At 59.0% G+C, this 48,498-nt stretch carries 36 protein-coding genes; 23 read left to right on the top strand and 13 right to left on the bottom strand.

What is annotated here, in order from left to right; genetic code table 11:
- Positions 1-493: 493 nt before the first annotated feature.
- From KGB06_RS17065 to KGB06_RS17045, 5 genes are all read right to left on the bottom strand, one after another.
- Complete coding sequence (locus KGB06_RS17065; RefSeq protein ID WP_223517709.1) at positions 494-3,589, bottom strand: efflux RND transporter permease subunit; 3,096 nt, start codon at positions 3,587-3,589, stop codon at positions 494-496.
- Entirely contained in the window at positions 3,586-4,698 is a 1,113-nt protein-coding gene (locus tag KGB06_RS17060) for an efflux RND transporter periplasmic adaptor subunit (RefSeq protein WP_223517708.1), read from the bottom strand. Before KGB06_RS17060 ends, KGB06_RS17065 begins: the two co-directional genes overlap by 4 nt.
- Positions 4,699-4,728: 30 nt before the next feature.
- Complete coding sequence (locus KGB06_RS17055) at positions 4,729-6,159, bottom strand: efflux transporter outer membrane subunit (protein WP_223517707.1); 1,431 nt, start codon at positions 6,157-6,159, stop codon at positions 4,729-4,731.
- A 206-nt stretch (positions 6,160-6,365) separates the two neighbouring features.
- Positions 6,366-6,581, bottom strand: coding sequence for a hypothetical protein (locus KGB06_RS17050; protein ID WP_223517706.1), 216 nt, complete (start codon positions 6,579-6,581; stop codon positions 6,366-6,368).
- 202 nt (positions 6,582-6,783) lie between these two features.
- Positions 6,784-9,681: an ATP-binding protein gene (locus KGB06_RS17045; protein ID WP_223517705.1), complete on the bottom strand. Its 2,898-nt coding sequence runs from the start codon at positions 9,679-9,681 to the stop codon at positions 6,784-6,786.
- Positions 9,682-10,131: 450 nt separating this feature from the next.
- On the opposite strand from KGB06_RS17045, the gene KGB06_RS17040 reads away from it, so the two are divergent.
- Together KGB06_RS17040 and KGB06_RS17035 are read left to right on the top strand one after the other, a co-directional pair.
- Positions 10,132-11,790: a bifunctional 3-(3-hydroxy-phenyl)propionate/3-hydroxycinnamic acid hydroxylase gene (locus KGB06_RS17040; protein ID WP_223517704.1), complete on the top strand. Its 1,659-nt coding sequence runs from the start codon at positions 10,132-10,134 to the stop codon at positions 11,788-11,790.
- Positions 11,791-11,792: 2 nt separating this feature from the next.
- The gene (locus tag KGB06_RS17035; protein WP_223517703.1) at positions 11,793-12,440 is read left to right on the top strand and encodes a TetR/AcrR family transcriptional regulator; all 648 of its coding nucleotides are present in this window, start codon (positions 11,793-11,795) and stop codon (positions 12,438-12,440) included.
- On the opposite strand, the gene KGB06_RS17030 is transcribed toward KGB06_RS17035, so the two are convergent.
- Positions 12,429-13,697, bottom strand: a complete 1,269-nt coding sequence (locus KGB06_RS17030) for an NADH:flavin oxidoreductase/NADH oxidase family protein (protein WP_223517702.1) — start codon at positions 13,695-13,697, stop codon at positions 12,429-12,431. The genes KGB06_RS17035 and KGB06_RS17030 overlap by 12 nt on opposite strands.
- 242 nt (positions 13,698-13,939) lie before the next feature.
- On the opposite strand from KGB06_RS17030, the gene KGB06_RS17025 reads away from it, so the two are divergent.
- From KGB06_RS17025 to KGB06_RS16990, 7 genes are all read left to right on the top strand, one after another.
- Positions 13,940-14,554 (top strand): TetR/AcrR family transcriptional regulator, encoded by a 615-nt coding sequence (locus tag KGB06_RS17025; protein ID WP_223517700.1) that lies wholly within the window; start codon positions 13,940-13,942, stop codon positions 14,552-14,554.
- 86 nt (positions 14,555-14,640) lie between these two features.
- Positions 14,641-15,732, top strand: a complete 1,092-nt coding sequence (locus KGB06_RS17020; RefSeq protein WP_223517699.1) for a VOC family protein — start codon at positions 14,641-14,643, stop codon at positions 15,730-15,732.
- A 100-nt stretch (positions 15,733-15,832) separates the two neighbouring features.
- Entirely contained in the window at positions 15,833-16,789 is a 957-nt protein-coding gene (locus KGB06_RS17015) for a fumarylacetoacetate hydrolase family protein (RefSeq protein WP_223517698.1), read from the top strand.
- Complete coding sequence (locus KGB06_RS17010; RefSeq protein ID WP_223517697.1) at positions 16,789-18,714, top strand: acyl-CoA synthetase; 1,926 nt, start codon at positions 16,789-16,791, stop codon at positions 18,712-18,714. The genes KGB06_RS17015 and KGB06_RS17010 overlap by 1 nt, the downstream gene beginning before the upstream one ends.
- A 132-nt stretch (positions 18,715-18,846) precedes the next feature.
- Positions 18,847-20,166 (top strand): outer membrane protein transport protein, encoded by a 1,320-nt coding sequence (locus tag KGB06_RS17005; RefSeq protein WP_223517696.1) that lies wholly within the window; start codon positions 18,847-18,849, stop codon positions 20,164-20,166.
- A 125-nt stretch (positions 20,167-20,291) separates the two neighbouring features.
- On the top strand, positions 20,292-20,696 hold the full coding sequence (locus KGB06_RS17000; RefSeq protein ID WP_223517695.1) for a hypothetical protein: 405 nt from the start codon (positions 20,292-20,294) through the stop codon (positions 20,694-20,696).
- Positions 20,697-21,137: 441 nt separating this feature from the next.
- Positions 21,138-21,497, top strand: coding sequence for a DUF6124 family protein (locus KGB06_RS16990; protein WP_007949545.1), 360 nt, complete (start codon positions 21,138-21,140; stop codon positions 21,495-21,497).
- A gap of 201 nt (positions 21,498-21,698) precedes the next feature.
- On the opposite strand, the gene KGB06_RS16985 is transcribed toward KGB06_RS16990, so the two are convergent.
- The 6 genes from KGB06_RS16985 to KGB06_RS16960 all read right to left on the bottom strand — a co-directional run bounded on the left by KGB06_RS16985 (position 21,699) and on the right by KGB06_RS16960 (position 28,617).
- Positions 21,699-23,258, bottom strand: a complete 1,560-nt coding sequence (locus tag KGB06_RS16985; protein ID WP_223517694.1) for an amino acid permease — start codon at positions 23,256-23,258, stop codon at positions 21,699-21,701.
- 135 nt (positions 23,259-23,393) lie between these two features.
- Positions 23,394-24,554 (bottom strand): iron-containing alcohol dehydrogenase, encoded by a 1,161-nt coding sequence (locus KGB06_RS16980; RefSeq protein WP_223517692.1) that lies wholly within the window; start codon positions 24,552-24,554, stop codon positions 23,394-23,396.
- A 3-nt stretch (positions 24,555-24,557) separates the two neighbouring features.
- Complete coding sequence (locus KGB06_RS16975) at positions 24,558-25,949, bottom strand: aldehyde dehydrogenase family protein (protein WP_223517691.1); 1,392 nt, start codon at positions 25,947-25,949, stop codon at positions 24,558-24,560.
- A 7-nt stretch (positions 25,950-25,956) separates the two neighbouring features.
- Positions 25,957-27,330 carry a glutamine synthetase family protein gene (locus tag KGB06_RS16970; protein ID WP_223517686.1) on the bottom strand — a complete coding sequence of 458 codons (1,374 nt, stop codon included), beginning with the start codon at positions 27,328-27,330 and terminating at the stop codon, positions 25,957-25,959.
- Between the two features lie 121 nt (positions 27,331-27,451).
- Positions 27,452-27,985, bottom strand: coding sequence for a G/U mismatch-specific DNA glycosylase (mug, locus tag KGB06_RS16965; protein ID WP_223517685.1), 534 nt, complete (start codon positions 27,983-27,985; stop codon positions 27,452-27,454).
- An 8-nt stretch (positions 27,986-27,993) separates the two neighbouring features.
- The gene (locus KGB06_RS16960; RefSeq protein ID WP_223517683.1) at positions 27,994-28,617 is read right to left on the bottom strand and encodes a TetR/AcrR family transcriptional regulator; all 624 of its coding nucleotides are present in this window, start codon (positions 28,615-28,617) and stop codon (positions 27,994-27,996) included.
- Positions 28,618-28,844: 227 nt separating this feature from the next.
- Between KGB06_RS16960 and KGB06_RS16955 the strand changes: the two genes are divergently transcribed.
- From KGB06_RS16955 to KGB06_RS16935, 5 genes are all read left to right on the top strand, one after another.
- Positions 28,845-29,981, top strand: coding sequence for an HlyD family secretion protein (locus tag KGB06_RS16955; RefSeq protein ID WP_223517682.1), 1,137 nt, complete (start codon positions 28,845-28,847; stop codon positions 29,979-29,981).
- Complete coding sequence (locus KGB06_RS16950) at positions 29,981-31,459, top strand: DHA2 family efflux MFS transporter permease subunit (protein ID WP_223517681.1); 1,479 nt, start codon at positions 29,981-29,983, stop codon at positions 31,457-31,459. The genes KGB06_RS16955 and KGB06_RS16950 overlap by 1 nt, the downstream gene beginning before the upstream one ends.
- A gap of 19 nt (positions 31,460-31,478) precedes the next feature.
- On the top strand, positions 31,479-32,942 hold the full coding sequence (locus KGB06_RS16945) for an efflux transporter outer membrane subunit (protein WP_223517680.1): 1,464 nt from the start codon (positions 31,479-31,481) through the stop codon (positions 32,940-32,942).
- Between the two features lie 31 nt (positions 32,943-32,973).
- A complete protein-coding gene (locus KGB06_RS16940) occupies positions 32,974-33,924 on the top strand; it encodes an aldo/keto reductase (protein ID WP_223517678.1) in 951 nt (316 codons plus the stop codon).
- Between the two features lie 75 nt (positions 33,925-33,999).
- Positions 34,000-34,938: a LysR family transcriptional regulator gene (locus KGB06_RS16935; RefSeq protein ID WP_223517711.1), complete on the top strand. Its 939-nt coding sequence runs from the start codon at positions 34,000-34,002 to the stop codon at positions 34,936-34,938.
- A 51-nt stretch (positions 34,939-34,989) separates the two neighbouring features.
- Here KGB06_RS16935 and KGB06_RS16930 read toward each other — a convergent pair whose 3' ends face one another.
- Entirely contained in the window at positions 34,990-35,262 is a 273-nt protein-coding gene (locus tag KGB06_RS16930; protein WP_223517677.1) for a DUF2790 domain-containing protein, read from the bottom strand.
- A gap of 244 nt (positions 35,263-35,506) precedes the next feature.
- On the opposite strand from KGB06_RS16930, the gene KGB06_RS16925 reads away from it, so the two are divergent.
- The 9 genes from KGB06_RS16925 to KGB06_RS16885 all read left to right on the top strand — a co-directional run bounded on the left by KGB06_RS16925 (position 35,507) and on the right by KGB06_RS16885 (position 48,280).
- Complete coding sequence (locus tag KGB06_RS16925; protein ID WP_223517675.1) at positions 35,507-36,514, top strand: helix-turn-helix transcriptional regulator; 1,008 nt, start codon at positions 35,507-35,509, stop codon at positions 36,512-36,514.
- A 257-nt stretch (positions 36,515-36,771) separates the two neighbouring features.
- Positions 36,772-38,865 carry a type VI secretion system tip protein VgrG gene (locus KGB06_RS16920; protein WP_223517674.1) on the top strand — a complete coding sequence of 698 codons (2,094 nt, stop codon included), beginning with the start codon at positions 36,772-36,774 and terminating at the stop codon, positions 38,863-38,865.
- Positions 38,862-39,428 (top strand): DUF4123 domain-containing protein, encoded by a 567-nt coding sequence (locus KGB06_RS16915; RefSeq protein WP_223517673.1) that lies wholly within the window; start codon positions 38,862-38,864, stop codon positions 39,426-39,428. Before KGB06_RS16920 ends, KGB06_RS16915 begins: the two co-directional genes overlap by 4 nt.
- Positions 39,425-42,118: a toxin VasX gene (locus KGB06_RS16910; RefSeq protein WP_223517670.1), complete on the top strand. Its 2,694-nt coding sequence runs from the start codon at positions 39,425-39,427 to the stop codon at positions 42,116-42,118. Before KGB06_RS16915 ends, KGB06_RS16910 begins: the two co-directional genes overlap by 4 nt.
- A complete protein-coding gene (locus KGB06_RS16905; RefSeq protein ID WP_223517669.1) occupies positions 42,109-43,041 on the top strand; it encodes a hypothetical protein in 933 nt (310 codons plus the stop codon). Before KGB06_RS16910 ends, KGB06_RS16905 begins: the two co-directional genes overlap by 10 nt.
- Positions 43,042-43,052: 11 nt before the next feature.
- On the top strand, positions 43,053-43,526 hold the full coding sequence (locus KGB06_RS16900; protein ID WP_223517667.1) for a hypothetical protein: 474 nt from the start codon (positions 43,053-43,055) through the stop codon (positions 43,524-43,526).
- Between the two features lie 177 nt (positions 43,527-43,703).
- Complete coding sequence (locus KGB06_RS16895; RefSeq protein ID WP_223517665.1) at positions 43,704-45,551, top strand: amidohydrolase; 1,848 nt, start codon at positions 43,704-43,706, stop codon at positions 45,549-45,551.
- 156 nt (positions 45,552-45,707) lie between these two features.
- A complete protein-coding gene (locus KGB06_RS16890; protein ID WP_223517663.1) occupies positions 45,708-47,120 on the top strand; it encodes a purine-cytosine permease family protein in 1,413 nt (470 codons plus the stop codon).
- Positions 47,121-47,272: 152 nt separating this feature from the next.
- Positions 47,273-48,280, top strand: coding sequence for an Ldh family oxidoreductase (locus tag KGB06_RS16885; protein WP_223517662.1), 1,008 nt, complete (start codon positions 47,273-47,275; stop codon positions 48,278-48,280).
- Positions 48,281-48,498 lie beyond the last annotated feature (218 nt).

Here is a 48,498-nt window from a genome sequence, read left to right as displayed (position 1 = left end):
TCGGGAAGTAAGGTGCCTTGGCCTCGATGTTCACCTTGGATAAAGCGCTTCATGGGCGATCCCTGCGATGAAATCCTCAGAAATCATAGCAAGGGTTCGCGAATGCGTTTTTACACACTCTGGGCCGCTTTTGGCCGATTCTGTTGAAAAAGGCGGTCTGCCCAAACTGCCTGATCATTGACTGGTGAAAACGCCTTTTCTGCACGCTGCTACGTGAAATCCGAGTCAGGAAGCCTCTGCCAAAAGTAAAGATTTCAATCTCGGACGCGTACTTTTCTGATGCGCAAACCATGGCCGACTTTTTCAACAGAATCGGCCGATATCAGTCTGTCGTCAGCAGCTATTTATGGCCAGTCTTTCCTGTGAGCCGCGAGGAGCGAACGACAGTAACGTTCGCAGTACCTCACGGCTGACCTGGGTTGTTTTCAGAAACGGCGCTTCACAAACCTCTCTAATAGCGGTGAGGTCGGGGGGGCAAAGGTCACGGCACTCATCACTTGGAAGCAAGCGCAGTGTTTCCCCGTACCTGTTGGGTATCCGCGGCCGTCTGGCGACCCACCTTGAACCATGCGGCGTACAACGCCGGGACGAAGAAAATCGTCAGCAGCGTCGCCACAGTGAGGCCACCCATGATCGCGATCGCCATCGGCCCCCAAAAGACGCTACGTGTGAGCGGGACCATTGCGAGCACGGTGGCCAGTGCCGTCAGCATTACCGGTCGCGCTCGGTGAATGGCGGCATCCAGCACAGCATTCCACGGGTCACGCCCCTCGGCGATTTCGATTTGTACCTGATCGATCAGGATCACCGCGTTTCGCATGATCATGCCACCCAGAGCGATGATGCCCAGGATCGCGACGAAGCCCAGCGGCGATTGAAACACCAGAAGTGCGGGCACCACACCGATCAGGCCCAGCGGTGCGGTTAGCAGCACCATCCACATGCGGGAAAAGTTCTGCAATTGCAGCATGAGTAACAGCAGGATGGTGATCAGCATCAGCGGTGCCACCGCGAGTAGCGCCTTGTTGGCCTTGTCGCTTTCCTCAACCGCTCCACCCACATCGATGCGGTAACCGGTCGGCAGCTTGGCTTCGATGTCCTTAAGCAATGGCTGGATTTCCTGCGTCACCGATACACCTTGCTCTCCATCCTTCACGTCGGCACGCACAGTGATCGCCATGTCGCGGTTACGGCGCCACAGTACCGGCTCTTCCAGTTCAGAGCGCACCTGTGCGACTTGCGACAGCGGCACCACCGTGCCCTGGCGTGTGTAAAGGTTGATGTTTTTCAGTGTGTCGAGGTTCAAGCGTTCCTCCGGTACGGCACGGGCTACGATGTCGATCAGATCCTCGCGCTCCCGCAGTTGCGACAGGGTTGCGCCGTTCATCACGGTCTGGGTCGCCAGCGACACGTCGGCCGGCGTGAGGCCAAGCGCGCTCGCCTTGTCCTGATCGAGCTCCACCTTCATCGTGCGCACCGGGTCGTTCCAGTCGAGCTGGAGGTCGCGCACCTTCGGGTTGGACGCAACTACCTTCTCCACGTCGCGGGCGATCTTGCGCACCACCTGGGTATCGGGGCCTACCACGCGGAACTGCACCGGGTAGCCGACAGGTGGCCCCAACTCGAGCCGGGTCACGCGCACCCATGCCTGTGGGAATTGTTGGTCGGCCGAGGTCACCAGCCGCGCACGTACCCGCTCGCGTGCATCCAGGTCCTTGGTCATCACAACGAATTGGGCAAATCCCGGATTCGGCAGTTCGGGGTTGAGCGAGAGATAGAAGCGCGGCGCGCCGGCGCCGGTGTAGGCAGTATAGAAACGCACGTCCTCGTCCTTCGCCAGGATTTCCTCCATGTGCTTAACCTGCTCGGTCGTTGCGGCGAACGAGGCGCCTTCCTTGACGCGCAAGTCAATGACCAGCTCAGGGCGCGAACTGTTGGGGAAGAATTGCTGCGGCACCAACTTGATGCAAGCGAGGGCAAGCACCAGTGCGCCAACCGTCGCACCTATGACCATCCAGCGGTGCTCGATGGCGGCGTCGATCAGGCGGCGTAGGTTGCGGTAGAACTTTGTGTCGTGCTGACCACCGTGCTGGTGCTTGCCCAAGTCGTTGGGCAGCATCTTGACCGCCAGGTACGGCGTGAAGATGCCGGAGCAGATCCACGAGAACAGCACTGCGGCACCGACGATCCAGAAAATGCCGCCTGCGTACTCGCCGGTGGTGGACTTCGAGAGGCCGATCGGCAGAAAGCCCACGACGGTGATGAGTGCGCCGGTCAGGCGCGGCATGGCGGTGGACTGATAGGAGAAGGCGGCCGCTTTCACGCGGTCCATGCCGGTTTCCATCTTCGCCACCATCATCTCGATGGCGATGATGGCGTCATCCACCAGCAGTCCCAACGCGATAATCAATGAGCCGAGCGAGATGCGCTCGAGGTTCCAGCCCATCGCCAGCATCACCAACGCCACGCCGCCCAGCACCAGCGGCACCGTGGCTGCGACCACGAGGCCGGCGCGCCAGCCCAGGCTGGCCAGACTTACAGCGATCACGATGATCAGCGCCTCGGCCAGTGCTCGCCCGAAGTCCAGGATTGCATCTTTCACCGTGGTTGGCTGGTCAGCCACCAGCTCCAGCTCCACGCCGTGCGGAAGTTCTGACTGGATCTTGGCGACTGCCGTGTCCATCGCCTTGCCAAGGTCCACGATGTTGCCATCGCTGGTCATTGTGATACCGAGCATCAGCACTGGTTGGCCGTTGTGGCGGACCGTGTAGGTCGGCGGATCTTCGAAGCCACGTGTAACGGTCGCGATGTCGCCGAGCTTGATCAGCCGGCCGCCCGCGGAGATGGGGACATTGCGGATAGCCTCTTCGCTGGCGAATTGGCCACTCACGCGCACCATGACGCGGTCGCCACGGGTGTCAATCTGGCCTGCGGGCAACATCGCGTTCTGGCTCTTGAGGCTTTCGGCGATGGCCAGTGGTGTAATGCCCAGTGCTGCCAGGCGCTCGTGCGAGAACTCGACGTAGATACGCTTGGCCTGCTTGCCGATAAGATCGATCTTCTTGACCATCGGCACCTTCAGCATCTGGCGCTTGATGTCTTCGGCCGCGTCCGACAGGTCGGCGTGGCCGACACCGTCGCCCTTGACCGCGTACATCAGGCCATACACGTCGCCGTACTCGTCGTTCAGGATCGGGCCGATCACGCCGTCAGGCATCTCCAGGCTCAGGTCGTTGAGTTTCTTGCGCGCCTGGTACCAAGCCTCGCGCTGGTCAGCCTTGGAGGTTCCGCCGCGCACGGTGAGCGTCATGCCCGCGTAGCCTTGCCGCGCGTAAGTGACCACCTTCTCGAAGTTGTCGATCTGCTCGAATTTTTTCTCCATGCGGTTGAGGACCTGGTCCTGCAACTGCTGGGCAGTGGCGCCCGGCCAGATGACCATGGCGGTCATGGAGGGCACGGAAAAATTCGGATCTTCGAGCTGACCGAGGCGGGTGAAGCTGAACGCGCCGGCCGCCGCGACAATGAGGAGCATGAACAGAACGATGGCGCGATGGCGCAGCGCCCAGTCGGTGAGGTTGAGATTGTTCATCGGGCGGCCTGCTGCGTGGCGTTCGCATCAACAATCGCCGTGCCGGGAAGCGCGACCTTCAGTCCGGATGCCATCTTCTGCACCCCGGCGGTGACGACCAATACTCCGGCCTGCGGCCCGGAGACGAGCACCTCATCGTTGCGATAGCCCAATACCGCCACAGGCACCAGTTCGACAGTGCCCACCGGATTCTTGCCCTCGGGCGTGACCACCCACAGCGCCGGCTGGCCGCCGGTTTGCGTCAGTGCCGTCGCTGGCACTGCTGCCACCGAGACACTGGTCATCTCGCGCTCGGCCATAACCGTGGCAGTGGCGCCGAGCGGCAGCGCCTGCACCGGCTTGAGCCGGGCGCGATAGGTGCGCGTCTGCGTTGCAGCCTGCGGCGACAGCTCGCGCAGGGTGACATCGAAGGTCTCGTTCGGCGCACTGGCCAGCGAGGCTTTGAAACGCGCCTCCTTGAAGGTGGACAGCTGATCCTCGGGCACATCGATGACGATCTCGGATTCGTCCGGATTCGCAACCGAGATCACTGGCTGACCCTCCGCCACGACCTGTCCCGCTTCGATGCGTACCGCCGTGACCACGCCGCTACGGGAGGCGCGCAGTATGGTGTACTTGAGCCGGTTGCGTGCGAGCTCAAGTTTTCGCGCCTCGGCCTCGGCGGTCGCACGCGTGGTCTGGGCATTGGTATGCGCACGCTCATCGTCGGCCGCGCTGACTGAGCCATCAGCCTTCAGGGCCGTCAGGCGTTGGCGATCCGATTCCGCCTGACGCGTCTGCTCCACGGCAGCAGCCCACTGCTGTTGCGACGCTTCCTCCGCGAGACGGTAGTCGCTGTCGTCCAGCACAGCCAGTATGTCGCCTTCGTGCACCGTCTGACCTACATCAACTTTGCGCTGGGCAACCTTGCCGCCCACCCGAAAGGACTGCTCGACTTCGTGCCGCGACTGCACGGTGCCCACGTAGCGACTGACGTCGCGGGCATTGTCGTAGTTGATTTCAACGGTACGTACCGCTCTGGGGGCCGGCACGGACGGCTGGTCCGGGCTGCACGCGCAAAGCATCACGGCGACGGCCAAGGCGCCGGCCGCAGTAAGGGAATTCTTCAAGACGGTTCCTCTTTGGAAAACGACAAATACTTAGGAAAGTGGTGGCCGGTCGGTTTTAGCGGAGGCGGTTGAGTTGGCGGGTTGTTCGAACACCTGCCAGCCCCCGCCCAGTGCTTTGTAAAGCTGCACGCTGTCGAGCAGCAGTCGGGTGTTGCTTTCGTTGGCACTCAGGCGTGCAGTCAGACGCGCGCGCTGCGAATCCAGCAGAGGCAACAGGTCGATCTGCCCGCGGTTATAGAGCGATTGAGCGCGATTCTGTGCCGTCTCCGCAGACGCGGCGGCCAATTGCAGCGACCCGGAACGGCGGCGTTCCTGCGCAAGCGTGACGAGGGCGTTTTCCACATCCTCGAGCGCCCGCACGATGCCGTCTTCGGCGCGCAGCAGAGCCTCTTGTTGAGCACTTTCAGCCGCTTCGTTGATCGCTTGCGTGCGCCCAGCATTGAAGAGCGGCATCGCCAGCAGGCCCGCGACGTTAGTGAAGCGCGCAACGCCAAGATCGGCACCGTTCAGGCTCAGGCCCTGGCGGCCAAAGGACGCGCCGAGGAAGAGTTGCGGGAACCACTCAGCTTTCGCTTGCTGGCGACGTGCATTGGCGGCGTCGAGCTGTGCCATCAGCACCAGTACGTCAGGTCGGCGTTGCAGCAACTCGGCGGGCTGCCCGGGCTTGGCCTGGGGTACGTCGGCCAAGTCTGCGCTCGGAGGCTGGATGTTTGTGGTGTTGAAAGACTGGTCGGCGATCAGCACCGCGATACGGTGGCGTGCCACCGCCACTTGGGTTTCCAGCGGCGGAATCTGCGCCCGCGCCGACAAGGCGTCGGTTTGTGCGCGTTCGACGTCGAATGCGGATGCCAGCCCCACCTGTTGACGCGCGGTAACCAAGCGCAGCGTTTCATCCTGCATCGCCGAGATTGCGCGTAGCGTCGCGACCTGGCGTTGTGCACCGACCAGTGTGAAATAGTTGCTGACGACATCGCTCATCACCAGCAGGCGTACTCCTCGCATGCTGTGTTCCGCGGCTAGCGCATCGGCGTCTGCCGCCGCCGCGCCGGCTCGCAGACGGCCGCTCAGATCGAGTTCCCACGAGACGTCCAGACCCACACTGGCGGTCTTGATATCCGGATAGCCCTGTTTTACGGCCGAGTTGAAGCCGCTGCTGCGGTCGCTGCCGGAGACGGATGCGCCGACGCTCGGGAGCAGCCAGGACTGGCTGACCGTTTCTCCGGCTCGCGCTGCACGCAAGCGTTCGGCGGCAATCTTGACGTCGCGGTTCTCACGCGCGGCTCGGCGCACCAGATCCGTCAGCAACGGGTCGTGGTAGACCTCCCACCAAGCTGCCTCGGGCTCCATCTCGGAGGCCGTACTCGCGGCAAAGTGGCTCGGTACGTCGAGCGATGGCTTGACGACCGGCGTGGAGCAACCGGAAAGGGCGAGGGCGATCGAAGTGACAAGGGCTGCCGCCATGGCGAACCCAGTCGAGCACTTGGTCCGTTGCAAGGTTATCCCACCGGTATGGCGGGGCAGCGGAAGGGGGGTGGAAAGTCGCGGCATTAGAAATGGACTCGTGTAGTTCGAGGTGGCGTCAGCGTAGGGGTACCGTGTACGCAAAGTCGTCAGCGAACCGTCACCGTTCGGTCGCCATGCGCTCTGTATGTCGTTGCCGGAAAGGATCATTTGCTGTCGCTTTCTATTGCCTGCTCACCGGTTGCTGACGTCAGATCCGCGCCAATTGACTCGAGCAACTCTGTGGCGGACGAGAACTCGCGCTGACGCCCGGTCACCAGGTTTTCGAGCCGGCCCTTCAGGGCGTCCGGCTCGGCATCACTGCGCAACTTGACGACGTATGAACGGCGGCTCGGGTATTTGGATTCAGGGTTAAGGCTCATCGCAGACCTGGGGATCGAGAAAGTTCGATGCCAGCGTAAGCCGCCCCCCGGGAGAAGTCGTAAGCGAAAGGTCAGGGTTTAGTCGGGACAGCACCCACAAAACTGAGACGGTGACCAGCGGAACGCTGGTGGTCACGCGGTTTTAGCCACGCTGAGTGGGCGCGATATCAGTTCACCAGGCGATGAAGGATACGCCGTCGCTTCAAGTCGACTTAGCAGCCAGAAGCAGTGAGTGCGCACGTTTCACCAGTTCGGTTCCGTCAGTTTCGGGCAATTGGTCAATCAGCTTCACCAATGCCAGGTGATCTTCGGTTGTAACGTCGTGATGCTCACTCAGCTCGACCATTGCGAGCAGCTCCAGCCACGATGCTTCCTGGGCGCGTGCCTCCTCAATCGCACGCCGCACCGCCACGCTGCTGGCATCCGATCGACCCTGAGCTCGCGCGATCGCGGCCTCCAGCAGCAACAACTGCGGCAGGTATACGCGTTCGCCCAGTTCCTCTCCCACCCGGAAGGCTTCCTGCAATTCAACGTGCGCTGCGTTGTAATCGCCTGCCAGTAGCAGCGCCTCGGCGGCGTAGCCGAGTACTTCGCTGGCACCGGAGCGCATACCGAGTCCGGTGTGTTCCTCGTAGGCCTCACGGATGTGCCGGTAGCCGTCGTGGGGGGCACCGTTGCGCGCGTCGGCCCAGCCGCGCCACCAGCGGCAAGCCGTGCGTCCGAGCGCGAGCGAATATTCATCGACGAGCTTCTGCATGTCGTCAGCCAGCGCTGCCACCCGCACAGGGTTTCCCAGTCGTACCTCGATCAACACCTCCTGCCAGGTAGCGACCAGCCATGTCATAGGTTGTTCAAGCGTATGCGCGCGGGTTCTTGCTTGCTGCAAATGGGTTCGCCCTTGCTCAATCAGGCCAGACCGCACCAGCTCGATGGCCAGCATACCGTGCAGCATGACCTGGGGATCTGCCGCAAAGATCTCGTTTGTCCCTATGCCCAGCGGCTCGGCGATCGTGAGGGCGCGCTCTAACCAGCTGCGTGTCATTTTCGTGCGGCCCTGGAGGTGATGCACCTCGCCTTGAACGATGCACGCTGCCAGCATGAGCTCTTGATCGTTTGCGTTTAGGGAGAGAATTTCAGCACGCTCTGCCACTTCCAAAGCCTGCGAATAGTCGCCGCGCAGACCGAGCAGATAGCCGAATCCGTGCAGAAGGCGACCGCGCATAGGGTGCTCGGGTACATACGCGAGCAGCGTGTACGCCCGTTCGAAAGCGCCCTTGGCTTCGCTGCCGACACCAAACATGTGGAAGGCCGAAACCCCCTGCAACGTGGCCAAGGTAATTTCGAGCGTATCGCGCTCCGTCCCTTCGGGTGCCTGCATAAGAAGGAGTAGGGCGCGCTCAGTGAGGCCGATGCACAAGTCCGGGCTGAAGTGTTGTAGCGCGGCTTCTGCGGCCTCGGCGTAGTAGCGCAGCGCGATCATCGGCAGCCGGGCACGGTCGAAGTGCATCGCCAGTTCCGAGGCCGCAACCGACACACCGGCCGAGCGCTCGCGTTCGAGGGCAGTGCCAACCTGGCCATGGAGATCGATGCGCAACGAACGCGGCGTGCGGTCATACAGCACCTGGCGAAAAAGGGCGTGTCGGAACGAGTAAGGAGGCTCTACCGCCTCGTCAACATCGGGAGCCCGCGATTGTGTGAGCCATACCTGCTCACGCATCAGTTCCTCACAGGCACCGATCACTGAAGAGAGATTGCGCTCCAGGGCTAGCGAAACCGTCTCAACCCGGAAGTCGGCCCCGCACACCGCAGCCGCCGAAAGGAGAGTACGTTGTTCCGGACCAAGCTTGGCGATGTAGTGATCAATGATGGCGGCCAGGTTGTCGGGAACCGCCAGATCCGCCAGTCGAGCTTCGATGGTGGTTTCGTCTTCTTTTGCATCCATCACTTCACTGATGATTGAGGAAACGAACAACGGCACGCCGTCGGTCCGTTCGTGCAGGGCGCGCACGAAGGCTTCATCGCGTGCCAGTGAGGCTGAACGCAGCGCCACATAGTCGGCGACCTCGGTTTCGGAAAACGGGTCGAGCACCACTTCCTCGCACAAGCGTTGCAGACGTAGTTCGTGACGCAATGAACTGAGCGGATGGTCGAGCGCCACCACTTCGGCAAGGCGGAAACTTGACAGCCACATGAGCCGTGCGGGGCCACGGCGTCGCGCCATGTAGTTAATCAGCTGAACCGTCGCCCGGTCGCTCCAGTGCAGGTCTTCGGTCACCAGCAACAGCGGGCGCAGCTCTGTGTAGCGGTCCAACAGTTCACCGAATTCCCTCAGCATGCGTTCCGGGCCGACGCCGGCCAGTTCGCGCCGCAATGCGTCTCGCTCCTCCGTGCTACTCAGCCAGGGCAATTGCAGCAGCCAGGTTGGTGCCACTTCGTGCAACAACGCCGGCAGGGTCGGGTCGCTGCGGCACAGTTCGGCCAACGCCTCCAGCACCGGCAGGTACGGTTCGCTGGTGCCGAAGTGTTCCATGCAATGGCCGCGTGCGCAGGCGATGCCGCCAAGGCCGGCGAGGAAATGTTCGATCAACGTGGTCTTGCCGATCCCCGGTTCTCCAGCAAGCCAGACCACGGCCCGCTGGCCCCCACTAGCCCGCTCCCACGCCCGTTGCAGCCTGGAGACCTCGTCAATGCGACCGATGAATGACGGAAACGGATGTGTGTCGGTCGCCGTAACCGCCGTGGATGTAGGCGGCATCGAAGCAGCAGGGGGCGACACGGCAATGAAGCGATAGCCGCGCCGCGACACAGTCTCAATAAAACGAGGATGCTTGGGGTCATCGCTCAACACCTTGCGCAGATCGCTGATGGCCGTCTTCAGGACCGAATCGCTGACAAATCGATGCCCCCACACGGCATCCAGCAAGGCGTCTTTGGATACCAGCGACCCCGGCTGGCGTGCGAGCACGCATAACAACAGGAAAGGGGTCGGTGCCACCGCCACCGCTTGCCCATCACGCAACAAGCAAGCGTTGGCTTCGTCGAGTTCGAACTCGCCGAAGTCAAGCAGGACGGGTGTCGGATGGGGCTGCGGACGCGCCACGGTTGATTCCTAAAGACTTAAAACATGGTGGTGCGCTGAAGATTCGCACGTGATCCAGTGTTGAAAAAACAATATTCCTGCCGTTCTGGTCCTGTCGACACGTCTTCTTGCACCGACTGTTCTCCAACTTCGGCTGGGGCCCTGGCAGCCACGCACTTCAGTCCTGGGCCATTGCACCCATGACAACGCTGATCGGCTCTGAAGCCAAGCGACGTCGGTCGGAAACTGACACGCGCGCAACTTCACGCCACCAGCCTTCTTCGCCTGACCGCGGCCACTTACGCCTGTATCTCAGCTCGTCCGGTCGGTCATATCACGGCTTTTCCATGATCTCAAAAATTAATGACAAAAACATCAATATTGAAATATCTCTCAATATTGCATACCTTGAACCCTGCCTGACGATGAGACCTGCGCGCCTCACGACTTCAATCACAACAAGGGCTCGAAATGAACAACAACAAAAAAGATTCCGAATTGCCTCCCTCCGCCGTCGACGTGCTGGTCGTCGGTAACGGTCCGGTAGGTGCAACGATCGCGGCGCTGCTCGGCCGCTATGGGGTTACGACCTTGGTGCTGGATAAGCTCCATGAAATCGTACTGATGCCTCGTGCCATCGCTCTGGACAACGAGGCCCTGCGCATCCTGCAACTCGCCGGATTGTCGGAGGACGCTTTCGAGAAGATCGTTATCCCTGAAGTGAAGATGCACTCTCCGGTCCTCGGTCAATTCGGTCGGGCCAATACTGAAGGGTGTATCGATGGCCATCCCAAGCTTGTGACGTTCTATCAACCCGACCTCGAACGAGCGATGCGTGGCCAGGTTTCCCGGCTGAAATCAGTGACCAGCCTGGGTGGTTTCGAACTGGAGAGTCTGGTCGAAGAAGCGAAGTGCGTGGTCGCCACCGTACGGGATCAAAATGGGCAATCGCATTCTGTTCGCGCCCAGTACCTGATCGGTGCGGACGGCGCCAGCTCCAAGGTCAGGGCGCTGATCGGCCAGGAGTTCGAAGGACAAACCTATGCAGAGGATTGGCTGATTGTCGATGCCAAGAACCGGCATCGGTCAGCCATTGATCACATTGAGTTTCTCTGTGATCCGCGGCGGCCCACGCCGCACATGCCCGCCCCCGGTGGAAGGGAACGCTGGGAATTCATGCTGCAACCCGGAGAATCCCGGGAAGAGCTGGAAAGCCCGGAAAGCATCGCGCGGCTCATTGCGCCATGGGTCAATCCGCAGGAGCTGGAAATCGAGCGCAAGGCGGTGTATCGATTCCACGCGCGTTGCTGCAACAAATTCAGCAAGGGACGTACTTTCCTTGTCGGCGACGCCGCACATATCACCCCGCCCTTTGTGGGGCAAGGTCTCGTAGCGGGCCTTCGTGATGGTGCCAACCTTGCCTGGAAGCTGGCTTGGGTTCTTCGTGGCCACGCCGCGCCTGCGATACTCGATACCTATGATGTAGAGCGCCGCCCGCATGCTCAGGCGATGATCGATCTGGCAAAACTCATGGGCCGTCTGGTAATGCCCAAGAACAAGATCGCGGCTTTCTTCATCCACGGCCTGATGCGTATGCTGGCATTGACTCCCGCTACCAGGAGGTACTTCGAGCAGTTGGACATCAAGCCGAAGAACACCTTCAAGCACGGCCTGTTCGTGCAGCATCGTCGGGGTGACAAGTTGGTACGTGGCAGCCTGTTTCCCCAAGCTTGGGTTCGCACCCTGCAAAAGCAGATCAAGCTGAGCGACGATACACTGGGAGACAACCTGACCCTGGTTGGATTCGGTGTTGACCCGTTGTCACTGCTCACCACTGATCAGATCGTTTCCTGGGAAAAGATGGGGGGCCACTTCTTAGAGGTTAGACCCCGCGGCCAACGTTCCGGCGGCAGTTGTGACTTCATCGAAGACATGAACCATGACATCCTGCCGCTGGCTGCGAAAGGAACACTCGTCGCCGTTCGTCCGGACCGTATCATCATGCATCACGCCCCAGGCACAGAGGCAAGCAGGCTCCTTCAAGACTGCAGGGGTCTGCTGATGAGTGATGGCGCCACTTCTGACAGCGTTTCCATTACCATCAACGAGCCGATTAGATTACGAGCTTAATCATGCATTCCCCCACACCTCCTTTAGAAGCTGCTGCACCAGAACCTCTCACCAGGGGGCACAAGAAGCGTGAGCGCACCCGTCGCGGCCTGGTGGACGCGGCATTGCGTCTTATCGCGCGTAAGGAGGTGGGGGAGATCGCACTGCTTGAAGTAGCTGCGGAGGCAGCGGTATCCAACGGCACCATCTACAACTATTTTCGGACTCGCGACGAAGTACTCGAGGCGGTTGGCATTGCCATGGCCGCTGAGTTCTCTGACGCCATTTCCGTTTTGAACTCGGACGTTCAGTGCGGTGCGCAGCGGCTTTCGATCGGCGTACGTATGTTTGTATGTCGAGCCGCCGCCGACCACCAATGGGCGAATGCGCTGCTGCGCATCATCCATTTCGACCAGGCAATGCGCTCGCGTTTGGCTGCCCATGTACTTGGCGATCTGCGTGAGGGGCTGCGTGCGGGCACTTTTGCTTACGAGGATGAAGGGGTCGCCATGGACATAGTTCTGTCGTGCACAACCGGAGCAATGCGCTCAGTTGTCGAGGGCCGTGCGGTGGCGGAGCACGATCTGCGGGTCGCGGAAATGATTCTCCAGGCTCTGGGCGTTACGCCTGCCAGAGCCAGGAAAATCGCCGGAAAACCGCTACCCGCCTGATTTGGTGTCACCCTCGATCTGCCAGGCTTGATCAATCCATTTCCGATAACTCTTCGCCTGGCGACGAGACTTCAGCTGATTACCTATCAGTGCCATAAGTGGCGACGTCCCAGGTTGTGTCCGTTTCCCTTGGCTCAACAAGCCAAGCTGCTTCTTGATCACCGACGCCACTGCGAGCGATGCCAGCGCCTTGTTCTTCCAGTGAACGACAATGGGCTCCACTTTGATGTCCCGACCGGCCATCCACTGTTTCGGCAGGGCTGGCTCGATTGCCAGCGCAGTGGCAAGTCCGACCATCGACACTGAGCCGCTCACCACTCGCTCCGCGACCTCCTTTCTGCGCACGCCGCCAGTGACCATCAGCGGCATGCGTGCTATTTCTCCTATTCTTTGCGCGATCTCGAGAAAATACGCTTCTCGAGCCAAGCGGCTGCCATCGCGGGTTTGCCCCTGCATCGCCGGGCTTTCGTAGCTGCCACCAGACAACTCGACCAAGTCGACCGCTTTGGTATTGAGCATTTCCACTACACGAGCCGCATCCTCGGCATCGAAACCACCCCGCTGGAAATCAGCGGAATTGAGTTTCACCGCGACGCAAAAGCTCGGTGCCACTCGCTGACGTATTGCGTCGATGGTTTGCAGCAGAATTTGCGCACGATTTTCCAGGCTACCGCCCCAGCGGTCGTTACGCTGGTTGGTCAAGGGCGACAGGAATTGACTGAATAGATAGCCATGCGCTGCATGAATCTCCACGCCAGTGAATCCGGCGCGCTCTGCCAACACCGCCGCTTGGGTATAGCGCTCAATCAGCTCTTCGATCTCCTGCTCATTCAAGGCCCTGGGCGGCACAAAAGCTTTTGACAGTCCGGGTATATCGACCGCAACTGCGGAGGGGCCCCTTGCCGGTTGCCCCATTGAAGCCAATAGCTGCCGTCCGGGATGATTGATTTGCATCCAGGCCTGGGCTCCACGACTGCGACAGGCATCGGCCCATCGCCGGAAATTCACCAGGTTCCGATCGTCCTCAAGCACCACGCCAGCCGGTCCGGTCAAGGCGTGGCGATCAACCATGACGTTGCCCGTTATGATCAGACCGGCTCCACCCTCAGCCCAACGCCGATAAAGATTAACCAACGCTTCCCCTGGAGCGTGATCCTCATTGGCAAGATTCTCCTCCATAGCAGCCTTGGCGATTCGGTTTGGAATCACCGTGCCGTTAGGCAATCGAAGCGGTTTGAAGAGCTTTGAGCCGGTCATGTTCTGTCCTTCAGCTAATGAAAAGTCGGCCAACCATCGCAGGGCTTGATGTGTCGAGAAGGCAAGCCTGAAACACAACACAATTGAACATGAGTGTTCAATTGTGTCAATGGCGTAGGACTTTAATTGACTTGGCTGTGGCCGATTTTCAGACAGAAAAACCTACACGTTTAAAAATATGGTTGACGGAAAATGAACACGAGTGTTCAATCTGTCCATAAGGTAATCCTGGAGAGAGAACCGTGGAATCCCTAAATCCAACACAGCGCCGCATTCATCAAGCCGCCTTTCGCCTGTTTGCTGAACGAGGCACCTCACAAGTGAACATTCTCGACCTCGCACAAGAGGCAGGAGTGGCGCGCGGAACGGTCTATAGCAACATCGACAGCATGGAAAGCCTGTTCGAGGCGGTCGCCAGCCATCTTGCGAGGGAGATGCATGAGCGCGTCAACAAGAGCTTCGATTCACTGTCTGATCCCGCTCAGCGCCTTGCCAATGGCATTCGATTCTTCATTCGTCGAGCTCATGAGGACTCCCAGTGGGGAGCATTCATCCACAAATTCGCCATGAGCAATGCTTCGTTGCGCGAAATGTTCAGCAGCCAAGCGACTACGGATCTTCTGAGCGGACTTTCCACTGGGCGGTACACGTTTGCGCAGGAGCAATTGCTCTCAGTACTGACGCTGATATCGAGCAGCGTGCTTGGCTCAATTTTCCTCGTACTGGAAGGTCATAGAACGTGGCGCGAATCGGGCGCTGACACCGCCGAGCTGGTGCTGCGGGCGTTGGGTGTGCCGCCAGAGGAGGCTCGTGCCCTGGCGACCAAAGAGTTGCCGGCACTCCCGTCTCTCGACTGAGCGTCTAACTGACTCAACTAGACAACACCCCTGGTTTTTCAGGGGTTCGGGACAGCTTTGCCCTAAAAAACCGGAAAACAAGAACAATGAACAACAAAAACGAAGTGTACCGGTTGGCGACACAACAACCTGCCCGGCATCCACAGCCGACGGTGAAGGCCCAGGATCTGACTCACCTGATCTTTCAAAGACCGGACTTGAATGAGGCGGCGCGTTTCCTGACCGACTTCGGCCTGACGGTAAGTCGGCAGGACGCCGATACGCTCTATCTACGCGCCACCGACGCCACTTCATACTGTTACCGCGTCCAACGTGCCGAACATGCACGTTTTATCGGGTTCGGACTTGCAGTGCAGTCTTTAGAGGACCTGGAAAAACTCACTCGAATCCCAGGGGCGTCCTCGGTAGAGAAGTCGGAACATCCGGGTAAAGGGTATTACGTCAGACTGACGGATCCTTCCGGTTTCATTGTGGAAGCCATTTGCGACCAGACTCCAAGTGAAACTCTTGAACATAGAGCTCCTCTTCCTTGGAATCTGGCGCAGGAGCAACCGCGAATCAACGCCACGCAGCGCCCACCGATTGCTCCGCCGGAAGTGCTCAGGCTTGGCCACATCGTAATTGAAGTGGCCGACTACCAAGCGACCTGTGCCTGGTATACCCAGCATTTCGGGTTTATTCCCAGCGATGTCCAAGTACTCCCCGACGGCACACCTATTGTCGCTTTCATGCGTCTTGATCTCGGTGAAATTCCCGCGGCGCACCATACGCTCGCGATAGCGCAAGGGTTCATGGCGACCTATAGCCATAGCGCCTATGAGGTCGTCGATGCAGACGCGGTGGGAATGGGGCAGCGCGTCCTGCGCGAGCGCGGTTGGGAGCACTCATGGGGCATCGGCCGACACATTCTGGGCAGTCAGATCTTCGATTACTGGCAAGACCCATGGGGCGATAAGCACGAGCATTACTGCGACGGGGATATTTTCACGGCCACTCGGCCTACGGGCATTCATCCGGTGAGCCCCGAGGCAATGGCCCAGTGGGGGCAGCGCATGCCCAAGAGTTTTACAAAACCCAAGATGAGCTTAACCAATCTGCTTCTGTTGATCCGCAACCTGCGACGCAGCCCGGACCTGACAATTCGAAAGTTGGTAACACTCATGCGGATGTTTGGATAGAGCTGCCGCCATGTCGGGCAACGGTCAGCCCCCTACGGAACAACACCACAGTTCTCGCGCCGCTGAGTGCGGGACAAACGCCGCTCCAGGAGTACCTTCAATGTCTGCTGTACACGTAGTCCGCTTTGAATTTCAGAACGGTATCCACTGGGGCGTGCTTCGCCAGGGCCGTATCACGGTCATCCCCGGTGTTTTTGAAACCACCGGTGACTTCATTCGCCAGAACAGTATCGACGACCTCGCTCAACTGAAAGGCGCGGAGTTGGAGGAGGGCGAAGTGAAATTGCTGTCGCCGGTGACCCGGAACCAGCAGTTCGTCTGCCAGGGCGCCAATTACCGTCAGCACATGATCGAATCGGGCATGGACCCGGATGCGAAGAAATTCAACATGATCTTCACCAAGGCGACGAGTTGCCTGGTGGCGGCTGACAGCGACCTGATCAAGCCGCGCACCGTGCGCTTCCTCGACTACGAGATTGAACTGGGGCTTGTGATGAAACGCGCGATCACCGGTTCCGTGTCTGTCACTGACGCCAATCTGCATGAGTTCATCGCCGGCGTCGTCATTGTCAATGACTACTCGGCCCGCGACATTCAGATTCCCCAGATGCAGTTCTACAAGGGCAAGAGCTTCCGCACTTTCGGCCCGGTCGGTCCCTACCTCTGTCTTCTGGATGCCAAGGACATGCATTACCTCAAAGCACTGCAGCTGCGCCTGACAGTCAACGACCAGGTGCGACAGAGCGACAGCACGGCCAACCTGGTTTACGGCCCCGCTGAAACCCTTACCGAGCTCTCCTCCTTGCAAGACCTCGCCGCTGGAGACCTGATCGCCACCGGTACTCCGGCTGGCTGTGCGCTAACGATTCCTTCGCCTGCCAAACAGCGCATTGCGGCTCTGATGCCAGAAGCCACCAAGTGGAAACTTTTTCTCAAGGCGCAGGAGAGCCGGCCGCAGTATCTCAAGGCGGGTGACGTGGTTGAGGCGCGTATTCGCAGCGCCGATGGTGTGATCGACCTCGGTGTGCAACGCAACCGAGTCGTGGGGGAAGCCTGATGGTGGTGCAGACCCTGAGCGACATTGAAAATCTTGAACGAGTCCCCTTGTCGGAGCGTGGCCTGGCGTCCAGCACCTATGAAGCTCTTCGACAGGCGGCTGAGTGCACCCCCCAGGCTCCGGCGCTAAGCTTCTTCGCCGATGCTGCCGATTTCAGACGCACCTATGAGTGGAATTATTCTCAGCTCTTCGCGGATATCACGCGCGCTGCAAATGCGTTCCATGACCTGGGCATAAAACCGGGCGAGGTGCTTGCCTTCATCCTGCCCAACTTGCCGGAAACCCACTTCACTATATGGGGCGGGGAGGCGGCGGGCATCGTCATGGCGATCAACCCTCTGCTCGAAGCCAAGCAGATGGCCGGCTTGCTGAATGCCGCGAAGGTATCCGTGGTAGTGACGCTTGCGCCGACTGCGGGCAGTGATCTGTGGCCCAAACTGGCTTCGCAGCTGGATCAGTTACCCACGGTCAGGTCTGTCGTTTGGGTCAGCATGGAGTCCTATGTCGCCGAACCTGTGCGTGGGGCTCTGAAAGCCGTGGCACTGAAGGAGCGAGACTTACACCGCGGCATCCCGATCCATGATTGGCGGTCGCTGATGAATGCTCAGCCGCACACATACCTGATGAGCGGTCGGCAAATCCGCCAGGATGAATGCTCCTCCTATATCTGTACTGGCGGCACCACCGGGCTCCCCAAGATCGCCGCGCGTACCCATGGCTCTGAAGTATTCAATGCATGGTCTGTGGCCGCTCACTTGCAGCCACGCAGTGGCGGCCAGGTTATCTTTTGTGGCCTGCCGCTATTTCATGTCAATGGACAACTGGTTACTGGACTGATGCCTTGGACTCAAGGCGACCATGTGATCCTCGGGACGCCTCTTGGGTATCGTGGCGAGGGGGTGATCCCACGATTCTGGGAGATGGTCGAGCACTTCGGTATCAACCTCTTTTCCGGCGTGCCAACTGTCTACGCTGCACTTTTGCAAAATGAATGGCAGGGTCGCGACCTATCCAGTCTTCGCTTTGCAATGTGTGGCGCCGCGCCCATGCCGGCCGAGCTTTTCCGAGAGTTCGAGCGCCGGACCGGGGTAAAGATCCTGGAAGGTTATGGTCTTACCGAGGGCGCTTGCGTCTCCTCAATCAATCCGCCCCATGGTGAGCGCCGCATTGGCTCCATCGGGATACGGATCCCCTACCAGAAAATGCGTGCGGTCATGCTCAATGATTCTGGAGAGTACCTGCGCGACGCCAACGTGGATGAGATCGGTCTCATCACGATCAGTGGTCCGAATCTCTTCGATGGCTATCTGGAGGCGCGTCATAACCAGGGCCTTTGGATCGATATCGACGGCCAGCGCTGGTTGAATACGGGCGATCTGGGTCGCCAGGATGCGCAGGGTTACTTCTGGCTGACCGGGCGCAAGAAGGAGTTGATCATTCGCGGCGGCCACAACATCGATCCCAAGCAAATCGAGGAGGCTCTGCAGACGCATCCCGCTGTCGCCTTGGCCGCTGCAATCGGCAGCCCCGATGCCTACTCGGGCGAGGTGCCGGTCGCCTACGTTCAACTGCGCCCCGGGCATGCCTGCAACGCCGAAGAACTTGTGGCATTCGCTCATCTCAACATCAGCGAGCGGGCAGCGGTTCCCAAGCGCATTGAAATTCTTGAAGCGCTGCCACTGACTGCCGTTGGCAAGATATTCAAGCCCACTTTGCAGCAGCGGGAGATTTATAGAGTCGTCCAGCAGGAAGTGGAACGTATGTGTCTGCAGGAAGTTGAGGTAGAGGTGTTACAGGATGCACGACGCGGGCTAGTCGCATGCATCCGGGCGGGAGGCAATCAGGAGGCCCTGGCCCTTCTACTAGGACGGTATAGCTTCCAGGTTGAGTGGATAACTGAGAGCGAGTCCGCCTCTATAAGTTAAGCAAGCATGCCCTGGTACTCATTAGCCAGGGCCATTTTTACAACTTCGATCAACTCCAACCGGCACTCAGACGTGCATGGGAAGGCAAAGCCTTGCCTGTGCGCAACCAACAAAAAGAATAAGAGGTGGACAATGAAAGTGAATAACCGCGCGATCCTGTGTTTCTTTGATCAACAAGGGTTTATTTTCTGGATCAAGTTTGCCGGCGCTGTAGCCATACTCACCGCTTCAACAACTGCGGGTGCCAATGGCATTGCCCTGAACGAACAAAGTGCAAGCAGTGCGGGAACTGCTTATGCGGGAAGGTCGTCTTCCGCGCTGGATGCCAGCACTATCTTTGGAAATCCTGCAGGCTTGACCAAGTTGAAGCGTAGTGAGATTTCCGGCGGCGCCGCGGTCGTCTCGGTGAGCGACGATATTAGCAATGCGCAAAGCAGTGCCCCAGGAACGAATAAGGGCGACTCGGTCCCTTTGGGGGTTGTGCCCTTCGCCTATATGTCGACGCCGCTTGACGATCGTTTTTCGATTGGTCTGGGCCTTTATGCTCCGAGTGGTCTGATCAATGATTACGAGAGCAGTTTTCAGGGCCGTTACCATGGTTCCTATAGCACGACCAAGGAAATAACCCTGCAGCCCACCATTGCCTATCGGATCAATGATTACGTGTCCATTGGTGGCGGACCGACCATAAACCGTTTCAATGCAAAGCTTCAGAATTACCTGGCCACCGGCGCCCTGAACAACGGCCAGGACACACTGGTTACCATCAAAGGCGATGACACGGCACTTGGCTACAACGTCGGCGTCTTGTTTGATTTGAGTGATGCGACCCGTTGGGGGATTAACTATCACTCGAAGGTGAGCTATGAACTCAAAGGGCATACTGAGGTTACCGGCTCCCCGAGCGTTGTACCGCTGGACGGAAATTATGACAACAAGATAGACATCACTATGCCCGAATCCGTGGACACGTCTATCACCCATCATTTCAATAGTCGCTGGACGGGATACGTGGGGACCACCTGGAAACGTTGGAGCCGGATCAAGAAGGTCGAGGCAGTCAACAGCGGTCTTTCCCCCTTGGGTCAGGCGGCTGGTCTGGGAAGTGTGACCGAAGAAATGAACTGGCACGACACTTGGGCCACCGCGGTTGGTGCATCTTATCAATTGAACCAACAATGGCTGCTGCGTGCAGGCTACGCCTATGATCCGTCGCCGATTAGAAATGCCGATCGCAGCGTGCGCGTTCCGGTCGGGAATCGCCAAGCCGTGACTTTGGGCGGTGCTTATTCGCCGAATGCCGATCTGACGATAGACTTTGCTTATGGCTATCTCTGGGATTCCAAAGTCTCAGTAAAGCAGTCGAACAACTCCGGCCTTCAACCTGAATACAGTGCCAACTACGAAAACAGTGCGAATGGAATTTCAGTGCAGGCAACTTGTCGGTATTAATCGTACGAGCGGTTTTTCAGCCAGTGCTATCGATAGCACTGTGGGGACATGGGTATGCATTGATTTTTATACCATCTACACTCTTCTACAGCCTTGAAATAAATTATTAGTAATAAAGGAGAAAAATGGAACTGTCTGATGCGATTTCATATTTTCGATACTCTTTAGAACAGGCGCACAAATTCTGGGGTTATTATCAAGCAATCACTGCAGCGGCAGTAGCTTTCGCTTGGGCATCAACCAAACCTCCAACCGAATTACTGATCGGACTTGCTACAGTGTATTTATTATTTTCATTGCTGAACTGTCGGCTGATCCTAGCGTCCCAAGTGGCCGCGCTCGAAATTTGGCGTTTACTACAAGATTACAAAGAAAGTCCAACAGAAACGAAGCCAAGCCAATTTCTGTCACTTTTGAAATTAAACAAACCCGATAATCCGATACTTGTTGCTGGCATGCAGATCACGCTCAGCGTATTCGCAACAATGGCTATATTGTTCAGGGTTGTATTTATTGGTTGCACTCAATAAGGAGTCCACATCGTTTATTCATGGTGGTTTCCTGGAGGCTTTTCCGGCCTTCACCGCCTGTAGGAAGCGCATGTCAGCTCGTTCAACAGCTGTTGAAGGCGCGTGTTTAAACACCTTCAAGGTTACGTCCTGAAAGCTACAAGACCTTGCGTCTTTACCTACGGCTACGCCAGAATCCGCCGGCTTGTGCGCCTTGGTGCTGCTCGGTAACTTGATTCCCGTCACTGCCCATCAGTGATCGGGTTTAGTCGCCCGTTGATGTCAAGACGCACAATGTCTCTGTCAGTCGGGTATCCCATGCCTGCACTCGATGGCGGTTGTGCGCAGGGCGCTTCGGCGCGCCGATTTCTTGGCTCATCGGTCGACTAACCTGTGCACAGCTGCCTCCATTTCGTTTAGTCGCGAGCGGGTTGCAGCCTCACTCATATGAGGTCTGAGCCAATGTTCAAAGTAACACCCAACCCACCAGACACCGATCCAGTGTCCCCGTACGAACCCGATTCAAAAAAACTCAACGAAGCCGCCGAACGGGCCCTCAACTTCCACTTTCCCTCGAATGCCGACATCAAAGCCACCAAGCGAACGCGCAGTACTCTCTTTTCCGTGGACCCAGAAGCCACTGCCGAAACCCTGGCGGTTTTTTTGGTCGAGACGCTGGCGTCGGTCGATGTGATGGTTCATCAGTTGGTGGATCATTTGGAAGGTGAGTCACGCTATGCCTTGCTGGGCATTTCCAACAGCATCATGGTGGCGGAGATCACGGCGAACCGGGTGCTGGATAAAGTTGAGCCATCCGTGTAGCCGCTGTTCTGTGGCGAGGGGATACGCCCGATGAGTTAAGGCGTTGAACGCCGCAGTCTTTGTGGGAGCGAGCCTGCTCGCGATGAGGGTGGCACAGTCAACACTTGCATTGCCTGACAATCCGCCATCGCGAGCAGGCTCGCTCCCACAGGTTTTGCTCCTTAGCTGATCGGCATTACGCTGAGCGTCCCACGATCCGCATCAAACCCGCTTATCCAACGCCGCCTCAGCCGCTGCAATTTGCGCCTGGCGCTGAGCAATCACGTCGCCCACCGGTGGCCCCTGGAAGCGGCGGGCTTCAAAACCGAACCAGACAATGGCCGTCAGCACCAGGAAACCAATGGTGATGTACAACGCCCAATCGTTCGGTGGCTGGATGCCGATGATGAAAATGATCACCATCGAAAGCACCGAGAGCAGGGCAAACACGGTGTACCAGAAGCGTCCCATGTTCCACGGTCCCATGGTCGGCCACTTCGAGGTCCCGTAGGTAAACAGGCCCAGCACGATGGGGATGACGAAGGAGAAGAACAGGAAGATCACCGTGCAGGACACTACGATGGTATAGACCGGCGTTTCACCGATCGAGATCACCGATGAGCCCCAGACGAACAACACCGCGAGGGTGGCACCGGTCCAGATCGCTGCCACCGGGCTGCGAAAGGTCGGCGAGACCGAGGCCAGCGCTTTGGAGCAGGGCAGGCCGCCGTCACGTGAGAACGCGAAGATCATGCGTGAAACCGAGGTCACGGTCGCCAGCCCGCAGAGAAACTGCGAGATGAAGATCGCCACGTACAGCGCGAGCTTCACGGTTGGGTTGACCTGAGTGTCCATCGCCCAGAAAAACACGGTCCAGCCATGTGACGCGGCTTCATCCATGCTTGGCAGCATCAGCACAAACGAGCTGAGCATCACCCAGCCGAACAGCAACGACCAGACCACCGACATGACCATGCCGCGTGGCACTGACATGGCGGCATTGCGGGTCTCTTCCGAGGTGTGCGCGGAGGCGTCATAGCCGGTGATGGTGTAGATCGGCAAGAGTAGGCCGAGCATGAAAATCCAGCCGTTCGACACCTGTGGCCAGACGCTGCCACCCGCCTCGCCGGAGTAGTTACTGAAGGTCCACAACCGCGCGAATTCATAGCTGGGTGCCGAGATCAGGCAGACGATGGTCAGCGCCAGCGCCGTGGCGAAAATCAGGTAACCGGAGAAGTCGGTGAGCTTGGCGGTCAGGCCGATCCCCAAGTGGTTACACAAGGCCTGAAGACCGGTCAGCACCGCGAGGAAAATCACCCGGACCGTGGTCGTGTCTTCCATGCCCAGCGCCGGGCCGAAAGCACCGAAAAAGAAGTAATAGGTGCCGACGTTGATCGCTCCCAGTACGGTGACCAACCCCAACAGGTTGAACCACGCGGTCAGCCATCCGGTGAAGCGGTTGCCGAGAATCGAGCCCCAGTGATACAGACCGCCAGCGGTGGGATAAGCCGAGGAAATCTGCGCCATGGCCATGGCGAACACCCCGGAGATCAGGCAGCCAATCGGCCAGCCGATTCCGATGGACGCGCCGCCCGCGCCGGAGGTGCCCTGGGCGAGGGAGTTGATGCCCCCGGAGAGGATGCAGATGATTGAAAAGGAAATCGCAAAGTTGGAGAAAACGCCCATTCGTCGCGAGAGTTGCTGGGCGTAGCCCATGCTGTGCAGCACTTTGACGTCGTCGTCATGCGGCGCGTCAGTGCCGGGCTGGCTTGCTGGATTCATGTTGTGTGCCCCATCAGGTTTTGATACGCATCCATCCGGAATGCCGGACGGGCTGGCCTTCAACCCCTTGTCGTACTGCTCCTGTCTCCAACCGGTACAACCTGCCCGTGCGCTGAGCACAGGCAGTCAACTGCTCTACAGGCGGCCGTGATACGCCGCGTCGAAAATCTCTGCCGCACCGGCCTTCGTCAATGGCAGCGGATTGCCGCTGGCGGAAGGGTCGACAACGGCCATGTCCGCGATCAGGTCGGCCTGTTGGTCATCCACCCCCAACTGCACCAGCGTGTGCGGCACACCGATGTCTTTGCGCAGCTTGAGGATGAAGGCCAGAAAACTGTCGAAGCCGGGGGAGGGCAGGCGCAAATAGGCAGCCAGGCGCGTGATGCGTTCTTCGATGGCAGGGCGATTGAATTTCAGGACGTAGGGCATGAAGGTCGCATTGGTCATGCCGTGATGGGTGTCGTACAGCGCGCCCACCGGATGCGAAAGGGCATGCATCCCGCCCAGTCCTTTCTGGAACGCGGTGGCGCCCATCGCTGCCGCCGCGAGCATGTGCGCGCGCGCGTCAAGGTCGGACGGTGTGTGCACGGCGCGCACCAGGGCGTTGGCCACCAGGCGCATGCCTTCCACGGCGATGCCGTCGGCCAACGGATGAAAACCGGGGGCGCAGTAGGCTTCCAGGCAATGGGCCAAGGCGTCCATGCCGGTGCCGGCGGTGACTTTGGCCGGCATGCCGACACTCAGGGCCGGGTCGCTGATGACCACGCGCGGCATCATTTTCGGGTGGAAGATGATGCGTTTGGTGTGGGTGGCCTCGTCGATGATCACCGCTGCACGGCCCACTTCCGACCCAGTGCCCGCCGTGGTCGGCACCGCAATGACCGGGGCGATGCGGCTTTCGTCGGCGCGGGTCCAGTAGTCGCCGATGTCTTCGAAATCCCAGACCGGGCGGGTTTGGCCGCTCATGAAGGCGATGAGCTTGCCCATGTCCAGGCCGCTGCCGCCACCGAAGGCGATCACGCCATCGTGGTTGCCGGCGCGCCAGGCGTCGAGGCCGCCGGCGAGGTTGGCTTCGACCGGGTTGGGCTTGAGGTCGCAAAATAATTCGACGCCCAGGCCGGCGGTGCGCAGGGCTTCCAGGGTGGCGATGGTCATCGGCGCACGCGCTAGGCCACTGTCGGTGACCAGCAGCGGGCGCTCGATTCCTTGGCTGCGGCAGGTGTCGGCGAGTTCGGCGATGCGGCCGACACCAAAGCGGATGCTTGTGGGGTAATTCCAGTTCGCGGTCAGGCTCATGGCTCAGATCTCGTGGCGCAAATGGAAGGATTTGGCGCGGGTCAGGTGTTCGTAACCGAGGCGCGACAGGGTGACGCCGCGCCCGCTGTTTTTCACCCCGGTCCAGGCCAGGGCCGGGTCGAGGTAGTCGCAGCGGTTCATGAAAACGGTGCCGGTGTCGATCTCGTTGCCCAGGCGTTCGGCGGCGGCAAGGTCCTGGGTCCAGATTGAGGCGCTGAGCCCGAACTCGCTGTCATTCATCAAGGCGATGGCTTCGTCGTCGCCTTCCACCGGCATGATGCCGACCACCGGGCCAAAGCTTTCCTCGCGCATGACTGACATGTGGTGGGTGACGTCGACCAATACCTGTGGCGCGAGGTAGGCGCTGCCCGGTACGTCAGCGGGAAACGCCTGCGGATCAATCAGTGCCTTGGCGCCTTGTGCAAGCGCTTCGGCGATCTGACCACGTACGAAATCAGCAGCTGCCGGGGTGACCAAGGGGCCGAGTGTGGTGGCTTCGTCCAGTGGGTTGCCCAGCACGTATTGACGGGTCAGGGCAGCGAAACGCTCGATAAAGGCTGGGTAGATTTTCTTATCGACATAAATGCGTTCAATGGCGCAGCAGCTCTGCCCGGAATTGAAGAAGCTGCCGTCCACCAGGTTTTCTACCGCATGGTCGAGATTGGCATCTGCGCGAACATAGGCCGGGTCTTTACCGCCGAGCTCCAGACCCACGCCAAGGAAGCGCCCGGTGGCTGCGGTTTCCATGGCCTTGCCGGCACCGACGGAACCGGTGAAATTGACTTGATGAACACGTCCGGAGCCAATGATTGCGGCGGTCTGGTTGTGATCGAGCAGCAGGTTGTGAAACAGACCGGCGGGCAGGTTGGCGCGGGCCATGGCCTCGGCGAACCGTTCGCCGACCAGTAGCGTTTGCGACGCGTGTTTGAGGATGACGCTGTTGCCGGCCATCAGCGCCGGAATGATCGTATTCACGGCCGTCAGGTAGGGGTAATTCCACGGCGCAACGACCAGCACCGTACCCAGTGGATCACGTTGGATGTGCCGTCGAAAACCGCTGACCGGGGTGGGTTCAATCGTGGCCAGCGCTTCAGGCGCAATGGCGATCATATGTCGGGCGCGCTCTTCAAAACCGCGCAGTTCGCCCGCGACATAACGTACTGGGCGGCCCATCTGCCAAGCCAGTTCCGGCACTATTTCATTCTTCATCGCCAGCATCGCGTCCACCACTGCACTGCAAAAAGCGGCACGTTCGCTCAGGGGCCGGCGTTTCCATTGCGCCTGGGCGGTGGCGGCCGCCGTCAGAGCCTGTTCGATTTGCGTCGCGTCGGCGTAGTGGCGTTCGGCGTAAACCCGGCCATCGACCGGGGAGATGAGTTGAATGGTTGCCGTCATGGTGACCTCAATAGCGCTCGAATCCGCGTTGCAGTTCCCAGTCAGTGATCCGCCGGTCGTACTCTTTCTGCTCCCATTCGGCGGTGTGCACGTAGTGGTCGATCACCTCGTCGCCGAATGCTTCGCGCAACATGGCGGAGGTCTGGAGTGCGGCGCTGGCTTCGCGCAAGGTCTTGGAGACTTCCGGCAAGTGTTCATCGAGGTAGGCGTCGCCTTCAAAGGGCGGTGTGAGGGTGAGCTTCTCGTCGATCCCGGCCAGGCCCGCTGCGATCAGGGCTGCGAAGGCCAGATACGGGTTGAGGTCGGCGCCGCCGATGCGGCATTCGATGCGGATGGATTTGCTGCTTTCGGCACACAGACGAAAACCTGCGGTGCGATTGTCCCGGCTCCATACCGCCCGCGTCGGCGCAAACGTGCCGGCCTGGAAGCGCTTGTACGAGTTGATGTAGGGCGCTAGAAAACAGGTGATGTCGTTGGCATATTTAAGCTGCCCGGCGACCCAGGAACGCATCAGTTTCGACATGCCGAATTCGGCCTTGGCGTCGAAGAACAACGGTTTTTTACCGTTCTTGTCCCACAGCGAGTTATGGATGTGGCTACTGGACCCGGCGGCGTCATAGCGCCACTTGGCCATGAAGGTGATCGCCTTGCCTTGCAATTGCGCGATCTCTTTGCAGGCGTGTTTGATGATGACGTGATGGTCAGCCATGGTCAGCGCATCGGCGTAGCGGATGTTGATCTCTTCCTGGCCAGGGCCCCATTCGCCCTTGGAGTTTTCCACGGGAATGCCGCTGGCCTGCAGATGCTTGCGAATCGCCCGCAGCACCGGCTCTTCGCGGGTGGTCTGCAGGATGTTGTAATCCTCGATGTAATGGCCGGCGGTTTTTGGCTTGTGGTAGTTGCGCTCGTGGATGGCCTCGTAGCTCTCGTCGAACAGATAGAACTCCAGTTCCGAGGCGAACATGCCGGTATAGCCACGCTCGCGCAGGCGTTCGATTTGCTTCTTCAGGATCGCCCGCGGGCTGTGCGGCAAATCGCGTCGATGGTGGTGATCGAGCACATCGCAGAGCACCAGCGCCGTGCACTCCAGCCACGGTACCCGGCGCAAGGTGGACATGTCGGGCTTGAGCACAAAGTCGCCATAGCCTTTGCTCCAGCTGGCGGCGGCGTAACCCGGCACGGGTTCCATGTCGATGTCGTCGGCCAGCAGGTAGTTGCAGCAGTGGGTTTCTTCATGGCCGCTGTCGATAAAAAACTCGACCTGGAATCGCTTGCCGACCAGGCGTCCCTGCATGTCGACCATGCAGACCAGTACGGTATCGATTTCGCCGGACACGGCGGCACGCTTCAATTCATCAAAGCTGAGGAGGGGCTCGGTCATCACGTCAGTCCTGCGTGAATAGTGTGGGCCAGTCTGAAATAGCTGTTGCAGACGCTCTTCAGAAAAACCCAAACCCTGCCGGAGCGAGCATCGTGTGCAAGAAGCTGATCCTTAGCTTAGCCTACTGTCGATTTGTGCAAGTTTTGCTGCTTGATGCCTGATAGAGCTGGCGATACGCGTCCACCAATTGATCGAGCGAGAACGCCAGATTTCGCCCGCTCGGGTTGGGCAAGACCCATACCTTTGCGTTGCCGAAGGTGTCGGGTTGAAGCCCCCAGGCAATATCTCGCTGGCCGGATAACGCGCAGTACGCGGCCTTGCCGAGAAACGCTACGAAGTGGGGTGCGTAGTGCAGGATCTTTTGTTCAAAGTCCGCAGCGGCGGCGATGAACTCGTGCAACGACAGTTGATCTGCGCGCGCCGTGGGCCGGTCGACCACGGCGGTCAAACCACAGCGGTACTGCAAGATCGTCCGGTCGTTTTCCGGGCGCACTTGCTCGGGCGTAAACCCGGCGAGGTGGAGCGTGCGCCAGAAGCGATTGCCCCGGCCCGCAAAGTGATGCCCTTGGGCGGCGGCCGTCATGCCCGGATTGATCCCGCAGAAAATCACGTCGAGCTGATCGGCCAGTATGTCTTCAAGTCCTTCACCTGCCATACCGCCTCTCAACCGCAGATTACGCTGACCGCGTTGCGGGCCAGTTCGGTCAGTTCCTCTCGGGATTTGCCTGCCCGTGCCCGGATCGAAATGCTGTGCAGCAGGGAGGAGGCGAGCACCGCGAGGGCTGCCGGGTCGACGTTGTCTTTGAGTTCGCCAGCAGTAATGGCCGTTCGCAGGCGCGCTTCAAGATCGGCGTCGAGTCGACTGAGACGGTCCGACAGCACCTCACGGATTTCCACATCCTCGACGGCTTCGGTCGTTGCCGTGCCGATCGCAAAACAGCCACGGGGTTGGCCGTCTCCCGAAAAATAGATCGATAACTGCCCCTCATAGAAACGCATCAACGCCTCGCTCAAGGTCAGCTGGGTGTCGGTCAGCGCCTCATGCATGTCGGCAGCGGCGAATTCCCAGTACTGCTCTAGCGCCTTGATATAGAGCGCGTGTTTGTCACCGAACGCGGCATACAGGCTCGGGCGATTCATGCCCGCTGCCGTGGCGATGCTATCCAGTGACGCAGCGGAATAGCCGGTACTCCAAAACACCCCAAGCGCTTGCTGCAGCGCGGTCTGTGGGTCATAGGCGCGGGGGCGTCCGCGACCTTTTCCTTGCGTAATCTTATTTTGTGCCATGGCGTACAAAATCCTTGTGTGAAGGTAGGTCGAGGCATATTCTTACACCATCGCACAAAATTAAGGAATCAGAAGTTCCTGAATTTGAAGTTTGTTGTAGCGGAGCTCGAACTGGGTATAGCGGCGACGAAACAGGGTGCGGCGGAGCGATCCTTCTGACTGCGCACGGTATGGCTGTTTTTTATGGGTATTAGCCCCTGACTTCCCGGTTAAAGGTGTTTTCGATCATGACTAAACAGTTCGATATTCCAGCTTCACAAACCTTTGAGCACCCAGGGCCGAACCCGACCGGAACGCCCGGCAAAAAAACCCTTAAAGAGACCGTGCGGCCATTGCTGATGGTGGGTGTACCGGCGCTCTTCGCGGCGGTTGGGTACGCACACTATGTAGCCGGTGAGCCTTACATCTCGACCGATAACGCCTACGCCAGAGTGGCGAAGGCATCGATCAATGCACGCACGTCGGGCCAAGTCATCGAAATCGCAGTCGAGGACAACCAGTCGGTTCGCAAGGGCCAGGTGTTGTTCCGCATCGATCCCAAACCGTTGCAGATCGCCGTTGACCGCGCGCAAGCCCAGCTGAGCGTCGCACGGCTGCGCATTGATGGGCTCAAGGCCAGCTACCGCCAGCAACAGGCTGAACTGCAATCGGCCAAAGAGTCGGCCGATTTCGACCAAAAGGAATTTGGCCGCAAGAAGGCGCTGGTCGCTTCCGAGTTCGTGTCGAAGTCGATTTATGAGCGCGCAGACACCGACCTGAAAGTGTCACGCCAACGAATTGCCTCCATCGAACAACAGATCGCCAGCACGGTGGTTGCCTTGAACGGCAATCCGAACATCGACGTCGACAGCCATCCGGCCGTGCGCGAGGCCAAGGCGCAGCTGGATGAAACGCAGCTCTACCTCTCGTACGCAACGGTGTATGCGCCGGACGATGGCATCGTCGCCAAGGTCGATGATTTGCAGGTGGGCAACTATGTGAACAACGGCGCGCCGGCCTTTGCGCTGCTGTCCGATCGCCAGGTGTGGGTGGAAGCCAACTTCCGCGAAACGGAGGTGACGCACATGCATCCGGGTCAGGCCGCGACCATTCACCTCGATACCTACCCTGATCACGAATTCAAAGCCCATGTGGTCAGCATGAGCCCCGGTGCCGGATCGGACTTCGCCTTGCTGCCGCCCGAAAACGCCACTGGCAACTGGGTCAAGGTGGTGCAGCGGGTGCCGGTGCGGCTCGAACTCGACGAGCTCGATCCGCAGATGCTGCTCTATTCGGGGATCAGCGCCACGGTCAAGGTTGATACCGGGCACCGCACGCCATGGTGGCATCCGCTCAAAGCGCTGATGACTGCAGGAGCCTTCTGATGAACACCAACCTTGCTGGGCCTGCGGGCTCATTAAGGTTTGCCGCATTGCTCGCGACTTATATGCAATCGGCGAACCTGCCTTTGCCCAATGCCGTGCTCCGTTTGATTCAGGGCAGCATGTCGATGACTGACGACCAGGCCGGATGGATTTTCACTTCCTACCTTGCGGCTAGCGCGATCACCATGCCGATCGCGCAATGGCTCGCCGGTCGCTATGGCTTGAAGCGGGTCTATCAAACCGCGCTGGCCGTGTTCGTCCTGGGCCTGGTGCTCGCCACCCTGGCATCGACGCCGCTGGAGTTCATCGGCGCGCGCATTATCCAGGGCCTGGCGAGTGGTGTGCTGGCACCGCTTTCGATGGCGATTGCCCTGGAAACGTTGCCACTGGAGAAGCGCGCGAAGTTCGGCGCAACGTGGACGGCCATCGTGCTCATCGGCATCGTCAGCGGCCCGAGCATCGGCGGCTGGGTCGCCGAACATTTCGGCTGGCGCCCGATCTTCTACATCAGCCTGCCGCTGTCGGCGTATATCTTCCTGGTGATCGCACTGTTGCTGGCCGAGAAGAAGGCCGAGAAACGTCCAGTGTTCGACTTCTTTGGTTTCGGCACTTTCACCCTGGGGCTGATCAGCCTTCAAATGTTGCTCGATCGCGGTGAACGCCTGGACTGGTTTTCCTCGACCGAGATCTGGCTGGAAGCGATCGGCTGTGCGCTCGGGCTCTACCTGTTCCTGGTGCATGTGCTGACTGCGAAGGTGCATTTCCTCAACAAGCGTTTGTTCAACGACCGCAACTTCGTGCTGTCGACGGTGATCTTTTTTGCCGTGGGTTTCGTGTTGCTGTCGACCATGGCGCTGACGTCGCCGATGCTCGATGAAATTCTCGGCTACCCGCCTGACACCACCGGTTCGCTGACCATACCGCGCGGTATAGGACTGGTCGGTGCGTTTCTGTTGATGGGCCGTGTTCCGGAGCGTTTCGACCGCCGGCTGTTCGTGGCGGCGGGCGTGGCCATCGTGGTGTATGCCAACTGGCTGATGCTCGGCTATTCGCCGCTGATGGACTGGTGGCCGGTGGCAGTGGCTGGCGCAATTCAGGGCATCGGCATCGGCATGTTGATGCCGTCGCTGACCAAGGTCGCCTTCAGCACCCTCGACCCGACGCTGCGCCCGGAAGGCACCGGTCTTTTCAATCTGTCGCGTGTGTACGGCAGCACCCTCGGCGTTGCGATCGTGCAGTTGTATTTCTTCAACAACACCCACGCGATGCACATGGCGCTGGCCAGCAACTTGACACCCTATGGCGCGGCGGCGCATTCGGCGGCGACGTCCCTGCAAGCCATGGCGGGGCTCAACGAAATGATCACCGGCCAGGCGGCGTTTATCGGTGTGGTCGGCCAATTCAAGATTTTGATGTACGCGATGCTGGTGGTGAGCCCACTGGTGATCTTTCTTCGCAAGCCCGTTGCGACCAAATAGTTTTCGTGGAGTTTGCCTGATGAAATCCAATGCGCGCTTCCTCAACAGACAGCTGTTCAACACCACGTTCGGCGCGGTGTCGGTGCTGGTGTTCCTGACCGCCTGTACGGTCGGCCCCGATTACCAAATGCCGCCACCCAGCCCGTCGCAGCACTACGATCAGCAAGCCGAGCAGCGTCTTGGCCAGCGCATCGACCTCGGCAAAAAGGTTAATGGCGATTGGTGGACTGCGTTTCGTTCGCCCAAGCTCGACAACGTTGTGCGCCGAGCCATCGACGGCAATCTGGAACTCGTCGCTGCCGATGCCACGATCCGCCAAGCGGCGTCCTCCGTCGCGGCGGCACAGGGGGCGCTATATCCGCAGGTCGATTTTTCCGCCCAGGCCGGCCGAGTGCGTACGCACAACAGTCGTGCCCCCGTCGTTTCCAACTTCTATGCCATCGGGCCTCGGGTCGGCTTCGACCTGGACGTGTTCGGCGGTAACAAGCGCCAGGTCGAACAACAGGAGGCGCTGACTGACTTTCAGACACATCGCTACGAAGCGGCGTACCTGACCCTGACGGGGAATGTCGCCAGCCAGGCGTTGTTGATGGCCTCGGCGAATGCACAGATGCAAGCCGTGGAAAAACTGCTGGCCAATGACACCAAAAACCTCGAACTGGTGCGCATGGCGCACCTCAATGGCAGCACCACGCAGATCGATGTATCGCTGGCCGAAACCCGACTCGCGCAGGACCGCACTCTGTTGCCGCCGCTGGCTCAGCAGCGTGATTCGGCACGGCATGCGCTGTCGATCCTGACGGGCAAAGGCCCGGCGGACTGGATCGCGCCGGACTTCGACCTGAGTGAATTCGCCCTGGCCAACATCCCCGTCAGTCTGCCCTCGGAAATGGCCCACACCCGGCCGGACGTTCTGCAAGCCGAAGCACAACTGCACATGGCCAGCGCCGCCGTCGGTGTCGCGACCGCCAACCTCTATCCCCATGTGGAGCTTTCCGCATTTCTCGCACAGTCGGCGACAGGCAACGGCGGCGCTGCGCTCTGGGGCTTCGCCGCCGGGGTGGCGGGGCCGATCTTCAATGGCGGAACCCTCAAGGCTGAACGCCAGGCGGCGGTCGACGGCTACAACGCATCGCTCGCGGACTACCAGCAGACGGTCATCACATCGTTCGGTCAGGTCGCTGACACGCTGCAAGCCATCAACCATGACGCCGAGGAAAACCTCGCCCAGGAAGACGCATTGCGTGCCGCCGACAGCAGTTTTCGCTTGAACCAGCAAGCGTACGCCCAAGGGGAGAACAGCATTCTCCAGGTGCTGGAAGCAGAGCGCGCCTATGAGCAGGCGTTGTTGGGGCAGATCAGGGTGAAGACCGCGCAGTACCTCGACACCGTTCAGCTGTTTGTCGCCCTCGGCGGCAATTCCGTTGGCGTGTTTGAGCAACGAGTCGCCAGTCGCGAAGCACCGAAACGTTCATATCAGTAAAGGCTGCGGCCTCAGAGAGTGGAGTAAAGACATGACCTACGAAGCCTTTCACGATGAACTTCGCCAGACAAAATTTGCGCTGAACCACGGCTCGGTCGAGATGCCGGCCGTTGGCTTTGGCACGTTGTTCCGCGACCTCAGCGTCACGACCCAAGCGGTCACACAGGCGCTGGAAACAGGCTTCCGCCATTTCGATTGTGCCGAGCGTTATCGGAACGAAGAGGCGGTGGGCGTGGCGTTCAAGGCCTTCCTCGACACGGGCAAGGCCCGGCGCGAGGACTTGTTCATTACCACCAAACTGTGGAACACCAACCATCGTCCTGAGCGGGTTCTGCCGGCGTTCGAAGCCAGTTGCCGACGGCTTCAGGTGGATTACATCGATTGCTACCTGATCCATACACCGTTTGCCTTTCAGCCCGGTGATGACCAAGAGCCAAGAGACCCGTTCGGCCACATGATTTACGACTCGGGCGTGACCCTGATCGAGACGTGGCGGGCGCTTGAACAGCTGGTGGATGAAGGGCGCTGCAAGTCCATCGGCTTGTCGGATATCACGCTGGAGGCGTTGCAGGCGATTGTCGAAGTGGCGCGGATCAAACCCGCCGTCGTGCAGGTGGAATCCCACCCTTATCTGCCGGAATGGGAGCTTCTGGAGTTCTGCAAACAGCATGGGATCATCGTCCTCGCCTTTGCACCCCTCGGCCATGGCATGGAGCCTGCCGTGCTGGAAGACCCGGTGATTACCGGTATCGCGCGACACGTGCAGAAAACCCCGGCTCAAGTCGCCTTGGCCTGGTCGGTGCAGCGTGGTGTGGCGTTTCTGACCACGTCTGCAACACTGAGCCATATTCAGGAGAACTTTGATATTGCCACGCTGCCGCACCGGGCCATGCTTGAAATCAAGGAGGAAATTACGACTCGGGTGCGGTTCAACTCGGTGGTGGAAACCGGTATCCCCGGCTTTATCCCGCGTTCAAAGTAACCCATGCCAAAGCGGCGGCCTGATGTCAGGCCGCCACTTTTTCTACAGGTACATTTTTGCGCCGAGGCGAAAAGGATGGACGTTTTCCAAACCATGCGTTGTTTCATAGCGGTCGCGCAGAGCGGCAGCTTTACGGCCGCAGCGGTGATGCTGGACACCTCGACCACCAACATTTCCAAAGCAGTTTCCAGCCTGGAGGCCCGGCTGCAAACACGCCTGATCAACCGCACGACCCGGCGCCTGGCCCTGACCGAAGCGGGCCTGCGCTATTTGCAACGCTGCGAGAAAATTATTGAAGAGATGCGTGAAGCCGATGAAGAAGCGGGGACGGCTCAAACCAGACCCGTGGGCCGGCTGAAAATTCATGCGATGTCAGCCGTTGGCAATCACTACGTGATCAACGCCATCGCCCGGTACAGAGAGACGCATCCTTCGGTCATGTTTGATTTGACCCTGACCAATCGGCTGCCGGACTTGCTGGAAGAAGGCTATGACATGTCGATTGTGTTGGCGCGGGATTTACCCGATTCAGGCTTCGTCGCCCAGCGGCTCGGCGTTACCTACAGCATTCTCTGCGCCTCGCCCGCGTACCTGAAGAAACGCGGCGTTCCCGACGCGCCAGGTGCACTGGGCGCACATGATTGCCTGAGGATTGTGAACACCGTGATGCCGGCAGAAAACTGGATATTTGAAGGGCCTGAAGGCGTGGAGACGGTGAACACACCGTTGTCGCCGTTTCACGTCAATACCGCCGATGCGATGACGGTCGCGATCACCAACGGCATGGGCATCGGGATTCAACCGATTGCGTCTGCCGTGGACGGCTTGAGAGCGGGGACCTTGGTGCGCGTGTTGCCTGAGTATCATTTTGAAGAGCTGAATGTGTTTGCCATCTACCCATCGCGCAAATTCGTCGATGCGAAAATCAAGACCTGGGTGGATTTTCTCAAGGATTACATTCCGGTCCTGCTGGCCTCCGATGAAAAGATCGTGGGCTCAACGAAAAACAGATAATCGCCAGTGCCGCCGGTATGGAGTGTCGACCCTCCATCGTCTGCACGTTGCTCAACCGTTCGAACACCCGGTTCCCATGACTTGATACTCAAGGACGTGTTGCTGACCGTGAGAGTCTTCATACGTCATTTGCGCCGGCACCGGACCGCACTGGTCGCCCACGTCTGTCACGCTGATAACGCGTTTGATGTCGAGGTGGGTGTCGTAGGTATAGGTTTCAACCGGGGTCTTGGCGGTTGCGGCCGTTGACGCGCTGTCGTCGGCGAAGGCCGGTGCACCTAGACTGGCAAGCGCCAGCAAGAGAGCGATTTTCGAAAGGTTCATGGTGTTCACCGTATCGTTTGAGGATGGCTGGGCGACCGGTTTGATCGTCCGTTTTTCACCTTGTGAGTTCGTGCTGAATGCTCACGGGGTAGGGACGATGCTAGGGGGTAGTCCTTGCCTCAAACAGCGGCCAGAAGGACAAACACTGTTGCCGGTTTGCGCATGAATACGGGGCTTGTGGACGCCATCACTGCCCTTGTGGCATGGTCGAAAAAAATGCCACGCAGCCAACAGGATCAAATTGATGGAGGAGGGTAATGAGGTCGGCGGCACACCGTCGATGGCGATGCTCAAGGCATTCAATCAATGCGTGTTGCACCTCGGGCGACTGGCACGGGAGCGCGGTGCCTCGCAATTCATCGAAGACGGGCTGCAAGCCTTTCGCCCACTGGTGCCGTTCGCGGCGGCATGGTGGGGCGAGATGTCCACGTCAGATGCCCATGTGGCGCCGAAAAGCTGGATGCACGGGCGCATAGACCTGCCCGAATCGTTTGCCGCCGAATGGCACAAGAGCGCAGGCAGCGACAAATTCTCCCATGACACCTTGAGCCAACCCGGCGCAGTGGTGCGTGACAGTGGTTACACCGATCCCCATGAAGAAGTCGATGCGTTCGCTCGCCGTCATGACCTCTACCATGTGATATGCATCACCTTCGAGTTGCCCGAAAGCGGTTTGATGTTCTTTGTCTGCCTCTATCGCGGCGAACACGCGTCAGGGTTCAACGACAGCGAGGCCGCGTTGTTTTCAGCCTTTTGCGATCACCTGTTGCAGCTGTGGCGCTTTCAGGTGCAGGACATGATCCGCATCGACACCGGTAACGGCGCCAGCGACTTCGGGGTCGCGCGCATGGACGGCACGCTGCTGTACGTGGGCGCCAGCCTGTGCGCGGCGATCCAGCGCGAAGTGCCGGGGTGGAGCGGGTCGATGCTGCCGGCGCAGGTGATCGCCCAACTGCCAAAAGCGCCGTGCGTCATACGCCTGGGACGCTGTGCGCTGACCCTCAGCCCGAATGCCAAACACGTCATTCTGTCCCTTGAAGCCCAGTCACGCGGCGTGGTGCTGGCGCCACGGGAGCGGACGGCGGCGATGCTGTTTGCGGCCGGTCATTCATATAAGGAGATCGCCAGGATCCTCGGCTTGAGTCCTGCGACTGTGCGCACTTATCTTCGCAACTGCTATTTGCAGCTTGGGGTGAAGAGCAAGGTTGAGCTGGGTTCTGTCTTGTCCGCGCAAGCCATCCGCCGCGATTAGGTATTTGCCCCCCCCAAAAACACGGGGGGTCATAGCACGGGAATTGTCCCCTGTTCTTCGGATACTTATCGGTTTTATTGCCTCCACTTGGGAGTCGAAGCAGTATTTTGAAATGCGGAAAACTCTTACGTGTTCTGTAGAGGTGTCCGACATCAATTCGTGTATTCCATTGATACCGTGTCCGCCCATTTCGCGTGCACAGACCATGGACGGTTTGGACATCGCGCTTTATTTCCTCTTTGCTTAAGGATAAGCGTATGTTCGGTTCGGCCAATACGGCGCATTTCACGCTGCACATCCCTGCGGTTCGCAATGATTTCAAAGTCCTCGCTTTTGACGGTGTCGAGGCCATCAGCGCCTTGTACGCGATCCAGGTTGAGCTGGTCAGCGAAAACCCGGATTTCGGTATCGAGAGCCTGCTCAGTCAGCCCGCCTTTCTAAAGTTCGGTCATCACGGCGAAGGTCTTCATGGCCACATTGAAGACGTGCTCGTCGGTGAGTCCGGCAAACGCCTGACCCGCTATCAATTGACCTTGGTGCCCGCGCTGCACTATTTGCAGTTCAGTTACGACCAGCGAATTTTCCAGCACCTGACCGTGCCGCAAATCATTGCTCAGGTGCTCAAAGGTCACGGCATACAGGCCGATGCGTTTACCTTCCATGTCAGTACCAGCCCCGAGCGCGAGTACTGCACGCAGTATGGGGAAAGTGATTACGAGCTGGTCCAGCGCCTGTGCGCCGAAGACGGCATCGCATGGCATTTCCAGCATTCCCCGCAAGGCCATGTGCTGGTGTTCACCGACGACCAGACCTGGTTTCCCAAACTGGGCGAAACCGCTTATCAACAAGACTCCGGCATGGTGGCGGACGAACCGGTCGTCAGCCAGTTCTCGATGCGCTTCAGCACCCGCCCCAGCACCACCACGCGCCGGCACTACGACTTCCAACGCCCGAATCTGCTGCTGGAAAACCGCTTCACGGCCGAGTTCACTCCTGAGCTTGAAGACTACCGTTACCGGGTTTTGATCGATAACGAACAGCGCGGCAAACAACTCGCTCGCCAGGCCCTGGAACGCCACCGTGCCGATTACCAGTTGATCGAGGGCCAGAGCGATCAGCCGAGCCTGCGCAGTGGTCACTTTTTTGACCTGACCGACCACCCGCGCAAAGTCTATAACGACCTGTGGCTGTTGCTCAGCGTGACGCATTCCGGAAAACAGCCGCAGTCACTGGAAGAAGCCATCACCAGCGACGTCCAACCCGCAGACGGCTTCACCCAAGGCTATCGCAACCGCTTCAGCGTCCTGCCATGGGACGTGATTTACCGGCCGCCGATGCGCTCACGCAAAACGCCGCTGGTGAGCCAGACCGCCCGCGTCACCGGACCTGCCGGCGAAGAGATCTACTGTGATGAATATGGTCGCGTGAAGGTCGAACTGCCGTGGGACCGGGCCGAACTCAACAGTGAAAAAAGCAGCTGCTGGCTGCGCGTCTCGACGCAATGGGCGGGTCCACATTTCGGTGCGATGACGATTCCGCGTGTCGGCATGGAAGTCATCGTCACCTTTCAAGACGGCAATCCCGATCATCCGTTCATTACCGGGTGCGCGCCGAACAAGGTCAATGCGGTGCCATACCCCTTGCCCGAACACAAAACCAAAACCGTCCTGCGCAGCCAAAGCTCCCCATACACCGGTGGTTACAACGAACTGTCGCTTGAAGACCGCGCCGGGCAGGAGAATATCTACCTGCGCGCCCAACGCGACCTCGAACAACTGATCCTCAACGACAGCGATACCAAAATTGGTAACGACCGCCGCGAACAGATCACCCGTGACAGCCACAGCCTGATCAGCAACGACCGTTTCGAACAGGTCGACAACCATAGCGCCAGCCTGATCAAGGGCGACGAGTTGCACACCACTGAAGGTGCGCGCAACACCGTGATCGGCGGCAATGAATTGATCACCATCAGCGGCAACAGCAGCACGACGGCAGAGGGCACGCTGGTGATTCAGGCGGGGCCTCACGCCCATGTCACCGCCAGCCATGTGGTGATCAAGGGCGATTCGAGCTTGACGCTTGAGTGCGGCGGTCAGCACATCGTGATCAACGCCGCCGGGATTTTCAGCAGCGTGGCCATTGTTCAGGGTGGGGCGCCGGTGGCCGGTGTGTCAGCGCTACCAGCGCTGTCAGCGAATCCCCTTGCAGCCGAAGTCTTGGTCATTAACACCCTTCCCAGCGAAACCCTGCTCAAACAAAACATCGTGTTTCGTGAAGCCAGCACGGGGATTTGTCCGGTGTGTGATGCCGCTCAAGAGACTCAGGACGCCGAGGAGGCTCAAGCATGACCGCCGAAACTATGGAAAAGGGCCTGCTTTTACTGGATGGCGCTCAGTATGACGACGCTATCGATTGGCTTGGCGAACACTACGGCCCGGACACTCCCCAATCGCTGTTCAAAGGTACGGCGTACGAACCGATTGCCGGGGCGGGGCCATTTTTACTGAATGCCTCATTGGGTACTGTCGCCTATACCGCGTGGTGGGGCGGTAGGGATTTGCAGCGAGGAGTGTGGTTGGCCACTTCTAAAAGTGCCCAACAACTGCTTCCGGTTCTGCAACGTCGCTTGCGTATTTTTGATCAACAGCAACGGGAGTTCTGGTTACGTCTGGCCGATGGTCCCGCACTGAACCGTGCCTGGATGGCAGGCGCGCAGTGGCCGGCAGGTTTCTGGTGTGGCGTTGATAGCGTCTGGTTACGGCATTCGGATTCGGCGGTGTGCGCTTGGAAAAACGAAAGGGCTGAATACGACTTGGCGCCGGCCAATAACGGGGTGACCGCACAAATCACCCTGCCCGAGGCGCTTTTGCAGGCCCTCAGCTTGCCAGCCTGCATGGAGCAAGATGCATGAGCACCCTCGATCCAGCGCGCTTCGGAACCTGCCCGATTTTTGCCGCCGTTTTGCCACTTCGATATGCCCTCGGTCCAACAACCGCTGTCGATACTAGTGCCTATGATTTGCCTGCGCTGCAGGGCCACTTTCCCGAACTCGGTCCCCGTCATCCTGACTTGAGCCAATACTCGCTGAATTACACCTCCCGCTTACTGCGCAATGGTTGGTTGTACGTTTGGGAAAGCAACCCACCCAGGTTGGTGGAGTATCAAGTCGAAGTGGCTCAGTTCAAGCAAACGCCCCGTGCTGGCAAGGTCATTGATGATCGGGTCAAACCTCACTTGGTGTTGAGAGCGGGTGATCCTGCCGGATTGGTTTGGTCGCCCACCCGTTGGAGTGAGCCGCAATATCTGGCTGCCAAAACTGACCCCGCCGTGCGCCAACGCATCATGCGCAGTTTTGTACCCGGCATTGCACCGTTCAGCGCTCCGGTCGGGACCATCGCCAAGCAGATTGGCGAATACAGCGATGCGACACGCTATGGCTGGAGCGGTCAGCCCGAAACGGAGCACGCACCCGACTGGCTGAACGTACTCAAGCAGATGGCACGTTGTGAACAACAGGCTTACGCCGTCATTGATGATGCCTGGGGCGTGCTGCTCGACCTTGCCGCGTTGATGCGTGCTCGCAAGGCTGGGTTTGACAGTTATCAGGAACATCACGCAGAAAAGTGGGCGATGGCCAGTGTCCTCAAGTCACTGAGCGAAGGCGACCGGCAACTGAGTGCACAACTGCCGTCTATCACTCGCTATGACGAACTCCAGCGGGCATGGAAAGATCAAGACATCCAGAATGATCGGTACACCGCCGACACGCGGCGCCTGGCCCAACTCTGGGTGGCGTGGTTCAACACCCTGCAAATCTTCGGTCCGTCGAGCATGGACACGGCTTGCGGTCATTTCGACATTACTCAGGCGATTGCCCGTGAGGCATTGGAACTGCATTTTGCTGAAGCCTGCCTCGGACCGGCCAGCACCAGTGTCGGGGCCGAGGCCATTACCCTCAGTCTGGATGGTGACAGGGCCGGTAAGCCATGGTTGCTTTGGGCGTTGCTTGGGTTGCCGTTACGGCTGGGTGTTGGAGAAATCAAATACCTTGTGGACTTCAGTGATGTGGCCCGCGATAACCAGGCGGCTGTGCAAGATGGCGCCAGCAAACTCGCCAGAGCGTTCGGTTATGCCGATGCGCTGAACAAAACCGCCGACAAACTGAAGCAACACAAGCCTGCATCCAGTCTCGAAGCGCTATTTCTGGCCATCGCCCCCGTCGCGGCGCTGCAATTGCATCAGGCGGACAATGCCACCAGCGCAGTCGGGCGGGTGTACATGGCGGCAGCCCTTGCCCGCAGCGACCAACGCATCCAGACCTCCGGCGTCACACCGCGCCAAATGGGCGAGTGGTTCAGCGATTTGATGGGGACACGCCAGACATTGCCTGCTGCTTTGAACGTTGCACCGGTGGCCAGCGGGGTGGCTGACGGTATCCCCTTCATGCACCTGGTGCCAGCTAGTACCAAGTTGCCACCGTTGCCGGTGAATCTGGCGGCGAATGTTGAGTTGAGCAGTGTGTTTGAGTTGAAAAGTGCGCTGAGTAAGGCGCCGATCAAGTCCATTGTGACGTTGGTGGCGGGGGTGAATTTTGCTTCGTCCGGTAGTGCATTTGTTGATAAGAAAACGGTAAAAAATGGCTTTGCCGCAGTCGGGGCTGCATTTGGAGTTGGTGCGGCAGGCGCAGCTGTGTGGCAGCGAGTCGGTGAAGTTAATTGGGAAATGGCTGTCCGCCAGACCGGGAAATTTTCAGTCTCATCAAGACTAATGTTGATTAAAACTTTGGGGCGCGCAGCGATTACCGCGGGGGCGCAGGTTGCTGTGTTGGCGTTCGACGTTGTGATCTATGGGATAGAAGCCTTTGAGGCGTACCAAAAAGGCGATTTCGACACCATGGCGACGAATTTGGCTATCGCCAGCGCCGAACTGGCCGGCATCGTGCTCTATGTAAAACTTTTCCGGGCTTACCGTGCCGCACAAGTCGCCGTGATGATCGGTAAGGCTGCAGCCATTGCGGGGGGGATGAATGTTGCACCGCATGTGGCCATAAAAATACTTGGCCTCACCTTGGTGATTGTTACCGGGGTTATTGCCCGGCTCTATACAGCAGACTCGCCTCTGGAACAGTGGGTAAAAAACAGCCGTTTTGGGATTAGTCCAGACGACACTTGGTCGAACAGCTACACCCTGTCCATGGAGAAGCTGTACCCCATTTTGTTTCCGATCAGTTTTGATGCTCGCCGGCTGGCGGAAATGCATCCCTACCAAGGACAGGTCACCTCCACCTATCTGATGCTGAAACTGCCGGGTGAAAACGTACCGTTGCCCGACACGATGATTCACTTCAAGGGCATCGAAGTGTGGGGTGATACGCTCGGCTATCACTCGGAGCAAATTAAAAAGGTCGAATGGACGGGCAAAGACTTTGCTCTACATAGTGGCAGTCGCATTCCTGTACCCGTTGGCATCACTCCTTATCGCCGTGTGTACCATGAGAACGGAGTGCGGGACTTGAAGCGTATCGAAGGCGAGTTGATCTATTCCCCACAAGAAGGGCTGACGCTGCCAGCAGTAAAAATCATGGAACGAGCATGGATATGAATATGCCAGAAGCACCACGTTATAGTTCTACGCCCATCGTCGCGCTTGAAGCGAACAAGTCCACTGGCGAACAGCCGATGGAGCTATTTATTACCGATGAACACACCGAGCATTACTTGGCGTTGCAATCAGGAGGTGATTCTTACCGAGGGCTGATGACGGGTGTGTTGGGCGGTATTGGTGGGGTCGCAGGAATCGGGCTTGGACTTGTCAGTCTTGTACACAGCGGTGAAGTTGAGGGGCTTTTCATAATGCTTTCAATATGTACTCCGCTATTTGTAGTGCCATTTCTATGGGAAACTCTACGACCGCTACCGCTACCTATTCTGTTTAACCGTCGCACCCGCGAAGTATATTTCGATCACGACGGCGAACTGTTCCACACTCCGTGGGAAGGCATCTCTGCCGTAGCCAATGAGTTTCAACTAGTCGGCCCCCACATCGGCGGCATGCAAAGCGCATCGCTGGAAATTCAGGTTTGGAAATTTCAAACCCCGGATACGGCACTGATGGTCAGCCTCGGCTCACCGCTCGGTAAATCATTGGCGATGCAGAAAGGCTTTTGGGAGTACATCCGCTCCTATATGAACAATGGCCCCTGGTTCGACGAGCACGGTAATCACAGTGAGTCGGATACATTTGTAAAAAGCCAACTATCCGTGCGAACCAAAATGAGCGACAGCTTCAAGCAAACACTGGAACGGATAAAACACGCGAAGCAAGAAAGCGGAGGCAAGAATTTTTTACGTGGCATCGATGTACTGGGCTTAGTACTCGATCTTTGCTTCTATCCCACCTGTCGCATTCAAGAACTCACCTACAGCCTCGCCAAACGCCGCTCCCGCAACTTATGGCCGAAAGTTGTCTCTGAACGTCTGAAAGGCGACGGTCCTACCACGCGCCTAGTTGATCTGGAACGCTAAAGGTACTCGACATGTCGTTGAGCAGCGTCACCATTAAAAAAGGAAAAATTATGCAGGCTGGTTTTGATTTGAAAGTTGGACTTGGAATTATGAGTTGGTTTTGTGCAAGTGGCATCGTGACGACACTTCTGCTTGTTTTTCCTATTCTCCAGTTTAGTGGTTATTTAGGGCTGTGGCCGATTGGTATCTCAGTGCTGGTGACCATAATACTGGGCACCACCAGCATCTTCGCAAGGCGTGACCATAAAGTCAGCATATCCATTGTCCCCGAAGGATTGATTTTTCGTGATGAGGCTGTTGGTTTTCATCGTCAAGACCTGATCCTGAACGAAGAAATACGCTCAGTCCGAGTTCGGCGTAATCCATTTTTCAAGACGCTTATCATTGATTTAAAAGAGACGAATCAACGTTTTTCTCTAAGCAATGTAATGCTTCCTGACGATTTCCTTTCGCAAATACAAGTGCGTATTGGTGGTGAAAATTAAGTGATCCTGAATACATCTAGATAGGCCTGTCTGGCAGGCCAGCTAATCGCTTTACCCCTCCTCATTTGTGGAGGTCCCTCCAACGCCCACGCACGCTAGGGTATGCCTTGCATATCAGGGGCTTGCGCGCAGGCTGTTCGGGCCTCTTCCAAAACTATAAAAACAGAGGTGAGGCAGTTGAAATTTTCCAGGCTTTTTGTCGCCATTGCAGCGACAACCGCATTTTCCGGTCTGGCGCTGGTGGGGTGCCAGACGCAGGGTTCGACCCCGGCAGACATGGTCATGCGCAACGGCTATGTCTACACCGTCGATGGCCAGAACTCGGTGCAGCAAGCGATTGCCGTCACGGGTGGGAAGATTGTCTATGTCGGCAATGACGAAGGGGTTGCCTCGTACATCGGTAAGCAAACCCAGCTGATCGATCTGGCGGGGCGCATGCTGATGCCAGGGTTCATCGATGCGCACATGCATCCGGGGGATGGCGGTCGCGCCATGACCTTGTGCGACCTGAAATACCAGACCATGACGCGTAAAGAGTTCCAGAAAACCATTCAGGCCTGCCTGGATGCCGACAAGGATAAAGGGCCGGATGTCTGGCTCGAAGTCGGCAGCTGGGACCGGATGGGCATGGACGGACTCGACGGCGACCCCGACAAATCGACGCTGGACGCACTCAAGACCAACCGGCCGATTCAGGTGCGCTCCACCGATTTTCATACCGTGCTGACCAACTCGCGCGGCCTGGCGGTCGCTGGCATCAACAAGCACACGGCCAACCCCAGTGATGGCAAGTACGTGCGCGACAGTGCCGGCAACCTCACCGGCATCTGCGAAGACGGCGCGGCCGATGCGATGGCCGCCGTGGTGCCTCCGGCCACCGACGCGGAAAAACTCAACCAGACCCGCGCCGCGCTCGACGCCATGCGCCAGCAAGGCATCACCAGTTTCTTCGATGCCTTGTCGGGGCCGGAAAATGGCAAAGCGTTTACCACCTTGCAGCAGTCGGGTGAGCTGACTGCCCGGGCCTTGCTGGCGATCAAACTGGACCCGGCGGCCGCAGCGGCCGACCCGACGAAGACCATCGCCGCGGCCAAGGCTTTGGCCGCCACGTACGACCAGGGCGACGCCAACGTCGCGCCGGGCGTGAGCATGCGTCACGTCAAATTGTTCATGGATGGCATCATCAATGCGCCGGCGGACACCGGTGCGATGTTGACGCCGTACCTGCACAACGCTGGCACCGATAAGGCACCAAAATGGGCGCCGGGCAAAAACGTTGGCGAGCTGTATTTCCCGCCGCAAGTGCTCAAACCGCTGTTGTTGCAAGCCGTGCAAGCCGGCCTCGACCCGCACCTGCACGCCACCGGCGACCGCGCCGTGCGTGACTCCCTCGACGGTATCGAATACGTCCGTCAGCAATTGCCCGGCAACGGCTTTCGCCCGGCCATTACGCACAACGAGTCCGTGGACCCCGCCGACTACGGGCGCTTCAAGGCCCTCGACGTGACCGCCAACATGTCCTTCCAATGGGCTCAGCAAGCGCCGTCCACGGTCGACGGCACCAGCGATCACCTCGGGCCTGCACGTTTTGCCCGCATGGAACCCTCGGGCAGCATCGCCCGCGCTGGCGGTCGTGTGGCGTATGGCAGCGACTGGCCTGTCGACCCCCTCGACGAGTTCCTGGCGCTGAAGATCGGTGTCACCCGCTCAGGTGATCCGCTGAACCCGCACAGCTATGGCCCCAAGTACGCCGGCCGCCTGAATGCCGACCCGGCGCTGTCCCGTGCCGAAGTGCTGCGCACCATCACCCTCAACGCCGCCGAGCAACTGAAGCTGGAGAACGTCGTCGGTTCGGTCGAGGTCGGCAAGTTTGCGGATCTGATCGTGCTGGACAAAAACTTCATGCAGGTGCCTGAAGAAGAATTGGCTCGCAACGCGGTGCTGATGACGGTGGTCGGTGGCAAAGTCGTGTGGGCCAAGGCGCCGTTCGTGGGGCAGGTGGCCATGACCGAACATCAAAAATAACCGCCCCCTAGTACACATTCCCTGTGGGAGCGAGCCTGCTCGCGAAAGCGGTGAGTCAGCTTGCATCAATGTTGAATGTGCCGCCGCCTTCGCGAGCAGGCTCGCTCCCACATTGGACTGCGTGGATTCGTTCTACCTTTGAAGAGAATAAAAATAATGACCCAGCACGGCGATAGCCAACAACGAAGTCCCCTGATCGAGACCCGCTCGATCGATTACATCCCCGAGGCCGAGCGTCATGGCAGCCTCTACAGTCAGTTCACCCTATGGCTGGGTGCCAACCTGCAAATCACGGCGATCGTCACCGGGGCGCTGGCCGTGGTGTTGGGCGGTGATGTGTTCTGGTCATTGATCGGTTTGCTGATCGGCCAGTTGCTCGGCGGCGCCGTCGTCGCCTTGCATGCCGCCCAGGGACCCAAACTCGGGTTGCCGCAGATGATCTCCAGCCGTGTGCAGTTCGGGGTTTACGGCGCGGCCATACCGATTGTGCTGGTGTGCCTGATGTACCTCGGTTTCAGCGCCACTGGCGCGGTCCTTTCGGGGCAGGCGATTGCCCAGTTGATCAGCGTCAGCGACAGCACCGGCATCCTGATATTTGCCGCGTGCATCGCGTTCCTGACGATCTTCGGCTATCGGGTGATTCACCTGGTGGGAAGGGTGGCCAGCGTGCTGGGCATCATCGCCTTCGCTTACCTGTTCACCCGGTTGATGACCCTCAACGACATCGGCCTGCTCCTGGAAAACCGCCACTTTGGCTGGAGCACGTTCCTGCTGGCGGTGTCGCTGTCGGCGTCGTGGCAGATTGCGTTTGGCCCGTATGTGGCCGACTACTCGCGTTACTTGCCGAGCAAAACCTCGTCCTGGAAAACCTTCACCGCCGTCGGCCTGGGGACTGTGCTAGGCGCCCAGGCGTCCATGGTGCTGGGGGTGTTTGCCGCTGCGTTGGCCGGCGCCAACTTTCGCGGTCACGAAGTGGCGACCATCGTCGGCCTGGGCAGTACCGGGGTGATGGCGTCGCTGCTGTACCTGAGCGTGGTGTTCGGCAAGGTCACGGTGTCGACGCTTAACGCCTATGGCAGCTTCATGTGCGTGGCCACCATCATCAGCGGTTTCCGCAGTCGCCTGGAAATCACCGCCCGCCAGCGCATGCTGTTTGTATTGCTGATCGTCGCGGCATCCACCACGCTCGCATTGGTCGGCCAGTACTCGTTCCTGAACTCGTTCAAGTACTTCATCCTGTTTCTGCTGACGTTCTTCACCCCGTGGAGCGCGATCAACCTGGTGGACTATTACTTCATCAACAAGGAGCGCTATGACATCCCGGCATTGTCCGACCCGGCCGGGCGTTACGGTCGCTGGAACGTGTTGGGCATCAGCGTGTATGTCAGCGGCGTGTTGATCCAGCTGCCTTTTGTCGACACACACTTCTACTCCGGGCCGATGGTCGCGCAGCTGGGTGGCGTGGATATTTCCTGGATCGTCGGGTTGGTGGTGCCGGGGGTTCTTTACTACCTGCTGGCCAGGAAGTCAGCGCTGACTGTGCCGGTTGCACGAAGCACGAAGGCCTGACGGACAGGGGCGGCAGTGCATGGATCGACATTGCACTGTCGCGGGTCGTTGATGAAGCACCTGTGCTGATTTCGTCACTCCCTCCGTGCAAACCCATCAAGCCCTATCGCCTTGAATAGACCACCCTGACCGGTCTGTCCAAGGAGATGACCATGATCCGATTGACCCTGATCGAAGCCCATGCGTTGGCCGAATCGATCCTGTTGTACAACGGTTTTAACCTGGCCCATGCGCGTGCGGTGGCGGCGACGGTGATTGCCGGCGAGCGCGATGGCTGTGCTTCCCACGGCTTGTACCGGATTCTGGGGTGTGTCAATTCCCTGCGGGCCGGCAAGGTGTCGGCCACGGCCGAACCCCGGTTGATCGACCAGGCACCGTCGATTGTGCGGGTGGATGCCGGCGGTGGTTTTTCGCAGCTGGCTTTTCAGGCGGGTTTGCCGCTGTTGACGGAGAAAACCCGAGCCAACGGGATCGCGGCGTTGGCGATCAATCACTGCGTGCATTTCTCGGCGCTTTGGGTGGAGATCGAGCAGTTGACCGCTGCCGGCCTGGTGGCGCTGGCGTGTAATCCAAGTCATGCCTGGGTGGCCCCGGCCGGTGGGTGCTTGCCGGTGTTCGGCACCAACCCCATTGCCTTTGGCTGGCCCCGTCAGGGACATGATCCTTTTGTGTTCGACTTCGCCACCAGCGCCATTGCCCGTGGCGACATCGAACTGCACCGCCGTGCCGGCAAAGCGATCCCCGAGGGCTGGGGCGTGGATGCGCAGGGGCAGTCCAGCACCGATGCCAACGTCGTGCTCGACAGCGGCGCGATGCTGACGTTCGGCGGGCACAAGGGCTCGGCGCTGGCGGCCATGGTGGAGCTGATTGCCGGGCCGTTGATCGGTGACCTCACCAGCGCCGAGTCGTTGGCTTACGACGCGGGCAGCAAGTCGTCGCCGTATCACGGTGAACTGATCATTGCCCTTGATCCGCAGCGCTTTTTGGGGAACATGACGGAGGTACATCTGGCCAGAGCCGAAGCATTGTTCCAGAGTATCGAAGGGCAGGGCGCACGCTTGCCATCCCAACGCCGATACGAGGCGCGGGCGCGTAGCCTGGTGGAGGGGGTGCAGATTCCTGAGGCTTTATGTAACGACCTCAAGGCATTGCTGGCTTGATTCAATAACTGTAGGAGTGAGCCTGCTCGCGATGAGGGCAGTACATTCAACATCCCTGTTGGCTGACACACCGCTATCGCGAGCAGGCTCACTCCTATGTATGGACTCGCCCCCACTGTCTACCTGCTTTTCAAACACTGCTACCCGGTTGCATCTATGTATAAGGCCTATTCGAGGAAGCCATCTTTGGCTTCTGGCCAACATTGGTTGAGCTCACG

Origin of the sequence: Pseudomonas sp. GL-B-19, assembly GCF_019956415.1 — a bacterium.
Taxonomy (GTDB): domain Bacteria; phylum Pseudomonadota; class Gammaproteobacteria; order Pseudomonadales; family Pseudomonadaceae; genus Aquipseudomonas.
Note: the sequence above shows the minus strand (reverse complement) of the source record. Positions and strands in the feature narration are given on the sequence as shown.

What these genes read in the sequence shown, in the direction of transcription:
- KGB06_RS17040 (WP_223517704.1), top strand. Translation starts at nt 10,132, where the DNA reads ATGAACAACAACAAAAAAGATTCCGAATTGCCTCCCTCCGCCGTCGAC.
- KGB06_RS17000 (WP_223517695.1), top strand. Translation starts at nt 20,292, where the DNA reads ATGGAACTGTCTGATGCGATTTCATATTTTCGATACTCTTTAGAACAG.
- KGB06_RS16915 (WP_223517673.1), top strand. Translation starts at nt 38,862, where the DNA reads ATGACCGCCGAAACTATGGAAAAGGGCCTGCTTTTACTGGATGGCGCT.
- KGB06_RS16930 (WP_223517677.1), bottom strand. Translation starts at nt 35,262, where the DNA reads ATGAACCTTTCGAAAATCGCTCTCTTGCTGGCGCTTGCCAGTCTAGGT.
- KGB06_RS16990 (WP_007949545.1), top strand. Translation starts at nt 21,138, where the DNA reads ATGTTCAAAGTAACACCCAACCCACCAGACACCGATCCAGTGTCCCCG.
- KGB06_RS17050 (WP_223517706.1), bottom strand. Translation starts at nt 6,581, where the DNA reads ATGAGCCTTAACCCTGAATCCAAATACCCGAGCCGCCGTTCATACGTC.
- KGB06_RS17035 (WP_223517703.1), top strand. Translation starts at nt 11,793, where the DNA reads ATGCATTCCCCCACACCTCCTTTAGAAGCTGCTGCACCAGAACCTCTC.
- KGB06_RS16960 (WP_223517683.1), bottom strand. Translation starts at nt 28,617, where the DNA reads ATGGCACAAAATAAGATTACGCAAGGAAAAGGTCGCGGACGCCCCCGC.
- KGB06_RS16920 (WP_223517674.1), top strand. Translation starts at nt 36,772, where the DNA reads ATGTTCGGTTCGGCCAATACGGCGCATTTCACGCTGCACATCCCTGCG.
- KGB06_RS16940 (WP_223517678.1), top strand. Translation starts at nt 32,974, where the DNA reads ATGACCTACGAAGCCTTTCACGATGAACTTCGCCAGACAAAATTTGCG.
- KGB06_RS16935 (WP_223517711.1), top strand. Translation starts at nt 34,000, where the DNA reads ATGGACGTTTTCCAAACCATGCGTTGTTTCATAGCGGTCGCGCAGAGC.
- KGB06_RS17055 (WP_223517707.1), bottom strand. Translation starts at nt 6,159, where the DNA reads ATGGCGGCAGCCCTTGTCACTTCGATCGCCCTCGCCCTTTCCGGTTGC.
- KGB06_RS16890 (WP_223517663.1), top strand. Translation starts at nt 45,708, where the DNA reads ATGACCCAGCACGGCGATAGCCAACAACGAAGTCCCCTGATCGAGACC.
- KGB06_RS16885 (WP_223517662.1), top strand. Translation starts at nt 47,273, where the DNA reads ATGATCCGATTGACCCTGATCGAAGCCCATGCGTTGGCCGAATCGATC.
- KGB06_RS16955 (WP_223517682.1), top strand. Translation starts at nt 28,845, where the DNA reads ATGACTAAACAGTTCGATATTCCAGCTTCACAAACCTTTGAGCACCCA.
- KGB06_RS17065 (WP_223517709.1), bottom strand. Translation starts at nt 3,589, where the DNA reads ATGAACAATCTCAACCTCACCGACTGGGCGCTGCGCCATCGCGCCATC.
- KGB06_RS17030 (WP_223517702.1), bottom strand. Translation starts at nt 13,697, where the DNA reads ATGACCGGCTCAAAGCTCTTCAAACCGCTTCGATTGCCTAACGGCACG.
- KGB06_RS17010 (WP_223517697.1), top strand. Translation starts at nt 16,789, where the DNA reads ATGGTGGTGCAGACCCTGAGCGACATTGAAAATCTTGAACGAGTCCCC.
- KGB06_RS17015 (WP_223517698.1), top strand. Translation starts at nt 15,833, where the DNA reads ATGTCTGCTGTACACGTAGTCCGCTTTGAATTTCAGAACGGTATCCAC.
- KGB06_RS16900 (WP_223517667.1), top strand. Translation starts at nt 43,053, where the DNA reads ATGTCGTTGAGCAGCGTCACCATTAAAAAAGGAAAAATTATGCAGGCT.
- KGB06_RS16910 (WP_223517670.1), top strand. Translation starts at nt 39,425, where the DNA reads ATGAGCACCCTCGATCCAGCGCGCTTCGGAACCTGCCCGATTTTTGCC.
- KGB06_RS16905 (WP_223517669.1), top strand. Translation starts at nt 42,109, where the DNA reads ATGGATATGAATATGCCAGAAGCACCACGTTATAGTTCTACGCCCATC.
- KGB06_RS16985 (WP_223517694.1), bottom strand. Translation starts at nt 23,258, where the DNA reads ATGAATCCAGCAAGCCAGCCCGGCACTGACGCGCCGCATGACGACGAC.
- KGB06_RS16925 (WP_223517675.1), top strand. Translation starts at nt 35,507, where the DNA reads ATGGAGGAGGGTAATGAGGTCGGCGGCACACCGTCGATGGCGATGCTC.
- KGB06_RS17020 (WP_223517699.1), top strand. Translation starts at nt 14,641, where the DNA reads ATGAACAACAAAAACGAAGTGTACCGGTTGGCGACACAACAACCTGCC.
- KGB06_RS16980 (WP_223517692.1), bottom strand. Translation starts at nt 24,554, where the DNA reads ATGAGCCTGACCGCGAACTGGAATTACCCCACAAGCATCCGCTTTGGT.
- KGB06_RS17005 (WP_223517696.1), top strand. Translation starts at nt 18,847, where the DNA reads ATGAAAGTGAATAACCGCGCGATCCTGTGTTTCTTTGATCAACAAGGG.
- KGB06_RS16970 (WP_223517686.1), bottom strand. Translation starts at nt 27,330, where the DNA reads ATGACCGAGCCCCTCCTCAGCTTTGATGAATTGAAGCGTGCCGCCGTG.
- mug (WP_223517685.1), bottom strand. Translation starts at nt 27,985, where the DNA reads ATGGCAGGTGAAGGACTTGAAGACATACTGGCCGATCAGCTCGACGTG.
- KGB06_RS16975 (WP_223517691.1), bottom strand. Translation starts at nt 25,949, where the DNA reads ATGACGGCAACCATTCAACTCATCTCCCCGGTCGATGGCCGGGTTTAC.
- KGB06_RS16950 (WP_223517681.1), top strand. Translation starts at nt 29,981, where the DNA reads ATGAACACCAACCTTGCTGGGCCTGCGGGCTCATTAAGGTTTGCCGCA.
- KGB06_RS16945 (WP_223517680.1), top strand. Translation starts at nt 31,479, where the DNA reads ATGAAATCCAATGCGCGCTTCCTCAACAGACAGCTGTTCAACACCACG.